Annotated in this window: 43 protein-coding genes, 2 pseudogenes and 1 riboswitch; of the genes and pseudogenes, 37 read left to right on the forward strand and 8 right to left on the reverse strand. The window is 45.0% G+C overall.

Annotated elements, in window-relative coordinates; all coding sequences use genetic code 11:
• The first annotated feature begins 209 nt into the window (after positions 1-209).
• From VN447_RS06705 to VN447_RS06755, 11 genes are all read left to right on the forward strand, one after another.
• Positions 210-1,217: a hypothetical protein gene (locus tag VN447_RS06705; protein ID WP_325524107.1), complete on the forward strand. Its 1,008-nt coding sequence runs from the start codon at positions 210-212 to the stop codon at positions 1,215-1,217.
• A gap of 44 nt (positions 1,218-1,261) precedes the next feature.
• Positions 1,262-2,020: a hypothetical protein gene (locus tag VN447_RS06710; protein WP_325524109.1), complete on the forward strand. Its 759-nt coding sequence runs from the start codon at positions 1,262-1,264 to the stop codon at positions 2,018-2,020.
• Positions 2,021-2,450: 430 nt separating this feature from the next.
• Positions 2,451-3,281, forward strand: coding sequence for a hypothetical protein (locus VN447_RS06715; RefSeq protein WP_325524111.1), 831 nt, complete (start codon positions 2,451-2,453; stop codon positions 3,279-3,281).
• A gap of 10 nt (positions 3,282-3,291) precedes the next feature.
• Complete coding sequence (locus VN447_RS06720) at positions 3,292-3,723, forward strand: hypothetical protein (RefSeq protein ID WP_325524113.1); 432 nt, start codon at positions 3,292-3,294, stop codon at positions 3,721-3,723.
• A gap of 246 nt (positions 3,724-3,969) precedes the next feature.
• Positions 3,970-4,467 carry a hypothetical protein gene (locus tag VN447_RS06725; protein ID WP_325524115.1) on the forward strand — a complete coding sequence of 166 codons (498 nt, stop codon included), beginning with the start codon at positions 3,970-3,972 and terminating at the stop codon, positions 4,465-4,467.
• 135 nt (positions 4,468-4,602) lie between these two features.
• Positions 4,603-5,232 carry a hypothetical protein gene (locus tag VN447_RS06730; RefSeq protein ID WP_325524117.1) on the forward strand — a complete coding sequence of 210 codons (630 nt, stop codon included), beginning with the start codon at positions 4,603-4,605 and terminating at the stop codon, positions 5,230-5,232.
• A 378-nt stretch (positions 5,233-5,610) separates the two neighbouring features.
• Complete coding sequence (locus VN447_RS06735; RefSeq protein WP_325524119.1) at positions 5,611-6,462, forward strand: heavy-metal-associated domain-containing protein; 852 nt, start codon at positions 5,611-5,613, stop codon at positions 6,460-6,462.
• Positions 6,463-6,720: 258 nt separating this feature from the next.
• Positions 6,721-6,882: a hypothetical protein gene (locus VN447_RS06740; RefSeq protein WP_325524121.1), complete on the forward strand. Its 162-nt coding sequence runs from the start codon at positions 6,721-6,723 to the stop codon at positions 6,880-6,882.
• 133 nt (positions 6,883-7,015) lie between these two features.
• Positions 7,016-7,168: a hypothetical protein gene (locus tag VN447_RS06745; protein WP_325524123.1), complete on the forward strand. Its 153-nt coding sequence runs from the start codon at positions 7,016-7,018 to the stop codon at positions 7,166-7,168.
• Between the two features lie 164 nt (positions 7,169-7,332).
• Positions 7,333-8,271 (forward strand): porin, encoded by a 939-nt coding sequence (locus VN447_RS06750; protein WP_325524125.1) that lies wholly within the window; start codon positions 7,333-7,335, stop codon positions 8,269-8,271.
• A 133-nt stretch (positions 8,272-8,404) separates the two neighbouring features.
• A riboswitch (cobalamin riboswitch) is annotated at positions 8,405-8,585 on the forward strand.
• Positions 8,586-8,717: 132 nt separating this feature from the next.
• On the forward strand, positions 8,718-9,470 hold the full coding sequence (locus tag VN447_RS06755) for a hypothetical protein (protein WP_325524126.1): 753 nt from the start codon (positions 8,718-8,720) through the stop codon (positions 9,468-9,470).
• A gap of 77 nt (positions 9,471-9,547) precedes the next feature.
• Here the strand turns inward: VN447_RS06755 and VN447_RS06760 are convergent, their stop codons facing one another.
• Complete coding sequence (locus VN447_RS06760) at positions 9,548-9,829, reverse strand: hypothetical protein (RefSeq protein WP_325524128.1); 282 nt, start codon at positions 9,827-9,829, stop codon at positions 9,548-9,550.
• A 994-nt stretch (positions 9,830-10,823) separates the two neighbouring features.
• On the opposite strand from VN447_RS06760, the gene VN447_RS06765 reads away from it, so the two are divergent.
• From VN447_RS06765 to VN447_RS06785, 5 genes and pseudogenes are all read left to right on the forward strand, one after another.
• Positions 10,824-10,958 (forward strand): hypothetical protein, encoded by a 135-nt coding sequence (locus VN447_RS06765; RefSeq protein WP_325524130.1) that lies wholly within the window; start codon positions 10,824-10,826, stop codon positions 10,956-10,958.
• A 184-nt stretch (positions 10,959-11,142) separates the two neighbouring features.
• A complete protein-coding gene (locus tag VN447_RS06770) occupies positions 11,143-11,550 on the forward strand; it encodes a hypothetical protein (RefSeq protein ID WP_325524131.1) in 408 nt (135 codons plus the stop codon).
• Between the two features lie 164 nt (positions 11,551-11,714).
• Positions 11,715-12,176 carry a DUF6789 family protein gene (locus VN447_RS06775; protein WP_325524133.1) on the forward strand — a complete coding sequence of 154 codons (462 nt, stop codon included), beginning with the start codon at positions 11,715-11,717 and terminating at the stop codon, positions 12,174-12,176.
• Positions 12,177-12,406: 230 nt separating this feature from the next.
• Positions 12,407-12,961, forward strand: a pseudogene (locus tag VN447_RS06780) (carbon starvation CstA family protein); the annotation flags it as partial.
• A gap of 225 nt (positions 12,962-13,186) precedes the next feature.
• Complete coding sequence (locus tag VN447_RS06785; RefSeq protein WP_325524135.1) at positions 13,187-13,354, forward strand: hypothetical protein; 168 nt, start codon at positions 13,187-13,189, stop codon at positions 13,352-13,354.
• 68 nt (positions 13,355-13,422) lie between these two features.
• On the opposite strand, the gene VN447_RS06790 is transcribed toward VN447_RS06785, so the two are convergent.
• Positions 13,423-13,962, reverse strand: a complete 540-nt coding sequence (locus tag VN447_RS06790) for a hypothetical protein (protein ID WP_325524137.1) — start codon at positions 13,960-13,962, stop codon at positions 13,423-13,425.
• 392 nt (positions 13,963-14,354) lie between these two features.
• Here VN447_RS06790 and VN447_RS06795 point away from each other — a divergent pair, with 392 nt between their 5' ends.
• Positions 14,355-15,497 (forward strand): S-layer homology domain-containing protein, encoded by a 1,143-nt coding sequence (locus VN447_RS06795; RefSeq protein WP_325524139.1) that lies wholly within the window; start codon positions 14,355-14,357, stop codon positions 15,495-15,497.
• A gap of 310 nt (positions 15,498-15,807) precedes the next feature.
• Positions 15,808-17,028, forward strand: a complete 1,221-nt coding sequence (locus tag VN447_RS06800; RefSeq protein WP_325524141.1) for a DUF3084 domain-containing protein — start codon at positions 15,808-15,810, stop codon at positions 17,026-17,028.
• A 412-nt stretch (positions 17,029-17,440) separates the two neighbouring features.
• On the opposite strand, the gene VN447_RS06805 is transcribed toward VN447_RS06800, so the two are convergent.
• From VN447_RS06805 to VN447_RS06815, 3 genes are all read right to left on the reverse strand, one after another.
• Positions 17,441-18,514: a cell wall-binding repeat-containing protein gene (locus tag VN447_RS06805; protein WP_325524143.1), complete on the reverse strand. Its 1,074-nt coding sequence runs from the start codon at positions 18,512-18,514 to the stop codon at positions 17,441-17,443.
• Between the two features lie 184 nt (positions 18,515-18,698).
• Complete coding sequence (locus tag VN447_RS06810; RefSeq protein WP_325524145.1) at positions 18,699-18,887, reverse strand: capping complex subunit for YIEGIA; 189 nt, start codon at positions 18,885-18,887, stop codon at positions 18,699-18,701.
• A gap of 7 nt (positions 18,888-18,894) precedes the next feature.
• Positions 18,895-19,812 (reverse strand): YIEGIA domain-containing protein, encoded by a 918-nt coding sequence (locus VN447_RS06815; RefSeq protein WP_325524147.1) that lies wholly within the window; start codon positions 19,810-19,812, stop codon positions 18,895-18,897.
• A gap of 117 nt (positions 19,813-19,929) precedes the next feature.
• Here VN447_RS06815 and VN447_RS06820 point away from each other — a divergent pair, with 117 nt between their 5' ends.
• Positions 19,930-20,631 (forward strand): TVP38/TMEM64 family protein, encoded by a 702-nt coding sequence (locus tag VN447_RS06820; RefSeq protein ID WP_325524149.1) that lies wholly within the window; start codon positions 19,930-19,932, stop codon positions 20,629-20,631.
• Positions 20,632-20,684: 53 nt separating this feature from the next.
• Here VN447_RS06820 and VN447_RS06825 read toward each other — a convergent pair whose 3' ends face one another.
• On the reverse strand, positions 20,685-21,374 hold the full coding sequence (locus VN447_RS06825) for a hypothetical protein (protein WP_325524150.1): 690 nt from the start codon (positions 21,372-21,374) through the stop codon (positions 20,685-20,687).
• A gap of 355 nt (positions 21,375-21,729) precedes the next feature.
• Between VN447_RS06825 and VN447_RS06830 the strand changes: the two genes are divergently transcribed.
• From VN447_RS06830 to VN447_RS23275, 6 genes are all read left to right on the forward strand, one after another.
• A complete protein-coding gene (locus VN447_RS06830) occupies positions 21,730-21,912 on the forward strand; it encodes a hypothetical protein (RefSeq protein ID WP_325524152.1) in 183 nt (60 codons plus the stop codon).
• Positions 21,913-22,277: 365 nt separating this feature from the next.
• A complete protein-coding gene (locus tag VN447_RS06835) occupies positions 22,278-22,517 on the forward strand; it encodes an SHOCT domain-containing protein (protein ID WP_325524154.1) in 240 nt (79 codons plus the stop codon).
• Positions 22,518-22,584: 67 nt separating this feature from the next.
• Positions 22,585-23,301, forward strand: coding sequence for a response regulator transcription factor (locus VN447_RS06840; protein WP_325524156.1), 717 nt, complete (start codon positions 22,585-22,587; stop codon positions 23,299-23,301).
• Positions 23,279-24,670 carry a HAMP domain-containing sensor histidine kinase gene (locus VN447_RS06845; RefSeq protein ID WP_325524158.1) on the forward strand — a complete coding sequence of 464 codons (1,392 nt, stop codon included), beginning with the start codon at positions 23,279-23,281 and terminating at the stop codon, positions 24,668-24,670. Before VN447_RS06840 ends, VN447_RS06845 begins: the two co-directional genes overlap by 23 nt.
• 576 nt (positions 24,671-25,246) lie before the next feature.
• Entirely contained in the window at positions 25,247-26,212 is a 966-nt protein-coding gene (locus VN447_RS06850; protein WP_325524160.1) for a cupredoxin domain-containing protein, read from the forward strand.
• 73 nt (positions 26,213-26,285) lie between these two features.
• A complete protein-coding gene (locus VN447_RS23275; protein ID WP_414714889.1) occupies positions 26,286-26,456 on the forward strand; it encodes a YgaP family membrane protein in 171 nt (56 codons plus the stop codon).
• Positions 26,457-26,720: 264 nt separating this feature from the next.
• Here VN447_RS23275 and VN447_RS06855 read toward each other — a convergent pair whose 3' ends face one another.
• On the reverse strand, positions 26,721-27,050 hold the full coding sequence (locus tag VN447_RS06855) for a small basic family protein (protein WP_325524183.1): 330 nt from the start codon (positions 27,048-27,050) through the stop codon (positions 26,721-26,723).
• Positions 27,050-27,736 carry a DUF881 domain-containing protein gene (locus VN447_RS06860; protein WP_325524161.1) on the reverse strand — a complete coding sequence of 229 codons (687 nt, stop codon included), beginning with the start codon at positions 27,734-27,736 and terminating at the stop codon, positions 27,050-27,052. Before VN447_RS06860 ends, VN447_RS06855 begins: the two co-directional genes overlap by 1 nt.
• A gap of 283 nt (positions 27,737-28,019) precedes the next feature.
• Here VN447_RS06860 and VN447_RS06865 point away from each other — a divergent pair, with 283 nt between their 5' ends.
• From VN447_RS06865 to VN447_RS06920, 12 genes and pseudogenes are all read left to right on the forward strand, one after another.
• Positions 28,020-29,441, forward strand: a complete 1,422-nt coding sequence (locus tag VN447_RS06865; protein ID WP_325524163.1) for a multicopper oxidase family protein — start codon at positions 28,020-28,022, stop codon at positions 29,439-29,441.
• 175 nt (positions 29,442-29,616) lie between these two features.
• A complete protein-coding gene (locus tag VN447_RS06870) occupies positions 29,617-30,924 on the forward strand; it encodes a sulfite exporter TauE/SafE family protein (RefSeq protein WP_325524165.1) in 1,308 nt (435 codons plus the stop codon).
• 288 nt (positions 30,925-31,212) lie between these two features.
• A complete protein-coding gene (locus VN447_RS06875) occupies positions 31,213-31,638 on the forward strand; it encodes a SoxR reducing system RseC family protein (protein WP_325524167.1) in 426 nt (141 codons plus the stop codon).
• Between the two features lie 140 nt (positions 31,639-31,778).
• Entirely contained in the window at positions 31,779-33,494 is a 1,716-nt protein-coding gene (locus VN447_RS06880) for a methyl-accepting chemotaxis protein (RefSeq protein WP_325524169.1), read from the forward strand.
• A 64-nt stretch (positions 33,495-33,558) separates the two neighbouring features.
• Entirely contained in the window at positions 33,559-34,254 is a 696-nt protein-coding gene (locus VN447_RS06885) for a response regulator transcription factor (protein ID WP_325524171.1), read from the forward strand.
• A complete protein-coding gene (locus tag VN447_RS06890) occupies positions 34,247-35,461 on the forward strand; it encodes a sensor histidine kinase (protein WP_325524173.1) in 1,215 nt (404 codons plus the stop codon). Before VN447_RS06885 ends, VN447_RS06890 begins: the two co-directional genes overlap by 8 nt.
• Before the next feature lie 733 nt (positions 35,462-36,194).
• On the forward strand, positions 36,195-36,923 hold the full coding sequence (locus tag VN447_RS06895; RefSeq protein ID WP_325524175.1) for a response regulator transcription factor: 729 nt from the start codon (positions 36,195-36,197) through the stop codon (positions 36,921-36,923).
• 350 nt (positions 36,924-37,273) lie between these two features.
• Entirely contained in the window at positions 37,274-37,621 is a 348-nt protein-coding gene (locus tag VN447_RS06900) for a stage II sporulation protein P (protein WP_325524177.1), read from the forward strand.
• Positions 37,622-37,837: 216 nt separating this feature from the next.
• Complete coding sequence (locus VN447_RS06905) at positions 37,838-38,986, forward strand: murein hydrolase activator EnvC family protein (protein WP_325524179.1); 1,149 nt, start codon at positions 37,838-37,840, stop codon at positions 38,984-38,986.
• Positions 38,987-39,162: 176 nt separating this feature from the next.
• Positions 39,163-39,525 carry a metalloregulator ArsR/SmtB family transcription factor gene (locus tag VN447_RS06910; protein WP_325524181.1) on the forward strand — a complete coding sequence of 121 codons (363 nt, stop codon included), beginning with the start codon at positions 39,163-39,165 and terminating at the stop codon, positions 39,523-39,525.
• Positions 39,526-39,749: 224 nt separating this feature from the next.
• A pseudogene (locus VN447_RS23280) lies at positions 39,750-40,076 on the forward strand (cation transporter); the annotation flags it as partial.
• Between the two features lie 45 nt (positions 40,077-40,121).
• Positions 40,122-42,263 (forward strand): heavy metal translocating P-type ATPase, encoded by a 2,142-nt coding sequence (locus VN447_RS06920; RefSeq protein WP_325524185.1) that lies wholly within the window; start codon positions 40,122-40,124, stop codon positions 42,261-42,263.
• The last annotated feature ends 470 nt before the right edge of the window (positions 42,264-42,733 follow it).

The following is a 42,733-nucleotide window of genomic DNA, read 5'->3' on the forward strand; positions in this document are numbered from 1 at the left end:
TCGATAGTTAATCTTCCGTTCGGGAATTATTCGATTCTTCGGTAGTGGCATGCAAAAACCCCCATCAAATCAGATAATATCTAATTCGACAGGGGAGTCATTTACTCCTGTTAGTTAATTGGTCTGCCGTAGTTTTTTTTGATGTAAAAGAATAACATTGAACGAAAAGAAACATGCTATCATCAGAATCCTGAGTTGGAGATGATGTGATGAGGTTCCTGTTATTTCTAATCATTGTTGTACTCATTGCTGGCGCGGCGCTTTACGGAGCGCAGATGATGGGCATTAATATTCCTTATGTGTCCCAGTTTTTTGCCAATATGGCTCCAGGTGGCGGTACCGCCGGGAACCAGATGGCTGGAATGCCGGGCATGAACGGGCAGCAGATGCCGCCGAGTCCGTTTAATAACCTGGCCAGCCAAAATAAGGATAAGCTTACGCAGGCAACAACCATATTAAACCAGGCTATGGAGCTAATAACCACCGATCCCTATTCCCAAATCACGCTGCCCAGCCGGACCACAACCCCGGCCGGTACCGCAGGCAGTATTAATGTACCTTCGCGAGAGGGAGTTACCATTAATATCAATCCTGGTGAAAAACGGGCAGATTTTCCGTCCAACGCGGGCAACATCGTTTATGACCAGACCAAACTGGAACAGCTTCATAACGGCATTTTTAAATTTTCTCAGGCCATGATGCTGCTTAACGAACTGAACAACGACCTGACTGACCAGAGCGTAATGCCGGAAGCTAGCCCGCCAGCAACGGAAACTTATGTTGGCCGGTATAATCTCACACAGCAGAACCGGGCCAAATTGGTTCAGGCCAACAGGCTGCTGCAGGAAGCCCTTGCCATGGTCAATGTGAATCCCTACGCGCCGTCAGAGGGCTATGTATATAACACCCAAAAAATGCAGCAGCTTCATCAGGGAATTTCCGAGCTGGCTCGCAGCACGCTTATCTTGAGCAGGTTAAGTGACGATTTCAATCAGCAAATGGCTCAAATCGCCTATGAAGCAAGGGCAGTGCGGGCACAAATGTCCTCCGCCTCCATGGCAGGAATGACCGGTACAGCCATGCAGCATGGAGCCATGTCCGGTGGGGATTATTCCTGGGTATTCAAGATAGCGCTTATTGTTATTGTGTTTGGTATGGTACTGGGCGCCTTGGTCCTGATAAGAAAGTTTGCCAGCGACTTTAAAGCTACCCCGTAACATTTACCATAAATAAAAAAATAAAAAAAGAAAGGATGGTTTGTATGGATGATTCTTCCAAAGGTGATCCCAGCTTAAGGGTAGTCCTTATCGTTTTCGCGGGGCTACTGGTGTTTGGTTTCTTATTCGGGTTTAATTTCGGCGGTACCGGGTATGCCGGCCCAGGCAACATTGGCCATAACGGTATGGCAGACGGCTACGGCGGTGGCTACTACGGCGGAGGTGGAGCGTTTTTGGGCGGGATAATCCCCGGGCTTATCGGGTTGCTTATGAACATCCTGATTTTGGTGCTGGTGTTTGCGCTCATTGCCGGCTTAGTCATGGGCGCCCGCAAGTTTATCAACCAACCGGACGGGCTTGTCCAGTCTTCTAAGGACTTTGTCCAGTCTTCTAAAAACTTTGTCCAGTCTTCTAAGACCATGGAATATATCAACCAGGACCCGGTGCTAAAGACTATGGCGATCGTCATTGCCGCCATTTTTGGGTTTTACTTTATCACCGCCCTTTTTCGCAGCCTGGAATTTGGTGGTGGCCTGGGCTATGGGGCTTCTCCCCAGTTTATGCTTTTCGGGCTCATCGGGTTTTTAGTAAAGCTACTCATGATAGCGCTGGTTGTCACACTGACCGTGGCTCTAGTCCAGTATATGCAAACCCAGTTTTTCGACAACCAGCAGGGCGGACAGCAACCTGCCCAGGCTGAAGTCATCAACGGGGAACCGGCGGCTCAGCCTGCCCAATTGTCTACACCGCCTGCTTTTAACCAAAACGGTAACAAACCTGGTGACAAAAACGATAGGAAATAGCAGGGGTACGGACTGTTTACCCTACTAACTACGCTATGATGCGCATGATGCACGCATCCAATATTACCCTGTCCCAATTACTTGTCTGGAAACAGGAAGTAGGATAGGCAATGATGGCTAACATGCATGAACAGAAGGGGTATTTAGGGTGGGTCCATAACCTCACTACCAACATTATCTTTATACTGACTCCGTTTATTTTGTCAGTCACACTTTTTCTCCTGATTGTGTGGCATATGAGGTGAATGTATTGAGCGGTCTCGGATTCTTAGGCTCGGTGTATATGTTTTTCCTGATTGCTTTGCTGGTGGTGGCGCTAGGTGCTGGAGCGAGCTATTTAGCCCATAGCGTTGTTAACATAGTAGGCAAGCCAAGTTCCCAGCCTTCCGGTTCCCATCATTCTACAATATTTAAAGGAGGAAGTATATTTATGGAAAACAATCAGTGGCTCAGATTCTCATTGTATTCGTTGTTGGGTATCCTGATTTTGATGGCTGTTGTCGGACTGCTTACGCCGAATCAGCAGCCCGTTTACGGACAGGGACAAATGATGCAGGGAATGAATGCGGGCTTTTCCAATGGAGCCAAAATGCCCAGTGGTAACGTAGGGTTTAACGGCGGTATGATGGTACCTGTGATGATGGTTCCCATGAACAATATGCCTATGGGAATGCCGTACGGTATGCCGATGGGTAATATGCAAATGGGCCAAATGCCGATGAACACCATGCAAGGTGGAGTGCGCATGGGTATGCCGATGGGCAATATGCAAGGTGGCGGCGGCATGGGTATGCCGATGAACAACATGCAAGGTGGCGGCGGCATGGGTATGCCGATGAGCAATATGCAAGGTGGCGGCGGCATGGGTATGCCAATGAACAACATGGGTAATACGCCAAGTGGCGGCGGCATGGGCATGATGAGCCAAATGCCGATGAACAACATGGGTAATATGCCGAGTGGCGGCGGCATGGGCATGATGAGCCAAATGCCGATGAACAACATGGGTAATATGCCGAGTGGCGGCAGTATGGGCATGATGAGCCAAATGCCGATGAACAACATGGGTAATATGCCAAGTGGCGGCGGCATGGGCATGATGAGCCAAATGCCGATGAACAACATGGGTAATATGCCAAGTGGCGGCGGTGGTACATCCGGCGGTGGCGGTGGTACATCCGGCGGTGGCGGTGGTACGTCCGGCGGCGCTAGCATGTCGTCCGGTGGTGGCTCATCCGGCGGCGGCATGGGCATGATGTAAGGTGCAAGATATGCAGTATAAACATTATGGCGTAATATGTCTACTGGGTGTGGCGCTGATTTTTACCGGCTGTGCCGCGCCAAAGAGCCAGCCTCCGGCCAACCCTCCGGCCCAGCAGCAACAGGCTGGGCAGCAGGCAACCATGGAGGATCCTAAGCCCATCATCGCTCAGATGAACCAGGCTGTTGATGACATTGCCGCAAAATCCCAGGCCAATCAATTACCTCAGGCCAAGCAATCGGCTGGTAACCTGGTAGTACTTAATGACCGTCTGGTTTCCCATTTTTCTGATACTGCGTTCCGGGACAGACTGCGTCAGGCGGTTATGACACTACACGATGAAGTAAGTAAACCTACGCCGGATAAAGCTACAGTGGATAGCCAAGTCCAGACTGTCCGGGGACTGCTTAAGGAAGCGCCAGGTAAGATAATGACAATGTAATATTTAAAACAAGAGGCGGAGCCGAGAGTATGGCCTGCCTCTTGTTCTATATATAACGTGTTAAAAAATTTGCGTTTTGTCATTGCGAATGATAGTGAAGCAACCTTGTTTTTCATCCTTTTTTTGGGATTACTTACTAAGGATAATCACAAAATTGCGAACCATACTAATAACAACATATGAATTGGAGGTGAGAAAACCAAGTAGGGAGTTTATTGAACTCTTACAAGGATGGTGATAAACGGCATGAGTGACAAAAGTGTTGGTGAGCACATTCTACAGATCGTGATGATCGTTATCGGCGGAATAATTATCGGCAGAGTTTTATTGAGATTTGAATTAGGGCTCATTGGTTATCAGGTAAGTAGCGCATCACCCTTAATACTCTTTATTATAAAGGTTTTACTATTGCTAACCCTATTTATTCTTTTTGCCCGGGGGATCTTTATAATAAGAGAGTTATTGATTCAACAACAAACAGATACACAAAAGATAGAGCTGTTAGGTATAGTCAGTTTGGCTATCATAGCAGGAATTTTTTTCGTTTTTTTCGCGATTGAGCGTTTTATCATGATCAAAATGATATGGTTAATGTTTGGCTCTTATTACGGTATGTGGAGTGTAATCGAGTTTCTCAATAAAACTTTTGTAGTAGCGCTAATTGTTTCCGTATTGGTATCTGTGTTTTACTATATTAAAAATCTGGATTGTTCAGAACGTAATACCGAATCGGAAAACCAATAATAGATATTTCTTAACACCCAAATATCCACCCCAAGCTGGTGCTTCACTGCGCTCGCAATGATCAACAGCACTCATCATCACGAGCCAACAGTATGGTGAATCAATTATTAATCATGGATGATCAAGGAGGATAATATGAATAAGTGGTTGAAATATTCGCTTGGTTTTATCGTGGGAGTAATTGTATTGATGGTGATTGTCAATTTTGCCTTTACACCCGATTATATGTCGATGGGTGGCATGGGAACGTCAATGACTGGTATGGGAATGCCAATGACTAGCATGGGAAGTAACATGGGAATGCCAATAACTAGCATGGGAAGTAACATGGGAATGCCAATGACTAGTATGGGAACTAACATGGGAATGCCAATGACTAGCATGAGAACTAGCCTGGGAATGCAAATGACTAGTATGGGAATGCAGATGATTAGTATGGGAATGCAGATGACTAGCATGGGAACTAACATGGGAGTGCCGATGACTGGCATGGGAGTGCCGATGACTGGCATGGGAATGCCGATGACTGGCATGGGGATGCCGATAACTGGCATGGGAATGCCGATGACTGGCATGGGAACGCCGATGACTGGCATGGGAATGCCGATGACTGGCATGGGAACGCCGATGACTGGCATGGGAACGCCGATGACTGGCATGGGAACGCCGATGACTGGCATGGGAATGCCGATGACTGTCATGGGAACGCCGATGACTGGCATGGGAACGCCGATGACTGGCATAGGAATGCCGATGGGTTGGTAATTTAGCTAAGGGAGACCTGGTTCTAGGTTAGGTTTTCTCTTTTTATGATCGATCCTTTTTACATCTACTCGCTGTCTATGAGATAAAGCTATAGTTGATAGCCAAGCTCAGTCTATCCGTGGAATTCTTAAAGAAGTGCCCGGGAGAAGATGATGGCGCATTAAATATCAAAGTAAGAGGCGGCGAGCCAAGAATATTGGTGCCGCCTCTTGGTGCGCATGGCATTGTATTGACGTGCTATTAAACGGTTCGAAATACGAAAGGCGGAAAACCGAGCGATATAGAAGAAAAATAGTTGTTGAATTCCAGTTAACTCATAATTCCAGAAGGAAACAATATAATAATGGTATATAATGGAATAGAAGAGGAGTGCTGGAAATGAGCATGATCCAAAAACGTCTTCCTATAAGTAATATGCAATGCCAGTCCTGTGAGAACCGGATTGAGCGAGCGCTCCAACGGGTTGGAGGAGTTGTTCACGCAAAGGCCAGCTATACAGCAGGACACGTTCTGGTAAGATATGATGCCGAACACTGTACTTCCTCGGTCCTTAACAATGCTATCTCCGGCGCTGGCTACACTGTGGGGGAGATGACTAAGAAAAAAGGAAAATATAAGAATGCCGCCGGGATTTTGGTGGTTTGCGTTTTTATTCTGCTGCTTGGAATTGAAATCATTCCCAACTTTGCCGATGGGACGGCGACTAAGGAGGCAATCAAAGTAGTTGATGACGTGGATAAAGTAGACATATCTAAGGATACCGTATCAGTCCCGCCGGCCAACGCAGATTACGGCAACGGCACACCTGCACATAACAATGAAATGACTCAGGTCCAGGACGCAAAACAGGAGAGCAGCACGGTGCCGAATCCCCGATTAGTGAAAAAAGCGTTCAAACAGAATGACTCCCAACAGGTAGCTATTGAGGGTGTCGGGCATGACTTTCAGCCGCCTGTTGTAGTCGTGGAAAAGCAGGTGGATTCCCGCATTACCATTGACTTGACCAGATTCGATAACCCTGCCGGTCTATGGGAAATTTATAGTTATACTGAAAAAAAGGTTGTTATTATCTTTCAGGCTAAGCCCAGCCTGAATGAGATGAATTTCTTCAGCCCTACGCATGGAACGTTCGGCATTTATAAAGACGGGAATATCATAGGCGTAATTGAGGTGGTCGACGATCTTGCCAAGGCTGACCTTGAAACAATTAGGGATAAATATCTGCGGTAATATTTTTGAATGACATTTCCCCGGCGCTCTTTGCGCCTGGGAATTTTTTTGTTCCTTTAGCTTGGAAACAAGATGATAAGTATTAATCGAGCAACCTTAATGCTGCTTTGGATGCAAAATAACATCAGTTTTTAAATCTTTTTCATGAGTTTTTCACATCGGTTGTGTATAATGAAGACACAGACAACACAAGTTACATCCAAGGTGACAAAACTCTGTGTAGCTTGCTGATTATTCAACGAAAGGAGTGGTATAAATATGGATTGGAACAGTATCTTACCTTATTTGGGGATAGCGTTTGTCCTATTCCTGATGATGCGGGGCGGCGGATGCTGCGGTGGTCACCATTCCCACCGGGGACATGGTGGTGATAAGTCCGGCGGCGATAAGGGGCCGGATAAAAAAGAACAGGAAAATTAACTAGCGACGAAGGATATGCTAGTACAGTTCCCAGTTGCTACCTGCCCATAACTGGGAATTTATTTATTACGATAAATTCAGAAGTTTTTCAACGTATCTTCATAACATCTTTCCGACGATTTTAACAGTGCTAATGTATCCGATCCTAGTAGTCATGTATGTGCGGCTGGCCCGGTTGGAAGAACAGGAATCCCGGGAATATTTCGGCGAAGCGTATGACCGGTATATGGCAGTGACGCCAGGCTTTTTCCCAAGAATGGGCCGTAAAAAAAGAATAAATGATTGATTTGTCTGTTCAGAAGATTAGTCCACAAACCGCGTCTAAGCGCGGTTTTTTCCATGTCTATGGTTAACTTACAGTCTTTCTCTTACAATATTTCACACTCGGCGCTTGACTAAATGAAAATGATTATCATATAATAAAGCCAGATCTACATAAGGAGGATATAAATGAGACTAAAACTTATTGCAATGGTTATCACCGGAATATTTGCAACCAGTGCCATTACTGCCGCAAATGCAAATTCCTTAGCCGAATCCACCGACAATCATGTCTTAACGCCATGGGAATTTACCGGTTCACTTACGCTTCGCGCCACCGACGACAGAGGCGTGGGCAATGACAACGACTACAGGCTTAACCTTACAGCCACCAAGGAACTATTGCCTAACTTGACATTCAAAACTACAGTGACCTCTTTCAGCGAAAAACTTTTCCCCACTAGCAATTCTACTTCCAAAAGTATATACATTGACCAGTACGCGTTAAAGTATGCGTTGCCCGACAATAAATCCACCTTACATATTGGCAAAGACGACCTACTCTACGGTAACGGCCTAATAATGGGTGATAATCTGAAAAATATTACTTTTGCCACGACCGTCGATAACCTTAATATTCAAGTCAGCACATTCAAGAACAAGTATGTCCCCGCCGATTCAGCATCCTCGATAGGTGGTAGTATACAAACTTCGTTCGACAAATGTGCTTTCGGCACTAGTTACATCAAACAAAACGACGATAGCTTTAAAAACTGGGCAATCAACGCCGCCTACCCTGTCGGCAAAGTAACCCTCGCCGCGGAATACACCAAAAATACCGCTGCCGCTACCGCACAAAATGCCTATTATTTAACTGCCACCTATGGCAGTCTTGAAAAGCAGGGTGACTGTCGTTTTTCCGTGGGCTATGTTAGAGCGGAGAGAAATGCCCTTCCCGCCTACGCAAGTCTGGACTTAACCACTGCTGCCGATTATAAAGGAACAACGATGGCTGTTAACTATCAACTCAGTACGAAAAGTGTACTGACTCTCGAACATAACCGCCTTCGGGATATGTCTGATTCTGACGTAAGCCGCACACGGCTGACTCACAATCTCACCTTCTAAATTTGGTTCAACGCCAGCCTTAACCGTAAAGGTGAACCTGTCTTTAATGTGTGGTCACGCCTGAATAGATAAGCCATCTATTCGAGCTATAATTCTTGACTTAACGGTCTTCTTAAACTAGAATTAAGAAGACAATTAAATACTCGGAATAGGTGCCTACGGGCTTAATAGGGAAGATTGGTGTAAAGCCAACACGGTCCCGCCGCTGTAATGGGGAGCAACCTACATTTTGTGTCACTGGAGTAAATTACTCTGGGAAGGCGTAGGAAGCTGTGAACCTGAGTCAGAAGAACTGCCTATTTAATAATCACCATTTGACCTGCGAGCGATAGGGAGGGGATTTTACTGTATGAACAGCTATGTCAATAGTTCATAGTAATCTCTACCGATTTGTGGCGGTAGAGATTTTTTATTTAATTTAACTTAATAAAAGGAGCTAACCCAAAATGAATACAGAAATAATTTCACTAATTGGCGTAGGATTTTCTCTCGGAGTAAGACATGCACTGGATTGGGACCATATCGCGGCAACTACCGATTTTTTGGGAGCAGATAGCAGTGCGAAGAAAGGAGTACGTTTATCACTATATTATGTGTTGGGTCATGCCTCTATTAACCTTTTATTAGGGCTTCTGGCTGTATTTTTAGGTCAATCGTTACCTGAGTGGGTAGACGAAACAATGGAACGAGTTGTCGGGGCCGTTCTTATAGGGTTGGGCCTATGGCTTATTCTTGTTTTAATCCAAAACAGGAATAAGCCAGTGGTTGTTAGTCGAGGAGCTTTACTCGTTACAGGGGCACAAAATCTTTACGCGCTAATCTATTCCAAACTGACTGGAAAACCGGCAGTTCAAAAAACTATCGGCTCAGATATAGGACCAAGAAGTGCCTGCAGTATTGGCGTAATCCATGGAATCGGCGGAGAAACTGCAACTCAGATTTTGTTGTTTACAACAGCAGCAGGTGCCAGTTCTATATCAATAGGCTTCACAGTCGTATTAGCCTTTATTGCTGGTCTTTTTATCTCCCAAGCATTAATGGCTCTCCTGCTTTTTCAGGGCTATGCTAAATCTGTAAAAAATCCCAGAGTATATACGGGTCTGTCACTGGCTACCGCACTTTACAGTATTATCCTCGGGTTTCTTTTCATTTTCGGTGAAAGCGATACAATACCTAGTATTACTTCGTTCTTCAGCTAGGATACGCACTCTGTTAGGAACATTAGTGCCAGAAAATTTATCCGATGACCAAGTCGCTGGATAAGTTTAGTCTCTCTTTATGATAGATCACACTTCAGTTTGAGTTGATCAATTTGCGTTTGTAATTGTTCGATTTGTCGCAGAATATCCTGATTTGTCGGTTGCGTATCTTGCTTTAGGTTCTGGTCTGGTTGTTGGGCTGTTACTTGGGCCGCAATAGTAACCATGATGGTCCCAATGGTGATATACACATTGCCGATAAAATTTACTTCATTCACATCTTTACCTTCGGATAGTGCAATAGCGATTAAGGTCAGCAGCAATGAAAGTTCATTTGGATTGATATTTATACTCGACATATCCTTTCACCTCACAATTATCTCGTTAACAGCCTGTAAGACCCCGTTCTCAAGGTCGGGGTTCAACAGGCTGTAACACTCGAAACCCTTAAGGGAAAGTTCAGCTTCACGAAGTCAAAGATTTCTAGCTTTACTTTTAAGTTCGCTCTAAAGCTGCGGGAGGGGTATAACCCCTTCCGCAGCCAAGGCTTACTTATATTCTATGAAGTTTCATAATGGACAAGAACTGAGTAAATCTGATTTTGATATTCTCTTGAACTAGTAGGTTAAATTTCATAAATACAACTGCCTGGCACCTTTGGCTGCCAGGCAGTTGTATTTAATCCGTCCAAATATAGAATCTATCTCAATGGCAAAAAAAAATCCGGCAACAAAAAATGCCGGATTTTCGCTCCTGTATGATCGCCCAGCCGGTATACAAAATTTACCGGTGAACACCAAACAGAGTCCTAAGGTGGGATAATTAAAGTATACGAAGAAATTGTGAAAAACTAATGAACATCTTGTGAAAATATCATGAATTTTCAATGAAGATATCGGCTATGCCAGCTTATTTCTGCTAGAAGGGCTGTTAAGCTATTAATTAGGTCATGAAGTATTCCTCCTGACATAATGATGTTTTTGGTTATCCGAGTCAGCTGGCAGTGTCCACGTTTCCTGCGCTGCTGACTTAGCCCAGTGATATCATAGGCAAAGATTACTGAAGTGTCAGGCGCAAAGTTATAAGAAAAACCAACGTTTGTTGCTCGTAATACACTCTTACCACCTTGATAATCTACCGCTACCCAGCGTGACTCTTTTGGGGCTTCAGGCCTACATGTCCGTCAACTGCTATTCTCCCAAGGACTTTAAATTGCCTGCTATTATTAATGTTTGAGCATGTGTATACTGGCCTGATATTGCAGAGTATAGGTATTAAATCAATCAAAATGATTATATTAATACTTGGATGAAGTGATATTGTCTGGTATTTAAGAGAAGAGGTGTATCATTTATGGAAGCTAATCCTGCTAACGACATTCAACAGTGCCTGCAGCAATGCCAGCAAACGGCCCAGCAGCTTCGTTCTGTGGCAAATCAGGAAACAAATGATTCATTAAACCAGCTTCAGACCCCTGTTGTGGCATAAGAATTTTCAAGTCCGTTGATTTAGGAGGAAATACTTTATGATGGATATGAGCAATCCGGAAGTACGACAGCTTTTTACCCAGTTGAGAGATGTAAAATACAAAGCCTCTCGCCATTACAGCAGGAGATTCAAACGATGATGGGGGCAGGGACAAGCTCAGTAAATTAGCGAGGAGGTAGCATTAGTGCAAAGAGAGTTGGCTGGATTATTAGGTGGCATAATTGGTGGTGTTATCAAATTGGTGATTGATCAGACAGCATTTGCTAGTAATATTTCCAAAGTAGATACAGTGGCTACATTTTCTCTGTTCGCCCCAGGTTGGTTCACCTACATAATAGCTACTGGCTTAGTTGGATGGCTTGTAGCTAGACTGATATCACAAGAATACGTAGTTTCTTATTTTTCCTCAGGAATTATTTTGGGGGCAATCCTGTGGGGAGTAATGAATGTGTTTTTTATTATCACCGGAGTAGCTACTCCAACGTGGTCAATGGGTATAGGCAGTTTTATAGTGAATCTGGTTTCGCATTTGGTACTTGGGGTAGTAATTGTTTACACTGTTGCGAGAACACAAATAAAAGTTACCGAATAGCCGAGCGAAACTGTTGAAAACACCTAATAATTAGGCCTGAAAATTAGGGTTCATCTGCATAAAGGGAGGGTAGACTAAATATCTCTCCTTACAGTAACAGGGGGGAATATTTATGTAAGGGGCACTCGGATCAGGACTACTTACCGTTTAAAGAGGTGGTAAGCTTGCAAAACAAGTTCGTGAGCGGCTATCTGGCAGGGGTTATCGCTGGAGTAGTAATGGCTGCACTAAATCTAATATCCTTCACACTCGGTATCGCCAAGGTTAGATACCTCGATATAGCAGCAATGGTGGTATGGGGTGATTTTCCGGAATCAACGCGGGAAGAAATCTTCGCCCAAGTATTTCAAATAGCGATTGCGGGGCTGATAGGTATTGCATTTGCGTATTTGCTCCCAAAGTTAGAAAACAGTTATCTTTTACTTAAAGGCTCCACCTATGGTGCGGCAGTCTGGGTTACAATCCACACACTGGGTACACTTTTCCATATATCGATACTGGAAAAATCTACGCCGGAAACAAACTTATCACACCTTGTTACAGCAACGATATTTGGCCTAGTTCTTACCGTGGTCCTCGCTTGGTTAGAGAGCTACAAACACTATAATCCACCCAATCCCCCTTAAGGAAAACGAAGATGAGAGTAGATGCAAAACCTCTCGCAGCGCTTGGTTGGGTAATCGTATGGGCGTAGACATGTTAGCTTCGTATGCATCACTTTTGTCTATGGCAAGCTTTCAGGAATTAAACTCATTGGCGAGGAAGGCAATGTGCCAACAGCGGAAGTTAGAGGATTATTGTCGTTTCGCGTTTTCATCGTTACTAGTTAGCCACCAAAGATAGATGGAGGGTCTAGATGAATGCGCTAACACTAATTATTATAACTCTGCTTGTACTAGTCTTGGCATATCGATACTACGGTTGTTTCATTGCAGCCAAAATCTTGGCGATTGATCCAAACCGCAAAACCCCGGCGCACGAACTCAATGATGGGCGTGATTACATACCTACTAACAAATGGGTGGTATTTGGACATCATTTTGCAGCAATTGCCGGTGCAGGACCTCTAGTTGGGCCTACATTAGCTGCTCAGTATGGTTATGTGCCGGGTTTTCTTTGGCTACTAATCGGCGCCGTGCTTGCAGGCGGAGTTCATGATATGGTGGTGCTTTTTGCGTCAATCCGACACAAGGGATGAGCACTTGCTGAAATTGCTAAGGATGAAGTTGGAGGAACGACTGGTGCGGCTGCCAGTTTTGCGGTTCTCGTTATTATTCTTATGACTATGGCTGGACTCGCAATCGTTATTGTAAATGCGCTTTTTAAGAATGCCTGGGGAACTTTTACGGTAACAGCGACAATCCCAATTGCCATGTTTATCGGTATATACATGCGGTATCTCCGACCGGGTCATCCAAATTATTGAAGACAAACCCCGCTAAATATCGGTCAATCTCGTCCTGCGCATGCCTCTCGTCCACTGCGGTTATTGTCAGATTGAGTTTAAGCGGCGGCAGTCCTTTGTCTCAGCAACTAATAAGGGTAAAGCCAAAAGAATAGCACCCCGGAATTAAGATAGTGAAACAAAAAGCCCCCTGTCGTAGAATGAATGGTACTACGATTAGGGGGTTTTATCATGGCTGAAGTAAAGGGAATGAAAGCGTATCCAATGGTTATAAGACAGGAGTACAGCTATTCTTCGAAGCTGATCAAACGAAAAAACGGATACAGGCCAAGTTCGCCAATCAAGAATGATACCCAGTTAGAAAGCTGGTTCAGGGCCTCCGTAACAGTCCTCCAATGAGTAACTACTTGGGATGATAGATGAAGTGCTTGCAGAATTATTGCCGTCTCGCGTCTTCACCATACTAGTTAGCCGCCATGATGTGCAGCGTGATTATTCATGCCAAGGGAAGTATTTTGCAAAGAAACCTGACTTTGTTCCTTGGATAAAACTTCTTTCCACTCATTTAATACTTTTTCTGAAACCTTCCAAGTAATCGTACTACTGTTACGGAATGACACTTGTAGTGACACATTTTTGGCGTTTTGTAAGCTGGCTATTTGCTCTTGGGTAATTTCGTAGCGACCAAGACTACTGGTTTGCGTTCTGTATCCTGTAGGATTCCGGTATGTAGCAATGAGTTTTAAATCAGAAGCCACTTCATCAGTAACTAGTTGCGCCTTGTCAGCAAACAAATAATCCCTGGAGTCGGTTTTGGTCAGTGTAAGAGTGGGTAAGGTTTTGCCATTTGTGTATCGTACTTCCACCGAATTCCACGGACCGGTATTGGTTACTTGGCTAACGTAGGTAGCAGCACTAGATGGATTCACCTTTGTGATGATGGAAGCGTCAGCGGAAAGCGGCAATAAGAGAAACGTAGAAACTAGAATCCCCGCTATCTTTTTCATTTGGGAACCTCCTTAAGGTGATGTGTTATGAAGTCTCTTCATAGGGTAATTATAACGAAACAACATGAAGTTATAATGAATAACCTGTGAAGAAATTGTGTTTTTTCTGGATTACAACATAACACGCTTCATAAAAATAACAGAATTTATTCATAGGAAATTCATGGGATATTCATAACAACCTGGTATTATGAATACGTTGCCTGGGAAATACCACAGTGCCCTGAGGGTAAATGCCAGTGAAGAAGAGAGTGAAGCTTTCATTAGCATCAAGGGGGGCTAACCCAAGGTGAATGTAAACATGCATTCCGCAAGTCGGAAACAAGTCTAATAGCGTAAAACGTAAGACTTGAGTTTACACACTATTAATCAAATTAATTGGAGGAATACAAATGAAAAAGAAGTTGTTAAAAACTGCTATTTGCACCGCTCTGACGGTGGCTTTCGCTGTACCGGCGTTCGCAAATCCCTTTGCCGATGTTCCCACAAAGCATTGGGCTTACGATGCCGTAAATAAACTGGCTGCAGCCGGTATTGTAAGCGGCTATGGCGATGGCACCTTCAAAGGGGACAAGACGCTTACTCGCTACGAGATGGCACAAATCGTCGCCGCCGCAATGGGTAAAGTTTCTACCGTTGACCAAAAAATTATTGTAGATAAATTAGCAAGTGAATTTGCTACTGAACTTAACAGCCTGGGAGTTAAAGTTGACGGTATCCAAAAACAATTAGATAATCAAATCAAATTCAGTGGCGAAGCGCGAGTTCAGTACGATAATGCCACCGAAGATACCTCATATCGTTTCCGTCTCGGCGCAACTGGCAAGATTAATGATGACACCAAATTGAATGCCCGTTTAACTACAACTGATTCGAATGGAATCGATAAGACTTCTATTGATAATTTTGGTTCTCCTAGCATTGACCGGTTCAATGTAGAAACCAAACTGGGGGCTGTTGACGCCGTTTTAGGTAAACAAGACCTAAAACTTGGTAAAGGTCTTCTGTATAACTCCTATGAAGTCGATGGCGCTGCGATTACTGGTGCCAAGGCAAAGTTAGGTGGACTGACGTTAGCCTATGATAATAGCGGCGACACTAGAGTTCAGGCAGCAGAATATCAGAACCGACTCTTAGGAACCAACTTGGCTGCTGATTACCTCAAAATAGATAACGCAGGTACGGCAAACGAATATGCTGCCTTGAGTACAGATGTAAACGTGTTCGGTAAAAAAGTAGGAGCAGAATATGTGCGTAATGTCTCGCAAAAAGCTAATGCCTACCGTGTAGGTACAGATATTTTGGGTGCGCGGGTAAGTTATATTAACTTTGATGCCAATGCCCTACCTGAACAATCAGGCTTTAACTTTGCCGGCACCACTTCTACCGGTTTTGGCAGCAGTAACCAAAAAGACAAAGGATTCCAAGTTACCTATGACCGGAATTTGGCGAAAAATGTAAATCTTGAACTTGACTATAAGAATCTGGACGTAGCCGGCGACCAAACCAAAGCTACTGTGAACGTTAAATTCTAAAAAGTAAAGAGGCTCCGGCAAAAACCGGAGCCTCTTTATTAATAAAGAGAGACTTAGCTTCGGGTGGGGTTTTAACCCCATCTGAAGTTTAGTCGACCTTATCCAGGGACTTAGCCGCTCGCCTGTGCCCTTTGGGTATAACTCCCACTTTTAGAAGATGGGAGTCTTAGAGCGGGTTAGTCATCGGATAAAGGTTTTTAACGTCAGTATTAAACGATGGGACAAAATGGGTTATTCTTAGCGGGTAACAAGAATCCCTTTTTCCTCGTAGTGTTTGGTGCTGCAATCATTATTGAGGGAGGGGATTTCTATGTTTGGTCTGGTACTTATCGCTATACTGGGTGTCATGGGCGGCGCCATCGCTTATATTGGTGACAAGATTGGTACTAAGGTGGGAAAAAAGAAACTGTCTTTGTTTGGACTGCGGCCCAAATACACCTCGATTATCGTGGCTGTAACAACCGGGATTCTTATTACCGCATCCACCCTTATCATCCTAACCATTGTGTCCCATGATGTCCGGACAGCCTTGTTTGGTATGGAGAAAATACGCGGCGAATTGACGGCGCTTTCCTCGGAAGTAACCCAAAAGAACCAACAACTTGAGGTTAATCAGCTCCTGTTACAGGAAAAAGAGCAGGAATACAGCAATCTTGTAAATAAAATTAATGCCGTAACAATCCAGCTTTCCCGATCAAAAACCGAGTTGGCTAGCGCCCTTGAGGAGCATGCGCAAACAATGATAGCACTCAATAAAGGTCAGGTGGACTTAGCGCAAGCTAAGTCGGATATCGTGGCACTTGAAGCAACGAAAGGGAAGCTGGATACGCGCATTGCCGATTTGAGCAGGGTACGTGACACGCTAAAAAGTGATGTTGACCGGCTATCTAAAACAACAGCCCAACTAAGCTCTGGGATTAACTACCTGCGAGCAGAAACTGTGCTCTATAGAGCTAATGAAGTGTTATCTACGGCGGTTATAGATACCTCTGCCGAACAAGTGCAAAACGAATTGTTGCGTGTTATTTCTGAGACCAATCGGAAAGTTCTGCAGCGAATTGGAAAACAGGGTACAGAGGCCGAAATGTTATGGATTAGTCAAGCCGACTTTCAGAATGCAACCAAGGCTTTACAACAGTATAACGGCAGTATGGTTGTACGGATTGTAGCCCATGAGAATACAGTATGGAATGAAGCAGTCATTGCGTATCTGGAAGTGTATCCTAATAAACAAATCTTCGCTAAAGGCGAAACAATTACCAGAACAACGATTAATGTACAAGAAAATAGAGGCAGTATTGAGCCGGCTGTATTACAGTTCTTACAGCAAGTGAACAGTATTGCTGTGACGAAAGGCGTATTGCCTGATCCGCTGCAAGGTACGGTAGGCTCAATAAGTGGTACTGAACTATTCAAGGTGGTAAATCAGATTGAAAAGAAGGGGGGTATTGTGCAGTTAAGCGCGGTTGCGCTTGCAGATACTTCTGTGGCTGGCCCATTAGAAATCAAGATTACTATGGAACATCCATAAAAAAAATAATTACATAGGCTGCAATATTAACTATCCTGGTGGTTGTTTATACGTGTGCTAGTTGTCTCGCTCCCTGTAGGCGAGTAGCTTCAATTTTAACCCAATTAAAATATAGACAGTTCCTAGCAACCATAATGTTGTTGAATGATTCATGGCTGTCGCTCCTCACCCGTTTTTCCCAGTATATGCTGCTTAGTTCGAAAAATTGCCACATGAACGACTTTGCCATGTTCTATGACACAATGACAAATAATCTAATCAAGAAACTCGAGGTTGGAGATAATACTACTGATGTATGAAAAATATCCTGTAAGGAAAATTCCCTACAGGATATTTTTTGCTATCATCTCAACAAAGTTTTGTACTATATAATTTTTAGCTCTTCGATGGAGCTATTTCCTCTCGACCAGTATCAGAATTCATTTGCCTGTTTTTCTGGCTGTTCGTCAATTTTAAGCGCTTCCTCGACATCTGCTTGCGTAGTAAGGCGAATTATCGTTGGAGTACCCAGGATAAACCCGTGCATGAACGGCGGCATGGGGGGCATACGTAAAGGCGGTTTAAGGTATTGCAGGTAATTCAGTACTACCGGGGGAGCGCCATCAGCTTCGACAAGCAGGAGCGGGGTATGTTTTCCCTGATGGGACAGGGCCGAGGCGGCGAGAATTAAGTCCCAGCGGGTAAGGTTGCCGAACGTAAAGGCATCGCCTAACCCTTTACGATTTCGGTTCCAGCCGAGTTTAGTTGCTGGGTCGTAGTAGGTTGAAAACTCAACCGATGTTTCAAAGGGGTCCTCGCCGGCAATGCGCCGGACAGGTGGTTCTACGATAGAACTGATTTCCCGGGCGACGTTATCGGACACAGAATGTCTGCCGCCGATAATATAAACGTTTTTATCAGCCATATCCTGCAAGGCTATAGCTGTTGCCCGGGGGAGCCGGTCCCTATGAGTAAATAGTATTGGCACCCCGGAATGTGTCGCATAATAGGTTGCCAATATGCCTTCATAGGGGTTATCGGCAGACACGATAAATAAGCTCACCGGGCCTGCGGGTGATTCGGGTGTTAGTTGTACTCTTAATTTCGCCACTTTAACGGCAGTGGCAAAGACGCTTTTACCGGTGATGTGAAGCACGTCATATCCCATACTCTCGATCTCGCGAATGACTTGAGCGGCAAAAGGGCCAACTGCTATGATTGGCGGGACAGAGTCAGTACCTGGAGGGGCAAGACGTTCTATTTCTTCGCGGGTAAGTGAAGCAAGCTCGTCAACTGGCGTAAACAATAAGTTGCCCATAATGGGGTCATGCACCAAACTAGTCGCAGCAAAGGCGTAAGGAAAATGATCATCTGGTACCAGTATTAACACTTTAGGGCTCTTCTTCATATCAGGCTTAGGCCACTGCATGCGTGATACGGTAACCGACAAGTCAACTGCCGTATCGTAAGGAATGCGCGTTGTGTCCACTGTATTTAAGGGAAACATCCTGAAACTCACCTCGTCCTGATGTATTCGATAGATGGTATGTTTCTGTATATATTTTATGCAAGAGGCATAGTAGTTGCTTTACTATTCACTCATAAAATAAGCAAAGGAGTCTCGGCAGACTCCTTTGTAGATTCTCAATTATAAAGAAAGATTTGTAGCAATTAGTATCTCCAGAAGGCAACTATCCTACCAGGATAAAGATGCCGTTACTTAATTTAACTACATCGGCCTTAAGCGCTTTGGCGATATCCTGCATGAGTGTATATTGTTCTTCCTCGGTACTCGCTTCAATCATGAAGGCTCCGCCCGAGCCTGGCACTTTGTGGTGGGGAAGGGTGATGGCAGCAACAATAGTAGTATTTTGCTTCATTATACTTTTAATCTCCCAAGATAGTTGATTTCATTACCGAATGGCTTTTCTTTACCGACTCTAATAAAGGTGTGTGACATACTACATTTATCAGCTTTTCTGCATCCCGTAGCAGTGGTACAAGAACAATGACTGTTTTGCCACTTTCATAATCTTTCCGGGTGTAGTGATACCTTTTTACTCCAACACTACGAGTAGCTTCAAATAACATGGCCTTGCGCTGGCCGAAGTTATCCAATGTTACTCGATAGTGCTCTTCGGTTGGTTCAATTACTACGGCTAAACCTTCTGTCTGTACCATTTTTTGTGCGTTCTTTGTGCCAAGGGTGTTGCTGACAAAAACATCGTCAACATATAATTCAGACCCTCTAACTTCGATCACCCCGAGTTTAACTGAAGCAATGTCACCTACTGTCTTACCCTGCGAAAAGCGGCTTAGGCCAACAAACACCAAATAGCCGACGATGATGGCAATGGCGATTTGGAAAAGGATAGCTAGACCCATATACCGTATAAACTCGATAGTCGCAGCGGTACTTAGCGCCACAATAAGTGAAAAATAGTTTCTTGATTCAAAGGTCTTGGCAATGCCATCAATATACGCTTCTCCACGGGGTGTGAATTCGGTACATTCCAGGTCTTTCAGGCTTTCCCGTTCTGTTTTCCGGATATCGCGAAAATGCTGGATAGCAAGTGCTAGAAAGGTTACTGCTGTATAATTATTGCTTTTTATTGCCGGTATGGCCACAGCTCCGATTGCGGCAGCGATAAAGGCAATCACAAGGTGAATAAGGTAGCCGTTAGGGTGAGAGGGGTATTGTCGGTAGTCAACTTTCAGGGTGAGATAACGGGCCAGCGTGCCCATCGCCGTTGCAATGAGAATTAAGATAAGATCATCAGGTGAAATGGCACCTTTGCCATCCATGTTTTAGCCTCCATATTGTTTTTTCATTAGAATTTCATATTTCCTTCACGAGAAGCGCACAATGTCTTGGTATAGTATTCATAGTACCTGATATCAACCGTTGAAGGAGATGTAACAATGATGAATAAAATAAATAGCGAAGTAGTAGTTAAACTTGCCGCCGTCGTGGTGCTGGCGGTCATGATTATTGGCGCTTACCTGGTTAAACCTGATTTGTTTGCAACTATCTGGTATTTGGCAACAAGCGGCGATATAAATGGCACGATTGAGTTTCTCCGTTCTTTCGGGGCGTGGGCCATTGTCATTAGTATTGTTATTGATATACTCATAAATATGGTAGGTTTTTTGCCTTCCATTTTCATATCTACTGCCAATGGCATAGTATTTGGCCTAGGAGCAGGTATTGTGATTTCCTGGTTTGCCGAGACCGTTGGCGTTATTATAAGTTTTGTTTTAATGCGAACCGTGTTGCGCAGCTCGGCGGAGGAACTAATCAAAAAGAGCAATATGCTGCAGAAAATCGATGAGTTTAGCGGTGCCAGCGGCTTCAAGATGATGCTCTTTGCCCGGACGTTACCCTATTTTCCCTCAGGAATTATTACCGCCTTAGGCGCAGTGAGCCGTATATCACTAAAGGATTATATTATGGCTAACTTCCTTGGCAAATTCCCCTCAACCGCGTTAGAAGTGATAGTAGGCTATGATGTTGTAAACTATCAGGAAAATCTGTTGCGGCTTACCCTGGTTGTTCTCGGGGTAACTTTTATCTACGGCCTGTTATGGTGGTATAACAAACGTAAACTAGCAAAGGGTCACTAACTAAACGGCAGACATGAGGCGGGAATGGTTGCCGTTCTGGCAACAACTTGCGTTTAGTTTACCGGAGTAATGATAGCAAGTTTGTGGTATTTGTTTAGCCGTCCCCATTGATGAATGCCTAAGTCATGGTCAAAATCAATCAGCCGAATATGCCAACGGCCATTATCAAATACATGCAGGCTTTTTGGCCGGTAATATACAAGGGTTATCGTTTTAGCGTGCGCCAGTTTAGCGATATGTGATTCAAAATCATAGAACTTTTCGCGAGAAAATGGGTTATAGAGATAAAAGATGGTTCCATCCTGGGGGAGATTCTTGATAGCATCACCAGGCAAGATGGTAACATTAGCCCAAGCGCCGAACTGCTCAGCCGTTTCCTGCGCCACAACTGGGTCAAGTTCAAGGCCATATATTTTATTGGTATAACCCTGACTGAGCCAGTAGTTGATGACTCTCCCTTTACCGCAGCCGACATCAACCAATACATCGTGTGGCGTGATCGTTACTTGGCTAAAAATGATCGACATGGCCGAGTATTTGGTATGATACACATCATTTGCACCAAGGTGCTTATAGGCGGTAGGGAGATGTCCTGTCAGCAGCCGACGGCTGTATTTGAGGTCGAGTATAGCGTCTTTGATTGTTGTTTTTATTTCATCCCAACCAGTATAGCCGAGATACTTAATGGTTTTTCCCAGTCCTTCGGCTTGTATTCTGCGTGCTAATCGGTCAAGTATGTTCATAGGCTGCACTCCCAGTTGTAAGGTCAAATCGGTATTGGTTATATAATAGCCTGTAGCCTATAATTTATGTAAGGGATAGTGCAATCTAAAAGAGTTTTCTTGAACGGACAATCAGGCCGTACTTGATCAGTGTGGTCTGAACCCTGGAAATTAATATATAAATACCATTTTATTCATAAATAATTCACATTCTTTTGTTATACTGGAGCCAAAACCATCATATCGGGAGGTGAATAGAATGAATATAATTATCGAGCCTGATGCCCGCAATTATATAATGAAAAACAGTAAGGATAAGGCCATCACTGTTAAAATTGCCAAACGTCCCGGCAGTGTCTGAAAGGGCGGCTGCGAGGTGCAGCTCCCGTCCGTGCGACTGGGAATTGATCAAGGAAAGGTTCAAAGCTATCCCAAGGTTATAGTAGATGGTATAGACGTGTACTACCTTGACAGTGTGGCAACAAGCTTTAAAACTGTTAGAGTAAAAATAGAAAAGCTGTTGTTTTTTAAAAAAATGATTGCCGTCAGTGAAAAATAGGGGTATACGGAAAGCGACATTGGTTTATTGTCATGCAGCAGGTTAGACATGTTCTACCTGCTTTTTTAAAAAACATTTACTGATAATGATTATCGCTATTATTAACAAAATGCGTGAGAGTAATACAGGCGCAAAAGAGCACCATATGATGAATATTTATAAAGTGAAACTTGCCTCATCGGAAGTTTTAACGCCCTCTGAGGCTTAGTTAACTAATACAGGAGCTTAGCGCCACTAATCCCGCCGCTTAAAAAGCGGGGGGATTAGTGGCGCTAAGTATTCGGATAAATTTTCATCATATATTTTTCACATTTATAAATTATATTAAGTGTAGAAGTTTACAGTAGAGAGGTAGGGGAGTACAGATGGGTTGTGATTTTGGAGGAACAGTAGGTTGGTTTGGAATAGGCCTTGGCCTAATTACTGATATTGCTTTTATCGCTTTAGTCATATTTGGGGTTGTTTGGGCGCTCAAGCATTTGTCACGACATGGTGAAGGCTTCAGTAGCAATAAGCCGACTGCCCTTGAATTATTAAAACAAAGATATGCTAAAGGTGAACTTTCCCGCGAAGAATATCAACGCATGAAAACGGAATTGGTATAATTTGACCAGGCTGCCATGGGTATTTGATCCACTGGCAGTCCTACCTATCCTTTTATTCGGAGGAAGTATGATTCAGAAAACGATCCTCATTGTCGATGATGAGCAGAATATGCGTGATTTGCTTAAAATTTACCTCCAAAGACAGGGATGGGCTGTTATTGAGGCAAGTAGTGGCCTGGAGGCTCTGGATATTATAAGTAGGGAAACCATTCATCTCGTCATCTTGGATATTATGATGCCTGAGCTCAATGGCTGGCAAGTATGCGAAAGAATTCGAGAAACTAGTAATATCCCCATTTTGTTATTGACGGCGAGAAACACCACAAAGGATAAAATTCATGGGTTAAATCTTGGGGCTGACGATTATCTGACCAAACCTTTCGAAATGGAGGAACTTGTAGCGCGAGTGCAGGCAATTTTGCGGAGAGCTTCTGCGCAGAGTATGGTAACGAGCGAGAAAATTTCTGTCGATGAAATTACAATAGATCTCGCGTCTAAGCAGGTAAAAGTCAATGACAATATTGTTCATTTGAGTCATAAAGAATTTGAACTGCTGCTTTTGTTGGCAAGCAATCCTTATAAACTATTTAGCAGGGAAGTCTTACTAGATCGCATTTGGAGCATTGACTTCTACGGCGATTTTCGGACAATCGATCAGCACGTAAAAAATATCCGGTATAAATTTAAAAAAGGCGGATGCTCCTTTAATCCCATTAAAACGGTTTGGGGCTTTGGATACCAACTGCAAAGGAATTGTAACCATGAAGAACAGCATCGTAGTTAAGCTTGGGCTATCGATCGTTTTCTTGTTCCTGGTCGTGCTTTTCCCCATAGGTTATGTTATGAATACCTTTTTAACGAATTTTTACCATCAACAAGTAGTAGACCATCTGAATGCAGAAACCAGTAAGATCATCAGCATTATCGAAACCAGTCCTGCTCAAGAGGTAAAGAACAATGTCGCTGTTGCCTTAAAAATGATTGACTATAACGTTATGATCTACGATTCTGCACGGGAATTATTCGCTATCTCTAATTTTGCAGGGAATGTTGCTGGAATCCTGCAGGAGCAAGACTGGGCGTTGTTACGTTCCGGTGAGCCAGTGCTCAAGGAGTGGAGTAGCGCGGATAAACACTACCTTCTCATTGCGAGGCCCTTTTCAGGTAGAGAAACCTTTTTCGGTGCAGTTTTAATAATCGCACCAACGGATGAAGTCCATAGCACATTGAATTATATCAGATCCATACTTCTCCTGGCGGGATTGGGAGCCATACTGATGATTTTTGGATTTACCAATATGCTAGTCCCTAAATTGTCCTATCCGTTATTAGCCATGGAAAAGGCAATGCGGGAAATTGCAAAGGGCAATTTACATATTAAATTGAACGAAAAGTCCCATGATGAGTTAGGTACTCTGGCGAGGGCCATAAACGACTTGGTTGCTGACTTGAAGAGACTGCAAAATAGTCGCAGGGAATTTTTTGCCAATATTGCGCATGAACTTCGGACGCCCCTAACATATATTGAAGGATATGTAAAATTACTCGATGAAGCAGGCGGATCGGAAGAACAGAGAGGACAAGCGATACAGATCATCGTTGATGAAACGCAAAGGTTAAAAGGTTTGGTAGATGATCTGTTTGAATTAGCCCAAATCGAAGAAGGCAAGGTCGCACTGACTTTGGAATGGGTGGACCTGTCCGAGATTATTGAGACATCGATCGAAAAAGTAAAATTGTACGCGATGCATAAGGGAATCACAATCAGTGTAGCTGAAGATGATGTTCCCATCCTCCTGCTGGATGGAAATCGTATGCAACAAGTTTTCATTAACCTGCTTGACAATGCTATCCGGTATACAAACGAGGGCTTGATAATAATCAGATTAAATAGTACCCCTGAATGTATTGTTATAGAAATAAAAGATACAGGCATCGGCATTCCCGCAGAGGAACTTCCTTTCATATTCGAACGGTTCCATCGTGTAGAGAAATCACGTTCCAGAAATTACGGGGGGACGGGACTTGGTTTGGCAATTGTTAAAAAGCTAGTCGAAATTCAAGGTGGGGCGATTGAAGTAGCAAGCCAATTAGGTGCAGGTACAACTTTCACGATAAAATTTCCTAAACCCGCTGAAGAGACAGTGCCATGAGACTTATCGGTACGGTAATTTCAATAGCTTTGATAGCCTCAGGTATTTATTGCTTTACAATGGCTGCCTTGGGAATGGGGACAGGGTTTTCTGTTATGGACTTTGTATATACTCTCCTCAATATCTGTTTGTGGACAGCGATACCTGTAATTATCCTGGGGGGGATATACTTAATTTACATCAGAAAAATTAGGTAAATGGATCATATTTGATATCGTTCTTATGAGTACGTTACGAATAAAAAACCATTGAAAAAGGAGTTTGAAGAATAGTGGACTGGAATATATTGCTATCGCTAGTATGTCCCTTGATAATGTTGTTCTGTATGAAAGGAATGTTTAGCGGACATAACCACGGGAATGTTAAGGACAAAACGGAACAATCTCAGGATTCTCCACAAGATTTACAATCTCTACAAAACAAGGTGGCTGAATTGACGGAACAAAACGCTTATCTTCTCAAGGAAATACAGTCTATAAAAGAATCCTTTTCCCCTGCAAATGGAATGAATGCTAATAATTCACTAAATAACTAAAATGACATCAATGGCTACAGACTCGAAAAGGAGGTATTTCTTTGCTCGTATTTATAACTATCTTCATTGCCATTATTGTGACAGGTTACGTAGTGGTATTAACGTATCGGTACAAAGAGAAACTAACGTGTATGGCGGCCATGATGATTGCTATGACGGCCGCTATGATGTCAAGCATGTTGCTTGGTACAGTTCTAGGTACACTCGCGAACGGAAATCTGTTGCTCCCAACTGTTATGGCCGTTTCTACAGGAATGATTACGGGATATTTTACTGGTAAGCCTGTGAGTCTAATGGCTGCGATAGACGGCATGATGTCCGGCATCATGGGTGGTATGATGGGCGTCATGCTTGGCGTTATGGTTCTCTACCAGTCGCCTGCACTTATGATTGGATTTATCAACTTGATTTTTATCGTGGTCATGTTTTTTTTAGTCAGGCTGATTCATGAGGAAGCGGGCGTTAGCGAAAAAAGCAGCAAGTCTTGGGCCAAAGAGGATCACGTCGATAATATTCTCGTTCGCAAGTGGTATATTATTCCTGTCGCTTTCATTTTGCTATTTTCCATGGCTAAACTTTCAGGTAACGGAGCCTTAGATCTGCAAAATGTTTTTGGCCTTTCGGCGATATCGACGAAGGAATCTAAACCTTCAGGCAACGGGGGATCTCTACAAGATTCTTTTGGCTCTTCAGAAGCATTACGGAAGGAATCCATTGTCCAGACTGCCAAACAAAATGACGGATATCAGGAGGTCGATATAATCGTTGGACAAAATAGGTATACACCTGAGGAATTTACAGTAAAATCAGGTATTCCAGTGAAGGTTAACTTTAAGAAGGCATATAACGGTGGATGCCTGTCTAGTTTAGTCATAAAAGATTTTGATATTCGTCAAGAGTTGAAAAAGGGGATAACGACGGTAGAATTTACTCCCAATAAACCTGGCAAATACCCGTTTACTTGCAGCATGGGAATGTTTGGGGGCTATATAAACGTTGAACCATAGGTAATGGGAGTAAGGTTACATTTTCTATTAATATATTCTAAATCAGGGTATCCTAGGCTTAGGGGTGAAAAACGTGGAACTTGACTGGGTAAAGAACTTAGGAACTGCCGATAGAATAATGAGAATAATCATTGGGGCAACTCTACTTGTGTTAGTCATAACAAACAACGTATCAGGATGGTGGGCAACTGGAGCCGTAATTTTGGCTATCATTCAGTTTTTTGAAGCTTTTTTTGGGTACTGAATTGTTTATGATCTGATGGGTTGGTCAACCCGTAGAATTAAATCTTAAAGCATGTGCAACCACCAAGGCGAGTCTAATCTTATAACCCTACATAATAAAAGAACCTGTATAGCCATAACATGGTCAATACAGGTTCTTCTCGTTATGTGTTAGTCCTTGCCGGAAATGCAGCGCATATTAACGCTGGACTGGCGGATTTGGAAAGCATCCGGTAAAAATTATGGTAAGGAAGCCCAAAGTGCCTACTCCTGACATGTAGCGCCTTTACCGTTTAAGCATATGACGGCGGATAATGGCCAGGTTTTGGAAAATACGCAGACCAAACGCCAGTAGAGCCACATAATAGAGGTCAATGCCGATACGCTCGCCAACATAGACTAAAACAGCTGCCATAAGAGCGTTAGTAAAGAACCCGGTAATAAAGACAACATTATCAAAATGACTGCTCAGTACGGCCCGCAGTCCGCCAAACACCGAATCCAGTGAGGCCAAGAGCGCAATCGACATAAATTTGGCATATTGTGCAGGAACAGTTATGGGAAACGCCATACCTATACCAAGGCCAAGGAGTAGTCCTGTCAGTGGCAACCACATCACTTACCAGCCTCCTTCATGGGTTGTGCATGTTGAAACTGAAAGCCGCCAATGTAGGCTGGAATCTGTACATCAGGTTTCTGGGAAACAGTAATCTTAATTCCCCAGAAGGACAATGTTTCGATAACCCCGCCCCGCATCTTTAGCGAATTCTCCAGCGTTGCCGGGTCGCCGATTGCCCTTATCTCAAAGGGGGCAGCAAAGGGTGTGCCATTGACTGCCATAGATTGTCCATTTTGTCGAATTCCCGAGCCAGTAATCAGGCGCTGATTATTGATGGCAATGGCTTCGGCACCTCCCGCCCGCAGCTCGTTTAGGATTTTGAGCATGTCCTCTGCCCTAATTAAATATAAGTCAGAGCTTCTATTATCTACGGTTGGTTTACGATCTTCCTCTACAGCAACAACAATGCCGGGACCTGCCAGGGCTATTGTACCCGCTCCCATGGCAATGCGCTGAATCTCTTTATAAGACGCGTTGCCGCCAGTGGCCTGTAATTCCCGTACTTGAGATTGCAGGCTGTCTCTTTCCTTTTCGGCAGAGCTTAGCCGCAGTGTTAAATCTTCTGCTCGTTGATTTTGTAGAGAATACCGGAAGTCTTGATTGCTCTTAAATTGCACTGCCAGCATGATACCTAAAACAACACATACCAAGCTAATGGCGGCTTGGCCTTTTTTCAGTAACATAAAACCACCTCTAAAATAGTATACTGCGGAGCCTTGATAATAAGAGTATATCAACATTGTCGCATTATGCGTATAGGTTATATATTAACAGAAAACAAATGGACAGTAAATCACATAAGTTCTTCAGCTACGCCGTAAGAACTAATTTTTACCGAATTGCTAAATATCTTGTACAGGTCATAGCAAGTTCATAAGTTTTTCATATTTTTATGATATACTTGTCATAAGAATATCTAAAAAACCGATCCGATATTATTAAAACATCCAGAAAGGGGGATTTATTATGGTATCCAAAAAAACGATTGCACTCAGTCTTCTGGCAGTATCTGCCGCCATTGCTTTTTCCTTCAGCACCTTTGTAGGCCAGGCCGCCGACATCAAGTTGGACATGAAAGAGGTTAACTGGGAGATTAAGCCGGGGCTGACTACTAAGGTTTGGAGTTATGGCGGGACTGTACCGGGAACGCCAATTATTGTTAAAAAGGGCGAGACAGTAAACATTTCGGGCGTGAATAACTTACCTTCGACAACAACCATTCACTGGCACGGCCTGGTGATACCAAACGACCAGGATGGTCCGGGAAAAACCATCAAACCTGGCGAAAAGTACTCCTACTCCTTTAAAGTGAACGAATCCGGTACCTATTGGTATCATTCCCACTATCGCCCTGTACTTGACCAGGTTGACAATGGATTGTATGCCCCTATTATTGTTAAAGCACCGGAAGACGATAAATACAGCGGCGATCATATCTATGTCTTAGATGACTGGTACCTTGATGCAAACGGCAATCGCCTCCAAGGGACAGCCAGAGGCAATATGGAGCGATTCGGTAATATCGAGACAGTAAACGGCAAATCAGGTTCAGCTATTGAACCATTAGTCATGCGCAAAGGCGAACTCCACAAGCTGCGTTTTATTAACGCCTCGACTGCTGCCGTTCATACCATTAAGATATCCGGGCACCGCTTCCGGGTTACCCATACTGATGGACATCCTCTGCCACAGCCGTACGAGACAGACGTACTGACCTTATCGCCTGGCGAGCGCCTTGACGCTGAGGTGGCAGCAGTCGGTGATGTAGGTCAAGCCTATACAATGGAAAGCGAACGCAGTGAACTAGGGATCAAAATCCCCATACAATACCAACAAGGGCAAGTCGCCACTGTAGCATCACCTTTTGTCGCACCGCAACCGAAAGGGTTTGCCGGCATCGAAAACCGCACCCCTGACTTTACGCTTGACCTGAATTCAGTGATGGACATGCCATCTCATGGTGCCAATCCGGCGCCTGCCGCACCGGCGGGCGGGCATGGTGGTCATGGAGCGCCGGCTCCGAGTATGACCAATGAGATGCAGATGCAGGGTGGCATGCGTTGGACCATTAACGGCAAATCGTACCCTGATGTTGCCGCGTTACAGGTTAAGCTCGGACAAATTGTGAAGGTTCGGATTGTCAACAATGACATCAACACAGCCGAAAAAATGGATCACCCCATCCACATTCACGGCACTGAATTCCAGATTGTATCCCAAAACGGGAAAGCTCCCGAACGGGAAATGTGGAAAGATACCGTCAATGTGCCTGCCGGTGAGTATGTAGATATCGCCTTTACGATGACTAACCCTGGTACCTGGATGCTCCACTGCCACATTCTCGACCACGAAGATGGCGGCATGATGACTACTGTTGTAGCTAAATAGAGGGATAGAGAGTCGTTGTAATAAATTAGCTATAGGAAACGGGATATTCAATGCCAACACTGGCACGAATATCCCGCTTTTGTTTTCCTCTTTCACAAAATGTTCTGCTCAACTCATAAATCCAGAGGGAACCCATATAATAATGGTATATGCTGGAATATGAGGGGTGCTGGATATGAGCATCATGCAAAAATCTCTTCAAATAGGTGATATGCAGTGCCGGTCGTGTGAGAAGCGAATTGAGCAGGCACTGCAGCAGGTTGGCGGCGTAGTATACGTAAAGGCCAGCTACACAGCAGGAAACGTGCGGGTGAAATTCGATACTGAGCAGTGCGCATCCACGACAATCAAACAGGCCATTCATGGTGCAGGCTACACCGTCGGTGTGCCCGTGCGGTCAAAAGCTAGAGTTAAAGATACGATAGGTATGTTGCTGGTTTTTCTGTTTATCCTATTGCTGGGGCAGTTCGGAACCGGTTTCAATACAAACAGCCAACTACCAGGCCAAGTGACATATCTCCTGCTTTTTGCGGTAGGCCTTTTAACCTCGCTTCATTGTGTCGGCATGTGTGGTGGCATAATGCTTTCGCAAAGTGTTACCGTATCCGGTGGTGGCAAATTCTCGGCATTAAAGCCGTCGCTGGCCTATAACGCAGGCAGGCTTACAGGGTACACCTTGCTGGGGGCGATTGTCGGGGCAGTTGGTTCAGTAGTCTCGCTGTCGCTAGGTGTAATCGCTGGCATTAACCTATTTGCCGGGATATTTATGATACTGATGGGCTTAAACCTTGCTGGATTAAATTTTCTAAGAAAATACCTAAAACTACCGTTGCCGTCGTTGACCTCTTCGTCGCGCATAAAAACACCATACTGGGTAGGTGTAGTAAACGGGTTAATGCCCTGTGGGCCGCTACAGACCATGCAACTATATGCATTAGGGACCGGAAGCGCTGCTGTAGGGGCAATGTCGATGTTTGTTTTTGCACTAGGCACCTTGCCGCTGATGCTTGCCTGTGGAACACTTACCAGCCTGTTTAGCAAAGATGCAACTGCCAGATTGTTACGTTTGAGCGGCGTGTTTGTTATAGTACTAGGCATAGTCATGACCAATCGTGGTCTGGCCCTGGTGGGGGTTGATACAGTTCCGGGCCTAGTGGCTGGCACAAAAACCAAGGTAGCAGAGGTAAAACAGGAACCCAACAATGACGTTCAAATCATCCGTATGACTGCAGACAGGAATGGCTATCAGCCAAGCGTCTTCTATGTGCAAAAAGGGATACCGGTAAAATGGATCATTGAGGGTAAGGCAATCAACTCCTGCAACAATGAGGTTGTTGTACCTACCTTACAAATTAAGAAGAAATTAACTAAGGGAGAAAACATTATTGAATTTACGCCTACAGAGGGGGATGTTACCTTTAGTTGCTGGATGGGAATGATACGAGGGGTCATCAAGGTAGTAGATGGCGCGAATCGAAAATAGTATATCTGTGGGGAGCAAAATCCAGGTGTTATTCAGAGTGATTGGAAGTATCCTGCAAGGGGAGACCCTGCAGGATATTTTGTTTTATCGCCTATGAGATTTCAGACTATATGAAGTGAGACTAAGCCCCTACTATCTCCCCCTTAAGTTCGCACACCGCTGCCTATTTCGATACAGGACATATCAGTTCTCAGAAAAACTCATAATATCTTCACGCCCTATTCATAAGTAATTCATATTTGATTTGTATAATATAGGTAAATGAATTTGAAAACGGAGAGTGGGAATATGCAAAAACAGCAAGAAGGTATTGTTCTGGAAGTAATCGGCAAGATGGCTAAGGTTAAGGCTAGCCGGCATAGCGACTGTGAAAACTGTGGCTCATGCCCAGGCAATACAGCCATCGTCGTTGAGGCCCTAAACTCGGTGGATGCCAAACCAGGTCAGCGAGTAGCTATTGAGATTCGCGAGGTGAATATGCTCAAAGCAGCATTTATTGTCTACATGGCACCACTACTTGCGGCTTTCGCCGGTGCGCTGTCAGGAAATTATGCAGCTGCCTATATCGGGATGGACAGCTTACTGACATCAATAGCCGGGGGTGTTGGCTTTTTTACACTCGCGGTGTGGTATGTTAAACACTTTGATCGTATGGCGCGTACCGATGAGCGGATGCGGCCGGTGGTAGTAGCTATACTATCCAAGAATATGTAAAAATTCCTGTAGAGTGGCAGAGTAAAAGGATATAGAGCATAATGTACCGAAATAGACCAATGGCACCATATCGGTAAATAAGATCATAGGCTAATCCGGAAGTGTAAACAAAGCAATTTGTGAGAGGGGTTTTAAGGAAGATGCAATGGTTTCGGAATTTACCAACAGCACGGAAAATACTTAGCTTAGTACTAATGATGGTGGTGTTTTCGGGCATTATTGGTTATGTAGGTTTTAAGGCAACAACCCATATTAAAAAGTCGCAAGATGACATGTATGCCAAAAATTTATTGCCGGTCAAATGGGTTAACGCTGCCCGCAGCCAGTCGCAGGCTGCTCTAGGTATTACTATGGAAGTCCTCCTGGCTGACATGGATAAAACCAAAGAAAACAAACTGCTTGCTGAAGCCAAGACCCGGATGGATGATGTGGAGCAACTATTTAAGCAATACGAGACGGTGGTTCGTGATGATGACAAAGAAAAACTCTTGCAAATTGAAAAGATGTTTAGTACCTATCATCAGGAACGACATAAGGCGATAGAATTGGCGTTGGCGGGTAAGAAACAGGAAGCCTACGCATATTTTGAGAAAAAGGCTGCCGGGCATGTGGAGCATGCTAACAGTATGCTGGAGGAAATGGCCAACAACGAGGCCAAACAAGCTGCCACCCGGGCAGAGCACAGCGCTAAGGAGGCCTCTGAGGCCATTACCTGGATTATCGCTATAACAGGTATAGCTATGGTAGCCGCATTTGGACTGGGGCGCTATATTGCCCGGGTTATTGTCAATCCGTTGCAGAATATGGTTGAACGGGCCGAAGAAATGGCCAAAGGAGATTTCACCGGCAAGACTGTTTTCGTGCTATCCCAAGACGAGATTGGGCAGCTTGGCCAAGCGTTTACTATTATGACAGAGAACCTGCGTAAACTAGTATCACAAGTTACAGACTCAGTCGAGCAGGTAGCCGCTGCCTCGGCCGTCCTGACCGAGGGCGCTGAGCAATCAGCTCAGGCGTCTACCCAGGTCGCCGGGTCGGTTATGCAAGTCGCCCAAGGGACACAACAACAATCCCAAGCGGTAAACGAAACGTCTGGCATAGTAGATAAGATGTCAGCTAGCATTCAGCATGTAGCCGAAAACGCCGGTACTGTGGTTGGGGTTGCCAACCAAGGGGCCCATACCGCTCAAGAGGGTAATAAGGCTGTAGCAGCGGCTGTCCGGCAAATGGCCAGCATTGAGGGAACGGTGGCTAATCTGGCAACACTAGTGACTAAACTAGGCGTACGGTCAAATGAGATAGGGCAAATCGTTGATACCATTGCCGGTATCGCCAGCCAGACGAATTTGCTGGCACTTAATGCAGCCATTGAAGCTGCCAGAGCCGGGGAACAGGGGCGCGGTTTTTCCGTGGTCGCCGAAGAAGTGCGCAAGCTTGCCGAACAATCGCAAGAGGCGGCTAAGCAGATTGCCGCGCTAATTAGTGAAATTCAGGGTGATACTACACAAGCCGTTACCGCCATGGAATCGGGAACTAAGGAAGTTAGAGCAGGTACCGAGGTGGTAAACACAGCCGGGTACGCATTTGAACAAATCATGGTGCTTGTAGAACAGGTATCCGCCCAAGTTACCGACATTTCGGCTTCCATTCATGAAGTAGCAGGTGGCAGCCGTCAGATAGTAAGCTCTATACAAAATATCGAACAAATCAGTAAGAATACCGCCGCTGAAGCACAAACCATCTCGGCGGCAACTCAGGAGCAGTCGGCTTCCATGGAAGAAATGGCGGCTTCAAGCCAACGTTTGGCTCATATGGCTCAGCAACTGGAGGATGCAGTGCAAAAGTTTAAAGTCTAAATTAAGACTGGCGTCTGTTTATGGCGCCAGTCTTTGCTAAAGGATATTACTGGGAGGGAAAAACATGTCACAAAGATCGGTTTTAATTGTTGATGATGATGTAAAACTGGTAGAGTTGCTGCAATTGTATTTTCAAAAAGATGGATTTGTTGTATTCACCGCGAATGATGGTCTTGCCGCTTTGAAAATCGCTCGTGAGAAAGGGCCCGATATCCTGGTGCTTGACTTAATGCTGCCAGGGATGGATGGCTGGGACATCTGCAGAACGCTACGGCGGGATAGCGAGGTACCCATCTTAATGCTGACTGCCCGGGATGAAGAGAGCGACAGATTAATTGGCCTGGAGATTGGCGCCGATGATTATGTGACTAAGCCGTTTAGCCCCAAGGAAGTCGTGGCACGCGTTAAGGCTATCTTGCGCCGGACAAAGGGAACAACTACTAAGCCCGTACCGCTTCGAATGGGGGATGTTGTCATTGACCTGGAACAATATCAGGTAACAAAGGGGGGACAACCTGTTGAGCTCACGCCGACCGAGTTTAAGATACTGGAACTGTTGGCGGCTAATCCAGGTCGGGTATTCAACCGACTGCAGATCGTTGAGCAGACCCAGGGCTATTCCTTCGAGGGCTATGAACGCACCGTTGACGCGCATGTTAAGAATCTGCGGCGAAAAATTGAGGATAACCCGAAAGAGCCGGTATACATCCAAACTGTCTATGGTGTAGGCTACCGTATGGCAGGTACCCAAAATGAATAGCATAATTTACCGGATTACAGGACTCATGTTTCTGGCAGTAGCCATAACCGTGTTTTTGCTTATTTATTTGGCTAACACGCAAATGACTGATTTGTTCCAGGAGTATGTTACCGTTCAGCAAATGGAAATGCACCGCAGTATGATGACTCACATGAACCCAGGCGGTCATGGGCAGGTTGTCATGATGGGAACATCAGAGCAAAACTTTTTAACATCAGTACATCAGTCGCTCATCTGGGTTGGCGTATCCTTATTAGTAGCCGGGTTGGCGGCAAGCTATGCCTTGGCCCGCAGTATTACCATACCCTTGCGCAAAGTAAGCGCCGCTGCTTTGGAGATTGAGAGGGGTAACTTTGTCCAGAAAGTTCCCGTAACCTCCAAAGATGAAGTGGGAAGTCTTGCCGTGATATTTAACAGCATGGCGGAAACACTTGATAATAACAGTAAGTTAAGGCAGCAGTTTCTCGCCAACATAGCCCATGAACTACGCACCCCGCTCGCTGTTATCCAAGGCCACCTGGAGGGAATGATTGATGGCATCATTGAGCCTAACCAAAAACAGTTGACTTCCCTCCACGAAGAAGCTGTCCGTTTATCACGGCTAATCAAAGACTTGAAGGACTTGTCGCTTGCGGAAGTTCGCCAACTGTCATTGGAGGTCAAAGAGGTTGCCGTCAATCAGACGATTGAGCAGGCCTTGTATATGCTAAAACCGCTTGCTGATGAAAAAGAAATCACCATTGAGCAAAGCCTGATGCAGGGGCTGCCCCCAATTACGGCTGATGCAGATAGAATTTGCCAGATATTCTATAACCTTATTACTAACGCTATTCGCTATACTGCGAACGGCGGGCAAGTAACTGTTTCTACCGGGCTAACAAAGCTGGAAGAGCAAGACTGGATAAAGGTCACTGTCGCCGACAATGGCCCAGGTATTAACACTGCCGATTTACCTTATATTTTTGACCATTTTTACCGGGGCGATAAATCACGGGATCGAAAAAGTGGGGGTACAGGCCTTGGTCTAGCTATCGTGAAACAACTTGCAGAGATTCACGGTGGTAAAGTGCAGGTAGAGAGCACAGTAGGCAAGGGTAGCTCTTTTTATGTTATGTTGCCTGCAAAAGTTCACGAAAAAGCCATAATATCTTCATCGGTTCTTCACAGTGATCGTGTATTATATACATATCAAGACAAAGCAAACTAAATGTAGCGGAGTGATGGCAGATGATGTGGATTCTGTTTTTTATGAACTTGTTTGTAATAATTTATGTTATCAATGTAATTGCAAAACTGAAGGCGAACGAAGATATGGAGTAGTAATAGCGACCCGGATGGTTAAGCACCATCTGGTTTATATAAATAAACCTCCCCCTCTTTGTAAGACCCTAGCTCAAGCTGGGGTCTGTTATCTTGTTATCAGTAAATTATATTGAAAGTATATGACAGGCAAAGCCCTGGGTTTCTTACACTGGATATACCCATAGAAGCTTTTTCAAGTTACAGAACGAAAAGATTCACAAGATTTTCATTATTAATTCATGGGTTCTTCATAATTGTATGGTATCTTTAAAGTAATAGATTTCCAAGACCAGCTGATTAAAGTCAGGCAAAACTTGTAAAAATCTTAAGAATAATTGTAGTTTGAAGGGAGTGCGGCAAAGTTGGGTCAACCAGTGGTTTGGGGTGGGACTTCACCGGCCCCGGGGATTCGACTACTCCGGTCTGTACAAACGTGTACCGGTAAGCATTACATAACCTGCCTCGTACCATAGATCTACGGTTTCTGGTGGGTAGGAGGTATCACTGTTACTCCCCGGCCGTGTGACCTGGTAAATTTTACAACATATGAATCGCGCGCATCCTATGTAGGGATTTATATTGGCGGTGGTTATTCGGTGTCTCATTTCAAATAGCAAAATAATGACCGAGGTGGCAGGATGCAAAGAACAAACCAATTCTATGTGCTTATGGTGACGAAAGACTTGGAAATGGCGAAGGTGTTGAAGACACTTTTAGAAAATGATTGTTTTCGACTATATAGAGCTGCTTCTGGCGACGAAACGTGGCAGCTTCTGACAACCTGGAAGCCGGATCTCATCATTCTTGATATTGTGTTACCAGATTCTGATGGCTGGGAAATGTTAACTCAGATCAAAGGAAAAACGGATATTCCGATCATTGTAGTCGGTAAGAATGGTGAAGAATGTGAACGACCAAAAGCCTTAGCAGCAGGTGCTGATGACTACCTGATAAAACCGTTTAATTGCCGGGACATTGTAGAAAGTGCGAAAGTCATCCTGCGGCAAGAGACTAGCGAACCAAAGCCAAGTGAGATTTTTCAGGCTGGCGACCTGGCAATTAACCTGGAAAATTTCCAAGTCACTTACAAGGGACGTGACATTACATTGACACTGACCGAGTTTAGAATCTTGGGAATGCTGGTTTTGCACTCAGAGCAGACACTAAATCGGGCAGATATTATTGAGATGATATGGGGTAAAAATTTGAAAGGAACTACACGTTCGATTGATGCCCATATTCACTCGCTAAGACGGAAATTAGCGGAAAATATAGGAGAACACGAATATATTCAAACAGTCCATGGAGTGGGTTATCGGTTTGCCAGCGGCAACAAATTGAGAAGTAGCATGTCTGGTATACTTTAGTTTTGAGATTAGAGTGGAATTGAATATGAGTATGACCCAGTATAGGGAACTGCTGGCGTCAATCAAATGAACCACAGTTATGGGGTGGAATCCCGGGCAAGGTGGGACCACATATGAAACATCAATTTGCAAATATAATTTGAACCTTAAATAATACAATTGGATAATAAGGTATTAAAAAGGTGTAAGTCTGCCATAGTCCCTCCGCAATCCCATAGGATACAAAAAAATTATACTAAATATAAAAATAAAAAGAAAGACAGCTTGCCATTATACCTCACATATCACAATAGCAGGTGGAAATAATAAAACGATGAACTGTTACTGAGCTTTTGATGGGAGGTATTTTCATGGCAGAGCACAAACCAAGACGCAATTATGGCTTATTTATCGGTGGTTTTACAGCCGGAGTACTTGTGGTAGCGGCGCTGTTATATTTTATAGCTCCCCAGTATCTGCCGCTGCCACAGCAAAAACCAGAGGTTCCGGCTAAATCGCCATACGAATATTATGTAATACTGGATGAAAAAAACAGCGCTACACTGATGTACGTGTCAGTAGTAACCGTTACTCCCGGTGATGAGTTGATTACCGAAGAAAACAAGCGGTATGTAATCACACGCGTGGAAGAAAACCTGGCCTACGCCCGCTATGTAGAAGATATAGAGATTAGAACGAAAAAAGAGGATGTTCCATAAGGTTAAAGCCAAGCAAAATAGAGTTAGCCCAAATTGCCAGCAAAAGCTATTGCTTTGTGCTGGCAATTTATGTTTGAAAGCTCGCTGCCCTCTTCCGGATACTTTTCGTGGCATAGAGCTCAGCTAACATTTCGCCGCAGGCAGGAATTTTGTTCGACTTGGCGAATAATATTTTGTCACATTATGCCTAACAGAGTGTTCTAAGTGGGGGTAACAATGCAAAAATGGATGAGACAGGCGGCAGCTATTTTTGTGCTGACCGTGACAATCGGTGTGACCGGTATGCCGGTTTTGCCAGTCTTAGCTGAGGATACAGCACAATACGAGAGCACGTTAGAAAGCCTATCCCGCAGGATGCGGGAACAATTTGGCAAGGTAAATCAAATCAAACAAGAAGTCAATACCGCAGCAGGTCAGCTTGATGCTATTGAGAATGACCTGGAGCGCAATACAAACGAGCTAAAGTCGGTAGAGAGCCGGCTGATGGCGACACAAAAACAGGTAGATGAAAACAAGGAACTGCTCCAAAAGACCGAGCGTAGATTGGCTGACCGCTCGCAGGTGCTCAATAAGCGGGTGCGTGATATCTATATAAATGGTCAGATCAGTTATATTGATGTGTTGTTCGGTGCAACCGACTTTAGCGACTTTATCAACCGGTATGAGCTACTCAAGCAGGTGATGCGTGCTGACATGGAGCTGATTGCTCAGGCAAAAGCCGAGCGGGAATTGGTAACGAAGAAAAAAGCCGAACTTGAGCGCGACGTGGCAGCAATCCAAACCCTCCGCCAGCAGGCAGTGGAAAAACGTACCATGGTGGCCTCACGCTATCAGGCCAAGCGGGATGTACTCAACAACCTGGAAGCCGAGCAAAGCTCGGCCCAACGAGCTTATGACGAGCTGCAGCAGGCGTCCAGCCGAGTGGAAGAGATGATACGGGCGCGCAAACGCGGCCAAGCGCCAACAGGTGGACAGGTGACAGGTAACTATATATGGCCAGCCTCGGGGCCGATTACTTCGCCGTTTGGCTGGCGAACCCATCCAATCTTTGGCAATCAGCGTCTGCACGCCGGTGTTGACATTGGGGCTGACTATGGCGACTCTGTTATAGCGGCTGATGGCGGGGTAGTCATTACCGCCGGCTGGATTAGCGGCTATGGCAAAACAGTCATTATTGAACACAATGGCACCTATTCCACGCTGTACGGCCACAACTCAGAACTCCTAGTCGGCGAAGGCCAAGTAGTTCGTAAAGGCCAGCTCATTGCCCGAGTTGGCGAAACTGGTTATACAACAGGACCTGTCCTGCATTTTGAAGTGCGGGTGAACGGTGCACCCAATGACCCGCTTGGTTATTTGCCCTAATTAAAAAAAACAACAGTTGCCGGCCCTGTTTGGGGCTGGTTTTTTTCTTTGCTGGTACAGGCGGCTTCTTATTAGGACAAATATTTTTTTTGTTTGCACGCAAAACCTATTGACGTGTTGGAAAAGCCAATATATCATATACGTATGAATACGTCTTCATATATCGTGGAGGTTACATGAAACAAATAGAATGTGATGTGTGTGAAGAATTATGCGAGCATCCGCAAAGTATCTGCCTTGCCCGTGCAGAAGCTTTACCTGATGAGGATATGCAGCAAATTGCCGAGGTATTTAAAATACTTGGCGATTTAACACGGCTTAAAATTCTGCACGCTCTCTCCAAACGGGAGTTGTGCGTATGTGATATTGCTGCAGTCGTCAATATGGGGCAGTCTGCCGTGTCGCATCAGCTTAGACTGCTGCGGGGGGCACGCTTGGTTAAATATCGCAAAGAGGGTAAGATGGTCTGGTACTCTGTAGATGATGACCATATCGCGACACTTCTGGCTCAAGGAATAGAACATAATCAACATAGATAGGGGTGGGTGAATTGAAGTTTAAAAAAGCAACTGCAAGAAAAGCAGTAGAACAATGCGGCGATGGCTGCAACTGCTCTTCTAACACCAAGATACAAGAAACTGAGGCGGTAGCAGACACCTGCTCTTGTGGGTGTGACACTGGCGGAGAATGTTCTGACGGTGGCGCGCAAGCTCAACCGGCTAGTCCAAAACAGATAGTTTTTCAGGTTACAGGCATTACCTGTATGGACTGCGCCCAAAAATTTGAAAAGGATGTAGCCGCCCTGCCGGGCGTGGCCCGCGCTGTCCTAAATACCATGACGGGTAAATTGACTGTGGATGGAACAGTTGACTTAGAGACTGTCCGGCGGCTTGGGGCTGAACACGATTACACGGTAGACGTTGTCAGCGAGCCAGCAAGGCAGGCTTTCACTACATTTCAGGTAGACGGCATTTGCTGTATGGATTGTGCCGCTAAGTTTGAGAAGCAAGTTACAGCACTGCCGGGAGTCAGTAAAGTTAATTTCAATAAAGTAACAGGCAAGCTAGCTATCGACGGTACTGCTGACCTTGCTGCTATTCAGCGTCTGGGGGCAGAGGAGAATTATACCGTTACTTTGGTAGAGCCACTAGAAAGAGCCAATGCGCACCTGTTTCAGGTAGACGGCATTTGCTGCATGGACTGCGCGGCGAAATTTGAACAGGCAGTGGCAGCGCTCCCAGGAGTAACCAATGTTAACCTTAACAAAGTGACAGGCAAACTGGCACTGGAAGGTACAGCCGACTTAGAAGCCATCCGCCGTCTGGGGGCTGAGGAAAACTATACCATCAATCCTGTCGGTAAGGCGTCCTCCCCGGCACACCATAAAGCGCAGGCGGCCAGTAAAAAGAGCTGGGAACTCCGCCGGGCCATTGGTTCGGGTGTTGCCCTTGCCATCGGCTACGGCCTCGAAAAATTTGGCGTCCCGGCAACGGTGTTTATTCCTATTTATATAGTAGCCATGGTTCTCGGCGGCTGGGGCAACTTTAAAAAGGCTGCCCGTGCTTTACCGCGCATGAACTTTAATATGAGCGTACTTATGAGTATTGCCGTTATCGGGGCATTGGCTATCGGCCAATATGAAGAAGGCGCGTCAGTAGCTTTTCTCTACGCCATATCCGAAATGCTCGAAGCTTGGACAATGGATAAAGCCCGCAGGTCAATCCGCGACTTGATGGATATTGCGCCTAAGACGGCGCGAATACGGCGTGGCGGTAGTGAAATAGAAGTACCTGTAGAACAAATCGTAACTGGTGACATGATGATTATCCGGCCTGGCGAAAAAATCGCCATGGATGGCGTGATTGAAAAAGGCGAATCGGCTATTAATCAGGCAGCCATTACCGGCGAATCCATCCCGGCGGAAAAGGGCCCTGGCGCAGAAGTCTATGCTGGGACGCTTAATACGCATGGCTCGCTGGAAGTTAGGGTGACAAAGCTAGTCCAGGACACCACCATTGCCAAAATCATTCACATGGTGGAAGAGGCCCAGGGCAAACGCGCGCCGTCCCAAGCGTTTGTCGAAAAGTTCGCTGCCATATACACCCCCGTTGTTATGGCGTTGGCTGTGGGTATAATCTTTATTCCGCCTCTTTTCTTAGGCTATGAATGGGCTCCGTGGATTTACCGTGGCCTGGCGCTGTTGGTAGTTTCCTGTCCTTGCGCCCTGGTGGTATCCACGCCTGTGGCCATTGTCAGCGCGATTAGTAATGCGGCAAAAAATGGCGTATTAATTAAAGGCGGCGTCTACCTTGAAGAAATGGGTTCTCTATCAGCGATCGCTTTTGACAAAACAGGTACGCTTACCAAAGGGGAGCCTGTTGTCACCGATATAGTTCCGGTGGACGGCACATCACAGGCAGGACTTCTGCAATTAGCCGCTAACCTGGAAGCCCGCTCCGAACATCCTTTAGCCGTGGCTATCGTCAAAGCCGCCCAAGCCGAGAAGATGACAATTACTCCTGTTGAGGACTTTACCGCCATCACAGGACGCGGTGCACAAGGAACAATCAATGGACAAACAGTATATATCGGCAATCCACGCTTGTTTAATGAATTAGGCATATCGCTCGCCCCTGTAACAGAGCAAGTCGAGCGGTTGCAAAGCGAAGGCAAGACGGCCATGATTGCCGGTACCAAAGAAAAATTCCTGGGCCTCATCGCGGTCGCTGATGAAGTGCGGGATACCAGCGCCGCGGCCATCAAGGCATTGAAAACTGCAGGCATCCAGCACACCATCATGCTGACCGGCGACAACACCGCGACAGCCAAGGCTATGGCCGCACGGGTCGGTATTGACGAGTACCGGGCAGAGCTTTTACCCCAGGACAAGGTTACAGCCGTACAGGAACTCCTAGGCAAATACGGCAAAGTAGCCATGATTGGCGATGGCATCAATGATGCTCCCGCTCTGGCACTCTCCACTGTGGGCATTGCCATGGGTGGGGCAGGAACAGATACGGCGCTCGAAACCGCTGACATTGCGCTTATGGCAGACGACTTAAGCAAACTACCTTTCACCATCAGACTGAGCCAAAAGACGCTAAACATTATCAGGCAAAATATCGGTTTTTCCTTATTCATCAAAGCCGTTGCCGTACTGGCCGTATTCCCCGGCTGGCTCACCCTATGGCTGGCCATCCTGGCTGATATGGGAGCCTCCATCATTGTTACGCTAAACAGCCTACGCCTCATACAGGCGAATAGTAAGGAGAAGTAACCCTTGTATTTAGTACTTAGAGGGTGGTTAAATCACCCTCTAATATAAAAAATATATTTCATAGTCTCGCTGACCAGCAGGCCGAGTAATTGGCCGGACAAATCAAGCGGGTACTTGTTCGGCAGGCCTGATATACCGGTAAAAAAAATTGCAAAAGTGCCATTTTCTTCACAAAGAATTCATATTCTTTTGTTATACTGGAACCACAATTATTAAAAACCTTGCAGTGACTGGCAAAAGTGGTTAGTACGAATTTAGTTATCTTCCTTTTTTTTCGCAAGGTACTGATAATGAGTTTCATTATTAAGGGGAGAAGAATTCATCTGATGACCAAGTCGCTGGATAAGTTTGACTAAACTTCAGATGGGGTTAAACCTCCCACCTAAAGCTAAGTCTCTCTGTATAATGGATTGCAGTTATAAAAACGCTGGTAGCTGCCGGTGAGGGGTCGGGGGGGGGGGGGATAAGAC

Origin of the sequence: Sporomusa sp. (assembly GCF_035561155.1) — a bacterium.
In the GTDB taxonomy this organism is placed as follows: domain Bacteria; phylum Bacillota; class Negativicutes; order Sporomusales; family Sporomusaceae; genus Sporomusa.

Coding starts and splice junctions, on each gene's coding strand:
- VN447_RS06705 (WP_325524107.1), top strand. CDS start 210: ATGAGGTTCCTGTTATTTCTAATCATTGTTGTACTCATTGCTGGCGCG.
- VN447_RS06710 (WP_325524109.1), top strand. CDS start 1,262: ATGGATGATTCTTCCAAAGGTGATCCCAGCTTAAGGGTAGTCCTTATC.
- VN447_RS06715 (WP_325524111.1), top strand. CDS start 2,451: ATGGAAAACAATCAGTGGCTCAGATTCTCATTGTATTCGTTGTTGGGT.
- VN447_RS06720 (WP_325524113.1), top strand. CDS start 3,292: ATGCAGTATAAACATTATGGCGTAATATGTCTACTGGGTGTGGCGCTG.
- VN447_RS06725 (WP_325524115.1), top strand. CDS start 3,970: ATGAGTGACAAAAGTGTTGGTGAGCACATTCTACAGATCGTGATGATC.
- VN447_RS06730 (WP_325524117.1), top strand. CDS start 4,603: ATGAATAAGTGGTTGAAATATTCGCTTGGTTTTATCGTGGGAGTAATT.
- VN447_RS06735 (WP_325524119.1), top strand. CDS start 5,611: ATGAGCATGATCCAAAAACGTCTTCCTATAAGTAATATGCAATGCCAG.
- VN447_RS06740 (WP_325524121.1), top strand. CDS start 6,721: ATGGATTGGAACAGTATCTTACCTTATTTGGGGATAGCGTTTGTCCTA.
- VN447_RS06745 (WP_325524123.1), top strand. CDS start 7,016: ATGTATCCGATCCTAGTAGTCATGTATGTGCGGCTGGCCCGGTTGGAA.
- VN447_RS06750 (WP_325524125.1), top strand. CDS start 7,333: ATGAGACTAAAACTTATTGCAATGGTTATCACCGGAATATTTGCAACC.
- VN447_RS06755 (WP_325524126.1), top strand. CDS start 8,718: ATGAATACAGAAATAATTTCACTAATTGGCGTAGGATTTTCTCTCGGA.
- VN447_RS06760 (WP_325524128.1), bottom strand. CDS start 9,829: ATGTCGAGTATAAATATCAATCCAAATGAACTTTCATTGCTGCTGACC.
- VN447_RS06765 (WP_325524130.1), top strand. CDS start 10,824: ATGGAAGCTAATCCTGCTAACGACATTCAACAGTGCCTGCAGCAATGC.
- VN447_RS06785 (WP_325524135.1), top strand. CDS start 13,187: ATGGCTGAAGTAAAGGGAATGAAAGCGTATCCAATGGTTATAAGACAG.
- VN447_RS06790 (WP_325524137.1), bottom strand. CDS start 13,962: ATGAAAAAGATAGCGGGGATTCTAGTTTCTACGTTTCTCTTATTGCCG.
- VN447_RS06795 (WP_325524139.1), top strand. CDS start 14,355: ATGAAAAAGAAGTTGTTAAAAACTGCTATTTGCACCGCTCTGACGGTG.
- VN447_RS06800 (WP_325524141.1), top strand. CDS start 15,808: ATGTTTGGTCTGGTACTTATCGCTATACTGGGTGTCATGGGCGGCGCC.
- VN447_RS06805 (WP_325524143.1), bottom strand. CDS start 18,514: ATGTTTCCCTTAAATACAGTGGACACAACGCGCATTCCTTACGATACG.
- VN447_RS06810 (WP_325524145.1), bottom strand. CDS start 18,887: ATGAAGCAAAATACTACTATTGTTGCTGCCATCACCCTTCCCCACCAC.
- VN447_RS06815 (WP_325524147.1), bottom strand. CDS start 19,812: ATGGATGGCAAAGGTGCCATTTCACCTGATGATCTTATCTTAATTCTC.
- VN447_RS06820 (WP_325524149.1), top strand. CDS start 19,930: ATGATGAATAAAATAAATAGCGAAGTAGTAGTTAAACTTGCCGCCGTC.
- VN447_RS06825 (WP_325524150.1), bottom strand. CDS start 21,374: ATGAACATACTTGACCGATTAGCACGCAGAATACAAGCCGAAGGACTG.
- VN447_RS06835 (WP_325524154.1), top strand. CDS start 22,278: ATGGGTTGTGATTTTGGAGGAACAGTAGGTTGGTTTGGAATAGGCCTT.
- VN447_RS06840 (WP_325524156.1), top strand. CDS start 22,585: ATGATTCAGAAAACGATCCTCATTGTCGATGATGAGCAGAATATGCGT.
- VN447_RS06845 (WP_325524158.1), top strand. CDS start 23,279: ATGAAGAACAGCATCGTAGTTAAGCTTGGGCTATCGATCGTTTTCTTG.
- VN447_RS06855 (WP_325524183.1), bottom strand. CDS start 27,050: ATGTGGTTGCCACTGACAGGACTACTCCTTGGCCTTGGTATAGGTATG.
- VN447_RS06860 (WP_325524161.1), bottom strand. CDS start 27,736: ATGTTACTGAAAAAAGGCCAAGCCGCCATTAGCTTGGTATGTGTTGTT.
- VN447_RS06865 (WP_325524163.1), top strand. CDS start 28,020: ATGGTATCCAAAAAAACGATTGCACTCAGTCTTCTGGCAGTATCTGCC.
- VN447_RS06870 (WP_325524165.1), top strand. CDS start 29,617: ATGAGCATCATGCAAAAATCTCTTCAAATAGGTGATATGCAGTGCCGG.
- VN447_RS06875 (WP_325524167.1), top strand. CDS start 31,213: ATGCAAAAACAGCAAGAAGGTATTGTTCTGGAAGTAATCGGCAAGATG.
- VN447_RS06880 (WP_325524169.1), top strand. CDS start 31,779: ATGCAATGGTTTCGGAATTTACCAACAGCACGGAAAATACTTAGCTTA.
- VN447_RS06885 (WP_325524171.1), top strand. CDS start 33,559: ATGTCACAAAGATCGGTTTTAATTGTTGATGATGATGTAAAACTGGTA.
- VN447_RS06890 (WP_325524173.1), top strand. CDS start 34,247: ATGAATAGCATAATTTACCGGATTACAGGACTCATGTTTCTGGCAGTA.
- VN447_RS06895 (WP_325524175.1), top strand. CDS start 36,195: ATGCAAAGAACAAACCAATTCTATGTGCTTATGGTGACGAAAGACTTG.
- VN447_RS06900 (WP_325524177.1), top strand. CDS start 37,274: ATGGCAGAGCACAAACCAAGACGCAATTATGGCTTATTTATCGGTGGT.
- VN447_RS06905 (WP_325524179.1), top strand. CDS start 37,838: ATGCAAAAATGGATGAGACAGGCGGCAGCTATTTTTGTGCTGACCGTG.
- VN447_RS06910 (WP_325524181.1), top strand. CDS start 39,163: ATGAAACAAATAGAATGTGATGTGTGTGAAGAATTATGCGAGCATCCG.